This is a genomic window from Aestuariibaculum sediminum (assembly GCF_014596945.1).
GTDB lineage: Bacteria > Bacteroidota > Bacteroidia > Flavobacteriales > Flavobacteriaceae > Aestuariibaculum > Aestuariibaculum sediminum.
Genome location: NZ_JACVXB010000006.1, coordinates 59,441 through 117,111 on the forward strand (window position 1 = coordinate 59,441; position 57,671 = coordinate 117,111).

A 57,671-nucleotide genomic window follows, 5' to 3' on the forward strand; every position below is an offset into this window, starting at 1 on the left:
AAGCATTTGTGAAGCTTATCAACAACACTATCCTGAAAAGATAAAACTATTGCCACAACAGGATAAAAACATGGGGTTAATAGCTAATTACATGCGCACTATTAAAGCTTGCGATGGTAAGTATATTGCCATTTGCGATGGTGATGATTATTGGGTGGATGAGTACAAACTACAAAAACAAGTTGATGTTTTAGAACAAAACAAAGACTGTTCAATTGTATTTTCGAAAGTTTATAAGTGGTATCCCGATGGGAATGTGATAAAAGCAATACCCCTTTCTGAAAAGCAAATAACGGGATTTAATAACTTGGTTTATGGTAATTTTATTCCATCGGTCACAGCTTTGTTTAAAAATGAACAGCAAAGGGAAAGTTTACCAGAATGGATAATAAATTTTCCCTACGGTGATTGGCCTACCTATTTATGGACTATAAAAGATCAGGGAAAAATATATTTGTTGAATGAATATACCGCCGTATATAGAATGGATATAGGGGCGTCGGCTAAATTAAGAAGGAAAAATAGCGTTATTGTAAGAGTAAATATTGCCATTTTGAACGCTATGCTTAATGATGAAAAGTTTAAATCCAGGATTTCAGAAATTAAGGACAGTATAATGAAACATCAAAAGCAACTGATGTTGAGTTTAAATCGAGAAAAGGCCTATTTGGAGGCTTTAAAAATATATTTAACAGTTATTTTTAAGTTAAACAATAGATTAAAATTTACTAAGCTGTATTTATATTCAATTAAGAATAGTTTTTAAGGCTATTTGAACAGATTAAGAGATGTCAAATAAACTAGTATCCATTATAATACCAACCTATAACCGCGGAAATATCATTGGGGAAACGCTGAACAGTATTCTGGAGCAAACCTACGCAAACTGGGAATGCATTATTGTGGATGACGGGAGCACAGATAACACAGGGTTGGTTGTGCAATCTTATATCGAAAAGGATGCGCGTTTCAAGTATTTTGAAAGACCCGTAGAACGCTTAAAAGGCGGGAATGCTGCAAGAAATTTTGGGTTTGAAAAAAGTCAGGGGGAATACGTTAATTGGTTTGATAGCGACGATGTTATGTTACCCGAATTTTTAAATAAAAAGGTTGAGGTCTTTAACGAAAATAAATCGTTACATGCGGTGCTTCATAAAAACAGGTATTCAAATTATTTGATGACGCAATTTAGAGACAGTAAATTTGAGTATTCATCACCAAATGATTTGTATTTAGATTATGCTTTAGAACGTATCGAAATTCAAACCTGTGGTTTTATGTGGCGAAAAAATTATTTAGCAGATCGAGCATTGTTCGACGAAAATCTTGAACGCTATCAGGATAATGAATTTCATATACGTATGTTGGCAACAAAACCTAGGTTGAAAATTTTAGATGAGGTGCTTGCTACTATTCGAGGTGGTAATGGGGATAAAAATCAAATAAGTTCGAGAAATAACGTTAGTAAAAAGAAATTACATGATATTTTTTATTATCGTTATCAGTCTTTAAACTATTCCAAAGCACTCGACAAGTCCCATTATTTAACTTTACTGAACGGTGTTTACAAGAAGCTTCTTTGGTCATTTTATGCTTATGTTCTACAAGAAAAATCATTTGTTAGGAGAACACGCGATATATTTAAAAGTTACAATAAACTAAAGATTGTTTATTTTAATAAAAGAATTCCTCTTGTAGCTAAAGTTAAATCTCACTTATATTTGTTTTATATTGCAATGGTCGGTCGACCATTTAAATAAATTAATTTGATAACCTTAACCCTAACATATCGCAATAGAGATTTACATATTGTTAAGCGATGTTTAGATTCATTGAAGCATCAAACAGATGCCGATTTTAATGTTTGCTTAGTAGATTATGGGAGTACCGAAGCATATAGTGTTGCCATTCAAGGGCTATTAAAATCCTATACTTTTGTTACTTATTATTATGTAAATACGAATGGGCAACTTTGGAATAAAAGTAGAGCCATTAATATCGCATTAAAATCTTGTAAAACTTCTTATTTTTTAGTGGGTGATATTGATTTAATCTACCATCCGGAAATGATTAAAACATGTAAAGCTTTAATACTTAAGCATGAGGTGGTATATTTCCAATATGGTTTTTTAAATAAAGAGGAATCCCAAAAAGATCATGGCGATTTTTTTGGTTACCAGATTGAATTTTTAGGGAATAAAGAAGTTACAGGTACCACGTTATACAAAACAAAACATATTTTGGCTGTTAATGGTTACGACGAGTTTTATCATGGCTGGGGTGCCGAGGATACCGATATCCATTTAAGACTTAAAAACAATGGAGTCACGCCTTATTTCTATGATAAAGACATATTGGTAAAGCATCAATGGCATCCTAAAACATACAGGAGCAACGCCAGTAGTTATCCTTTTCATTCAGGTCTGGAACGAATAAATCATAAATACATGATGCAGCGTCATGCTTTAGGTGTAGTTAAGGCAAATCAAGATAGATTTTGGGGTGTTATGCCATATGAAACACCTGAAAATGCCCTTCATGAAGCCGTATTGCGTTTGGAGGTATCGAATTTATGTTCAGATGTTGATGCCTTAGTTACTGGCGTCATTCCAGATTTAAAGGTACCGTTGGAAGTACAAATCAGTAAGAACAAAAAAGAAGGAATAAAAGCGATGGTCAAGCGAATTTTGGGTAAAACAGTTCACAAAACCTATGCTTTAGAAGATGTTAATAACCGGCTACTGGAATCCATAATTATAAGCCAGCGATTAGCGCGTTATCACTATGAATTTGATAGGGAAAAAGAGGTTATCCAATTAACCATCAAACCATATGGCGGCAGTTAAAAAAGTTGTAATGGTTTCCATACCATCATTGCATTTTTTTCGATGGGTTGAACAACTCAAAGAAGCTGATGTTGATGTGTACTGGTTCGATGTTACCGGAATGGCAGCATCATCAGAGAGAATTCAATGGGTAAAGCAACATACAGGATGGAAATTAAAATGGGATTACCAGGGACGTACATTTTTGAAAAAGAACGCTCCTAAAGTCTATAATTATATTCAAAAGTATAACGAGCGTGATGTTGCATCTGTTTTTGAAGACTATTTGAAAGAAATTCAACCCGATGTTGTTCACAGTTTTGCGCTTTACCTTTCCTGTGCTCCAATATTAGAGGTGATGCAGCGACACAAACACGTAAAATGGATTTACTCGTCCTGGGGTAGTGATTTATTTTATTTTCAAAATCAACCAGATTATTTAAAGGATATAAAACGTGTCTTACCACGAATAGATTATATGTTTGCCGATTGTAAACGTGATTTTGAAATAGCTGAAAATTATGGTTTTAAAGGTGAATTTCTTGGCGTATTTCCTGGAGGTGGTGGTTTCGATTGGAATGCTTTAGCGCATTACATGTTGCCTTTTGAAGAGCGAAACATTATTTTAATAAAAGGCTTTCAAGGGCGATCAGGACGTGCCATTACCGTATTGAAAGCTTTAAAACAGTTAGAGGAACAATTGATTTCCTATAAAATCATTGTAATTGGTGCTGATGCCGAAGTTTTTGAAGCTGTAAATCAGGGGAGTTGGTCTCCATGTAATAACATCCAAATATTGGGAAGAATACCACATGATCGCGTGTTAACTTTGATGGGGCAGGCGTTATTGTATATAGGTAACAGTAATTCCGATGGTATCCCGAATACACTTTTGGAGGCCATGGGTATGGGTGCATTTCCTATTCAGTCTAATCCGGGAGGGGCTACTTCAGAAATAGTGATACACGATAAAAATGGTCTGATTATAAACGATTGTAATGATCCTCAGGAAATAAAGTCTGCTATTTTAAAAGCAATAGATGACCGGCATTTAATTCATAAGGCATTTAATTACAATCAGCGTTTAAAGTGCAATTTTGATTTTAATCTAATAAAGACCGAAGTTTTAAATAAATATTTTAGTTTAGTGGAATAGCAAAATATGATGAGAAAAATAGGTTTTATACCATTACGAAAGCATTCTAAGGGCATCCCCGGAAAAAATAAACGAAAAATGTTAGGCAGACCCCTGTTTACATGGGTTTTGGGAGAGGCAATCATGTCTGAATTAGATGAGGTTTTTGTGTATACCGATGACGACGGTATTATCGATTTTATTAATAAGGAATATCACTGGACTAATAAAGTTAAGGCTGTAAAACGTCGTGCTGAAAGTGCTACTGATACAGCATCTACAGAAATGGCCATTTTTGAGTTTTGTGATACGTCAAATGTCGATTTCGATGTGTTTTGCTTGTTACAAGCCACTTCACCATTTACCACAAGAACAGATATAAATAACTGTTTAGGTAAGATTAATGATGATCACGATTCAGCGCTTACCGTAGTCAATACCCATCGTTTCACATGGGATGAGAGCGGGCATCCCGATAATTACAATCCACAAAACCGCCCGCGACGACAGGATTTTAAAGGCTTACTTGTAGAAAACGGGGCAGTTTATGCTACGACTAAAGCCGCCTTGTATAAACATAAAAACCGTATTGGAGGCCAGGTAGCATTGGTTAAAATGCCAGAAAACTCATTAATGGAAATCGATACAGAAACCGATTGGATAACGGTAGAAACCCTTCTGGCTGAGCGACAGAAAAAAAATAGAAAACCTGGGAAAATAACACATCTTGTATTAGATGTAGATGGTGTGTTTACCGATGGGACCATAACATACACCAAAGAAGGCGAACACACTAAAAGCTTCGATATGCGAGATGGTATGGGCTTGGAGATTTTGAGACAGTTTGATGTTGAGGTCATGATCATGACCAGTGAGAATTCTGAGTTGGTAGCCCGGCGTATGCAAAAGTTAAAGATTGAACAGGTATATTTAGGCGTAAAGGATAAATTTAGTTTATTACAGCACCTTCTTGTAGAGCAAAATTTAGAAATTAATCAGGTGGCTTATATAGGCGACGATGTTAATGATTTGAGTAATATATGTTCTGTTGGGTGGTCGTTTTGTCCTAATAATGCAACGCATGTTGTAAAAACGCATGCCGATGTGGTTTTGTCTAAAAATTCGGCAGCAGGAGCTATCCGTGAGGCCTGCGATTTTCTTATGCAATACAATAAACGATTTTAAAGCCATATTTAAATGAGTACCTATAACCAACCCTACCTTATTGCAGAAATTGGATGTAACCATAAAGGAGACATAAGTATTGCCAAAGAACTCATTAAAGTTGCAAAAATATTTTGCAATGCACAGGCTGTTAAATTTCAAAAGCGAAATAATAAAGAACTTTTAACCACAGAGCAATATAACCAGCCACATCCCAATCCGCATAATGCTTATGGAGACACCTATGGTGAACATCGTGAATTTTTAGAGTTCTCATTGGAACAACACCGGGAATTAAAAGAATATTGTGATAGCTTAGATATTACCTACGCATCATCTGTTTGGGATGTAACCTCGGCGAAACAAATAGCGTCTTTAAACCCTGATTTTATTAAGATTCCTTCGGCATGTAATAATCATGTTGCTATGTTAGAATGGTTGTGTAAAAATTATTCAGGAGAAATTCATGTGTCTACAGGAATGACTACAAAATCAGAGATTGATGAACTCGTGACTTTTTTTAAGACTCATAATCGGCATAAAGATGTGGTGCTGTATAATTGTACTTCAGGATACCCGGTACCATTTGAAGATGTATGTCTTTTAGATATTCAGTTGTTGAAAGAAAATTATCAACATCAGGTAAAGCACATAGGGTTTTCTGGGCATCACTTAGGTATAGCAGTTGATGTGGCCGCATACACGTTGGGAGCCCATATTATTGAGCGCCATTACACGCTGGACAGAACATGGAAGGGGACTGATCATGCGGCTTCGTTAGAACCTATGGGGTTACGTAAATTGGAACGTGATTTGAATGCTGTGTATAAAGCTTTAACATATAAGCAAACAGATATTTTACCTATTGAGCAGACGCAGCGTCATAAATTGAAATATCAAAACCAATGATATGATTTTTAGCAAAAACAGAATCAGATTGTTTTGGTGGAGTGAGGTGTTTATTCAAAAGAAAACCAAAGAAAATTTTGGGGATCTCCTTGGGAAATACCTGGTAGAAAAAATTACTGGGAAACAAGTGGTTTTTACACGACCTGATTCAATATCTATTTCTAACTGGTTTACGCCAATTTATTTAACAGTAGGGAGTATTTTAACCTATGCGAATACAAATTGTATTGTTTGGGGAAGTGGTATTATTTCTAAAGCATATAACACAAAGCCAGCTCAGTTTTTGGCTGTGCGTGGGCCGCAAACAAGAAAGCACCTCAAGACACAAGGCTATGACGTTCCTGAAATTTATGGCGATCCGGCTTTGTTATTACCTCGATTTTATGCTCCTGAAGTAAAAAAAAAATATAAAACCGGTGTTGTTCCTCATTATAATGATTATAGCAAAGTAAAAGCGCTATTTAAAGGGGATACAACGATTAAAGTGATAGATTTAATGACTAACGATATAGAGGCAACTACAAATGATATTTTCGAGTGTGAACGCATCGTGTCTTCCTCTTTACATGGTATTATTGTGGCACATGCCTATGGTATTCCTGCAGTTTGGCAAAAGTTTTCCGATGATGTGTTTGGCGATGATATTAAATATCAGGATTATTTCGAATCGGTTAACTTAAAACCATATAAAAGTAATATTACAAACACGACATTAAACCAGGCTGCGATAGACAATTTATTCGAGTGTTATGATGTGTTACCCGATGCACGTCATATCGAAACCATGTGTAACCAATTAATGGCGGTTTGTCCCTTTAAAGCTTAGTATGAAGAAAAAAGTATTTGTTTTTTTTCCAGATGGTGTAGGCTTGCGAAATTTTGCATTTACCAATTTTAAAACGATTGGAGCGCAAAATGGGTTTGATGTTGTTTATTGGAATAATACCGTTTTTGATATTGAAGCAACCTTTGGTTTTGATGAAGTTAGAATAGAAAACACAGCAACACATCCATTATTACCGCAATACACCAGAGCCAGAAAGCGTGTGGAATTAAACCTCTGGACGAAAAAATTCAAGGATGATGTTTACCAAACCTATAAGTTTCCTTTTAATTATAAAGGCATAAAAAACAGCTTGAAAAGTTTGTTAACAAAACTGTTAATAGGTTGGTATGGCTCAGAAAAGGGAATTGAAAAATTAAGACAAAAGATTGAAAAATTAGAACGTACTACCAGTAAATATACTTATTGTAAAAAGCAATTGAAGGAGCATAAGCCTGATTTGGTTTTTTGTACTACGCAACGTGCTACGCAAGCTATAAGTGCGCTTCTGGCAGCTAAAGATTTGGGCATACCAGTTGTTACTTTTGTGTATTCCTGGGATAATGTACCTAAAGCGATGCAGGTGGTTGAAACTGATTATTACTGCGTTTGGAGTGATTTAATGAAGGCACAGATGTTACAGTATTATCCGTATATCAACGAATCACAAATTTTTGTCACTGGTACACCACAATTTGAGCCTCATTTCGATAAGGGGCTTAAAGAAGAACGCACCCAATTTTTTAAATCGCATAATCTTGATTTAAATAAGAAATACATTTGTTACTCTGGTGACGATGAAACCACTTCACCACTAGATCAGTATTATCTGGAAGATCTTGTAAAGGCTGTTAGAAAATTAAATGCCGACGGTTATAATTTGGGAGTGATTTACAGGAAATGTCCGGTAGATTTTACATCGCGATACGATAAAGTATTGTTTGAAAATAAGGATGTCATAACAGTTATAGACCCTATCTGGAAGCAAATTGGCAAAAACTGGAATACGGTTTTACCGGATAAAGAAGATTTTAAATTATTATATAATGTCTGTGAGCATACAGAGTTAGTTACTAATGTATGTTCTTCGACAGTTTTCGATTTTGTCCTGCACAATAAATCCTGTATCTATTACAATTACGAACAGCCTCAATTAAAAAAAGGTATTCGTGATATTGGTCAAAATTATAAGTACGTTCACTTTAGGAGTATGCCTAGTAAAGAGGCGGCTGTGTTTTGTGAAAGTAAGGTAGACTTGGAGCATCTACTGAAAGATATTTTAGATGATAAATTATCAAATGTTGAGGAAGGCTTAAAGTGGTTTGAAATTGTTGCGGGTAGCAAACCTGCAATGGCTTCAGAAAGTATTTGGGAGGTGATAAATAAATTAATTTAAACGTTTGTGACTGAAATAAGGTTGTATATTCAGAAATTATTCCAAAGAAATGATAAGTTGTTTTTAATCATCATCTTATTATCCACATTAAGCATGTTAAGAAATGTTTTTTTGCCTTTATCAGGAGACGAAATTACTTATTTGAAAATTTCTGAAAATATATTGCAAGGTAGATATTATTTAGGAGACAAGCCCTCTTCATTGGCACCTGTAATTTCATTGATTCTTACATTTTTTAAAATTTCAATATTCCCTATTTTAGGTTTTGTATTGAATAAATTATTCAATATAGCTTTGGTGTTCTTGGGGTTACGGTTAATTTATAAGGTGTTGTTAGAGTTGAATGTGAATAAATCTATTGCCATTGCAATTGTAGCGTTTACCATAGTAAATCCGACTTCTGTTGCTTGGTTTTCTCGATTATACCCAGAAGCTGTATTATTTTATTTGTTTTGGGGTTTTATTTATTATTCAATTCTAGAAGCATCAAAATCAAATTTATTAAAGCTACTGATATTTTTTGCTTTGCTTGTTTTTACCAGATACGTTTATGCTATTTTAGGAGTTATTGTATTAATTAAATATTTTGATTATTACAAATTCTATAAAGAGTCATCCAAATTGTATTTAGTACTTTATTCTTTTATTCTTTTATTTCCGTTTTTAATTTGGGCAAAATATCTTATTAATGTGGAGCGAAATGATTTGTCTGAAATAAGTTATTTTAAACGATTTAAAATTGATAACCCCATAATTTATAACATTAAATGTGGTTTGGGTTTAATTAAACATTATGAAGTAAGTCGTGTAAATGGTCTTCCCGCGTTTGTGTCGTTATTTGTGCCTAAAACAGGGTTAAGAAGTTTTTCAGTAAGTTTAATCCTTATTTTAGGGTTTATTTATGGTTATATTTCTAATTTCAAGTTTTTATTCTTAAAGAGAGTTGGGCTTCCAATACTGTTAATTATGCTAGGGTTAATAATTGCAGGGACGGGCTTTAGTCGTTATTGGCTAGTTTTATTACCTGGAATTTATTTGGGATTTTATTTAACTTTAAAATCTTTTGGATTAATAGATAATGTATTTATTAATCTAGTTAAGTTTATATCCTTAGTTTATATCGTGAATGAATTTAGATTAAATGTTTTAGTGTTAAATCAATATTTTTAAAGAGAAAAGTTGTTTATGAAAATTGTTGTTTACATGCCTGCTTTAAATGAAGAATTAACAATTGCTGGTGTTTTGAATTCATTGCCTAAGTCTATTTGTGGATTTCAGAAAATGCAAATGTTAGTGGTGAATGATGGTAGTGTAGACAGTACTGAAATAATAGCTAAGGAGTGTGGTGCTACTGTAATAAATCATACTAGAAATAAAGGAGTAGGAGGAGCCTTTCAGTCGGCTGTTGAGTTTGCTTTACAGAATAAAGCAGATGTTTTGGTTAGTATCGATGCAGATGGGCAGTTTGATGTAAATCAAATTCCAAATTTAGTAGAACCAATAATATATAAGAAAGCTGATTTTACCATCGGAAATAGGTTTGATAAAGGGAAACCAACAGATATGCCAAAAATTAAATATTGGGGTAATAAGAAGGTAAGTAATATGGTGAGTTTTGTAAGTGATACTGAGATATTAGATGCGTCTTGCGGATTTCGAGCGTATTCTCGGGAGTGTCTTTTAAGTTTAAATTTACAAGGTCAATTTACATATACTCACGAAACAATTTTAGATTTACTCAATAAGGGATTTAAAGTATCTCAAGTTTCTGTTGATGTGAAATATTTTGAAGAGCGAGTTTCCAGGGTAGCAAACAGTATTACAAAATATGCCCTGAAAACATCGTCGATAATCTTTAAGTGCCTAAAAGATTATAAGCCGTTACAATTTTTTTTGACCATTGCCCTAATCGTGTTGATATTAGGTATGCTATTAGGTAGTTTTGTGCTTTGGCATTGGGTATTTGAAGGTAAAATAACGCCTTATAAAAGTTTTGGGTTTATTGCATTGGCTTTATGTGGTATGTCTGTTTTTATTGCGACGTTAGCGTTTTTAGCTGATATGTTGAATAGAATTCGAATTAATCAAGAGAAGATATTAGTACTAATGAAAAGGCGTTATTATGACTAGTATAGATTATTCAAAATTAAAAGCAAGGCCAGAATTAGAGGATTTTTCTGGAAAATATGAAAATACTGGTATAGTTTCAAGATATTTGGTTAAGGAATATTTTAAGGCTGTAAATAGGCTTGTATTAAAAACAACTAATATTTCTACAGCTCATGAAATAGGTGCTGGAGAGGGGATGTCTACAAAATATTTAAAACAGATGGTAGAGAATTTATCTGCTTCAGAATATGTTAACGATTTGGTGGAAAAGGCAGTTATGAATAATCCAGACATTTCAATATTTCAGGAAAGTGTGTATGAGTTAACCAAACAAAATAATTCAATTGATTTGGTCTTTTTATTAGAGGTTTTAGAACATCTGGATTATCCAAGTCTTGCATTAAATGAATTATCTAGGGTTTCTAAGCGGTACCTGGTTTTAGGAGTCCCAAGAGAACCTTTATGGAGGTTTTTAAATATGTGCCGATTTAAATATTTAAAAGATTTTGGAAATACTCCCGGTCATTTAAATCATTGGTCAAAAAAACAAATTATTAATTTGATTGAGGAAAAGTTTGGTAAAGTAATAGCAGTTGAAACGCCTATTCCTTGGACAATAATATTAGCGGAGAAAAGGAAACCTAATTAGATGCATATAGCCTTTCTTACACCAGAATACCCGCACCCTAAAGTTAAGCATGCTGCCGGTATAGGAACGAGTATAAAAAACTTGGCCGTTGCATTGGTGAACGCTGGTATTACTGTAACAGTTTTTATTTATCAACAGGACTGTGATGAAATAGCTACCGAAGACGGCGTTGAATTACATCTCATAAAGCACAAGAGGTACAAATGGTTTACCTGGTATTTTTACAGACAATACGTAAACCAATACGTCAATGGCATAGTAGAACAAAACGGAATTCAGATATTGGAAGCGCCAGACTGGACTGGTATTACTGCTTTTATGAGATTTAAAATACCCTTAATAATCCGGTTGCATGGTAGCGATGCGTATTTTTGTAAATTGGAAGGCAGGAAGCAGAAGAAAAAGAATTATCTTTTTGAAAAATTAGCTTTAAAACAGGCGCAAGGGTATATTGCACCAACAACATATGCAGGTAAAGTCTCCGCCGATATTTTTAATTTATCCTTGTCTAAAATAAAAACCATCCATTACGGTTTGCAACTCAGCCATTTTATAAATGAAGATCCTCTGAATTTTAATCAAAATACCATGCTTTATATTGGAACCGTAATTCGTAAAAAGGGAGTGTTTGAACTGGCTAAAATGTTTAACGAAGTAATAGAACACCAGCCAAAAGCAAAGTTAATTGTAATAGGAAGCGACTCGGGAGACATAAAAACCGGAAAACATTCTACTTTAGAACTCATGGAAGAAATGTTTTCAGAAAAGGCAAGAGCAAACTTTAGCTACCTAGGGCGCTTGCCATACAACCAGGTAAAAAATCATATAAAACGAGCACATGTTTGTGTGTTTCCATCGTTTGCTGAAACCTTGGGTATGGTGACCATAGAAAGCATGGCAATGACTAAGCCTGTTGTGAATACGAGTATTGGTTGGGCTACCGAATTAATTGATGATGGTAAGAATGGATTTTTAGTACACCCAAGTGATATAAGCTTATTTAAAGAACGTATTTTAATGCTGTTTTCTAATGTAGAATTATGCGAAGCGATTGGAAAAGAGGCGCGTAAAAAAGTAGAGAATACCTTTGATATTGAGGTTATAGCGGAAGATAATATAAAGTATTATAAAAGTTTTATTAGCTCATGATATTACTGGTTCATAAACATAATAAGCTTTTAAATGCCACAGATTTGAATTCTGGTAAATCGCTTAATATATGCCAAAAAACGATTATAAAATCGATGTTTGAAGTCGCTAAGTTACATCCAGAAACTCAATTAATTTGGTGTGATTATAGGTTGACAGAAGTTCTTTCGGTTTCCGCTATTAAATCCCGTTTTCATCTTAAAAATTTGATGTTCTCGTATGGACCGAGCCCTTATTTTTCTGAGCACATTGGCTACATCGAAGATTCACCGTTTTTAAAAGTTAATCCAGAAGTGGTATATCCGACCTGGTTCATGAGTAGTGCGGTAGGGGGTATTTACGGTTCAAACCTTTTAAAGTTCGAATCCGTAATAAATGAAAACCATAGTTTTGATTTCAATTTAAATACAATTGCTAAATCAGGTATGAAACAAGGCCTTTTTTGTTATTCAGTGCCAGATTTAATTCAGTTACCATGGCCAGAACATTATGCACTGCCTAAAGCCTCAATTTCTGAACTGTTCCGTTTCGTCAAAATGCATTACAAAACAAGATGGAGTGCCTTATTGTTGTTCAATATGGCTATTTATGAAAATCGAATTCCTTTTCTGGCTTTTATAAAGTCCATCTTTTATAAAAAGGTGAATTTTACTGAAAAAATAGTGTTAGAAGCCTTGGTTGATAGTGATAAATTATCTCCTTTTAGTTTGGATATAATTATTCCTACTATTGGCAGGAAAACCTTTGTTTATGATGCACTTTGCGATTTACGACAACAAACTTACCTGCCGAAAAAAGTGGTAATTGTTGAACAAAATCCGGATATAGAAAGTGAGAGCGAATTGGATTTTTTATTAACTGAGGCCTGGCCTTTTGAGGTAAAACATATATTTACGCATAAAACAGGTGCATGCTATTCAAGAAATTTGGCGTTAAAGGAAGTTACAAGTGAATGGGTGTTTTTGGCTGATGATGATAATCGGTTTACGTCAGATTTACTGGATACAATTAAGGAAACAATTAATAAATTTCAGTTAAAAGGTATTACGTTTAGTTACCTGCAAAAAAATGAAATAGAATCTCAAAAGTTGCCAATACAATGGCATACGTTTGGTGCCGGAAGTAGTGTTATTTCGAGTCAATACTTAAAGAATGTTAAATTCAATGAAGCCTTAGAATTTGGATATGGCGAAGATGTCGATTTTGGGATGCAGTTAAGAAACCAGGGGGTGGATATTATTTATATGCCGCAGATTAAAGTGCTGCATTTAAAAGCACCAATAGGTGGGTTTCGAATGAAATTTGAGCACCCATGGGAAAATGACAATGTAAAACCAAAACCGTCACCTACTGTCATGTTAAACCGAATATTAAACACGACGAGGCAGCAAATTTTAGGATACAAAACCACCTTGTTTTTTAAATATTACAAACAGCAACACATTAAAAATCCTTTTAAATATTATTTGAATTTTAAAAAGGAATGGAACCGAAGTGAGTATTGGGCTAAACAGTTAAAAACTAAAGCATGAAATTTACATTAATTGTATGCACATACATGAGACCTCAGGCTTTAATTCGGTTGTTGTATTCCGTAAATGAGCAAACCATATATCCTGATGATATTTTAATTGTTGATGGTTCTGTTAATAATGAAACTCAAACGGTTTTAAAAAAGCATAATTTTAAGAATATCACTTATTTTAAAGTTAGTGATTCGTATCGTGGTTTAACCAAACAGCGAAATTTTGGAGTTTCGCAAGTGCCTCACGATGCACAAGTGGTTTGCTTTTTAGATGATGATGTGGTTTTAGATTCGAACTATTTTCAAAATATTCTCGACACTTATAGTTTGTTTCCCGAAGCTTTAGGTGTTGGAGGGTATATTACAAACGAAGTTGTTTGGCAGAAGTCAGACAAAGTAAAGAATGCATCGAAATTTTATTATGACGGATGGATGCGTAACGAACCATCAAGGTTTAAGTTAAGACGAAAATTAGGTTTATTACCTGATTGCGATCCTGGTTTTATGCCTACTTTTTCTCATGGCCGATCTATTAGTTTTTTACCGCCATCCGATAAAATTTATCCAGTAGAACAAATCATGGGTGGGGTAGCTTCGTATAAATTACAAGTATTACGTGATATTAAATTTTCAACCTATTTTGAGGGGTACGGTTTATATGAAGATACAGATTTTAGTTTGCGAGTTGCCAAAAAGGGTAAACTATACGTAAATACGAAGGCCAAATTAGAGCACCATCACGATAGTTCGGGGCGTCCAAATTATTTTAATTATGGAAAAATGGTGTTGCGGAATGGTTGGTACGTTTGGCGCATAAAATATCCTAGTCCTACTATGAAGGCTAGATTAAAATGGCATGCCACGGCGGGGCTATTAACAATGGTTCGTTTTTCCAATACGCTTTCAACCAAGCAACGTAAAGCAGCGTTTTTTGAAAGTCTAGGGCGTATGTTAGGTTGGATTTCTTTATTTTTAATTCCGCCAAAGGTATTACGATGAGATTTTTAATCATAACACATGTGAGGCATAAATTGCAAGGAGGTCACTACTTTGGTTACGGGCCTTACGTGCGGGAAATGAACCTGTGGTTAAAACATGTAGAACAAGTAGAAGTTATTGCTCCTTTAGTGTCTTCGAAAATCACAGATATTGATCTGCCCTATGAGCATGATTGCTTGCGTTTTACCAAAATTCCTAATATTTCATGTATTAATATCAAGGAACTATTGAGAGCTTTATGGTTTGTGCCATTGATTATGTTTCAAATAATTAAAGCTTGCAAAAGGGCTGATCATATTCATTTGCGATGTCCTGGAAATATCGGATTACTGGGCTGCATCATACAGGTGTTTTTTCCGAAGAAATTAAAAACAGCTAAATATGCCGGAAACTGGGATCCAAAAGCAAAACAACCGTTAAGTTATCGCTTTCAAAAGTGGATATTAAGTCAAACTGTTTTGACTAGAAATATTCAGGTTTTGGTGTATGGCATCTGGCCAAATCAATCAAAAAATATAAAATCGTTCTTTACGGCTAGTTTTTCTGAAATTGATAAATGCGAAGTGCGTCCTCGGAATTATATTGACAATTTAAACTTTGTTTTTGTTGGGGCTTTGGTGGAAGGGAAGCGCCCCGATTTTGCCATTAAACTTGTACAAGCCATACATGAACAGGGGCTTAACGTGCATTTGGATTTATATGGGGATGGCATTCTCAAAGAATCACTTCATGATTATGTCAGGAATTCGAATCTAGTAAAGTTTATTAAGTTTCACGGCTATACCTCGCCATCAGAAATGAAGCAAATATTGCAACAAGCTGATTTTTTGATTTTGGCATCAAAGTCTGAAGGATGGCCTAAAGCGATAGCGGAAGCTATGTTTTTTGGTGTAATCCCTGTGGCGACTTCCGTATCCTGTGTGCCCTACATGCTTGGGTATGGGGAAAGAGGTATTTTGATTGATGCTGACATTAACTCTGCGCTACTTACTTTAAATAATTGCTTGGTAAATTTAGAAGATTTAAAAATGATGGCTACTTTAGCAAGTGCGTGGTCTCAAAAATATACTTTAGAACGATTTGAAATCGAAATAAAACAGTTACTTTACCCTAACTCATAAATGCACCAATAATTTGCGAGTACTTCAATTGATAGATTCTTTACAACCCGGAGGAGCCGAACGCGTAGCTGTTAATATTGCTAATGCATTGTCTTTAAGGATTGAAGGGTCTTATTTGTGTGCCTCTCGCAAAGAGGGTGGTTTAAAAGAATCGTTACATGATGATGTAGGATACCTCTTTGTGGACAAACGCATGACATTGGATGTTTGGGCAGTTTTAAGGCTGTATCGATTTGTAAAGCGCGAGAATATATCTATTATACACGCCCATTCGTCTTCCTTTTTTATAGCGACACTCCTTAAACTTTTAAACCATAACCTAAAAATTGTTTGGCATGATCACTATGGGCATAGTGAGTTTCTAGAGGAACGCTCAATTAAAGTTTTAAAACCTTGTTCTCGGTTTTTTAATCTTATTTTTAGCGTGAATAAATCATTAACGCATTGGGCAAAGGAGAACTTAAAAACAAATCAGGTGGAGTATTTACCTAATTTTGTGGTAAAAGAAAGTACATCTCACAACATTATCGCTCTTAAAGGACAGGTAGGGAAGCGCATCGTTTGTTTAGCTAATTTTAGACCTCAAAAAAATCATGTCAATCTATTAAAAGCATTTAAACTCGTAGTGGATAATCATCCAGATTGGACCTTACATTTAATCGGGCAGGATCAGTATGATGCGTATTCCGATGAAATTAAAAAATTTATAAGCAGGGAAAATTTAGCAGAACAGGTCTTTATTTATGGCAGTTTATCCCAAGTCGAATCTGTTTTGAAGCAATGTGAAATTGGTGTTTTGTCCTCGAATTCCGAAGGCTTGCCTTTAAGTTTATTAGAATATGGACTTTATGAATTAGCCGTAGTGACCACAAATGTAGGGGAGTGTGCAGAGGTAGTTAAAAACGATTCCTGTGGTTTTGTTGTGCCATCAAATGATCATGAATCTTTATTCGAAGCAATAAGCAATTATATAAAAGATGAAGCTTTAAGAAGAAGCTTTGGTTTAGCTTTAAAAAAACGAGTGGATCTTTTATATTCAGAATCGACAGTGGTAAACAATATTATAAAACACTATAGTAACCTTCAGTAAAACGATGAATTCACACTATTTAAAAATATTAGGGTTACACATATTGCTGGGGGTCATCATTTACTTCTCTAAAGCGCTGGGTGACGTTTATTTTTATGGTGTTGTAGGGTATTTTATTTACAGAATTATAGCCGTCCATCATGATGATAAACCCTTTGAGGTGATTAAGGCTTGTGTTTATATTTTATCGGCCGAAGTTCTTTTTCGTATGACTAATAGTGGTTTGTTTTACGAATCGAGTAAGTATTTGGTGATACTGTTTAGTGTTTTAGGACTCTTTTATAAGGGGTTTAGTTATAAAGCAACCCCATACGTGTTGTATATATTACTGTTAATACCGGGTATTTATGTGTCACTCTATGCCTTAGATGTAAGTCCTGATATTCGAAAAGCAATTGCCTTTAATTTAAGTGGACCAGTTTGTATTGGTATAGCAGCCTTATTTTGCATGCGTGTTATTGTCACAAATAAACAGTTAGAACAGATTTTAAACTTTGCGGTGTACCCTTTAGTGAGTACCGTAGTATACATTATTGTATTTAATCCAGATGTATCGGGGGCAATACGAGGCACGGGTTCTAATTTTGTGACTTCTGGTGGGTTTGGACCTAATCAGGTTTCAACGGTATTAGGACTTGGCGCTTTTTTTATGGCTGTAAAGTATTTTAAGTACAGCAAAACACCTGTGCTGCGCTATATTGATTTGGCCTTCATCATGTTGTTTTCTTTTAGGGCGGTAGTAACCTTTAGTCGCGGTGGCGTGCTTACTGCTATTATTATGATTGTTTGCTTTTTGTTTTTTCAGTATCGATTTATGGATAAACAAAAAAGAAGTCAGATGTTTTTATCAGGTTTTCTGTTTTTAGGTGTTATTGCCGTGGCTTGGGTATATTCCTCAATTCAAACCAGAGGTCTCATCGATAAACGTTATGCTAATGAAAATGCTAGAGGTGTTCAAAAGGTAGATATAACGACAGGTCGTGTTTATTTGTTGAAAAAGGAATTGAATGAGTTTATAGAAAATCCCTTTCTGGGTGTAGGCGTAGGGCGCATTAAGGATATACGTTTTCAGGAAACAGGAATTAGGGCGGCCTCTCACAACGAAGTGAGTCGTATAATTTCTGAACATGGACTGTTGGGTGTTTTAGCATTTTCAATTTTATTATTAGTCCCATTAGTTTTTAGAATTACAGATAGAAGTAATGTTCTCTTTTATTCATTTTATATTTTTTGGTTTCTTACTATAAACCATTCGGCCATGCGTATTGCGGCCCCAGCGTTTATTTATGCCTTAAGTTTATTACATATTAAAGATGAAGAACCTGTTATACATAGGCAATAAGCTAAATAATAGAAAAGCCAACATAAGCACTATAGATGTCTTGGGAGGTGTGCTGGAGCAGTCTGGATATCGTGTATATTATGCCTCAAATAAAACGAATAAAGGTATTCGGCTTATGGATATGATAAAAGAAGTTATAAAACGCAGGCATCAGGTCGATTATGTGATAATTGATACATACAGTACGTTGAATTTCTACTATGCCTACGTTGTTAGTCAGTTATGCAGATATTTTAAGATAAAATATATCCCCGTTTTACATGGTGGAAACTTATTACAGCGGTTGAAACAAAGTCCTAAAATGAGTGCGGCTATTTTTAAAAATGCCAAAGTAAATGTGGCGCCTTCATTGTTTCTTGAATCTCAGTTTAAAGAGGAGGGATATGACAACATTGTGAACATTCCCAATGGTATAAAACTTAGCGATTACCCATTTTCTTTTAATTCAATTGAAGATATTCATTTGTTATGGGTTAGAGCATTTGCTGATATTTATAATCCACTATTAGCCATAGATGTTTTAAAGTTGTTGAAAGATGATGGTCTTCAAGCTACACTTACTATGGTTGGCCCGGATAAAGATGGAAGCTTAAGGAAAGCTGAAAATTATGCTAAAACTTTAGGTGTTGAGGTTCAGTTTACAGGAAAATTAGACCGAAATGATTGGATAAATTATGCTAAACACTGTAATGTATTTATTAACACAACAAGTTATGATAATATGCCCGTTAGTGTTATTGAAGCTATGGCATTAGGCTTACCTGTTGTATCTACAAATGTAGGTGGGATCCCATTCTTAATAAATAATAAAAAGCAGGGTATTTTGATTCCTCCAAATTCGGCTGAAGCTTTCGTTGCAGCCATAAAAATGCTAAAAACAAATTCTGAATTCACAAAAAATATCGCCTTAAATGCGCGAAAAAAGGTTGAAATGTATGATTGGGATTTAGTAAAAACCTTCTGGAATAAAATACTGGTATAATGTTGGGGTTCAATAAATAAACTTACTATCTTTAGTGCTGCCAAATCAATGCCAAACCCCAATTAATGCTTAAAGGAGGAATTCATTTTAATATATCTGAACGCAAAGTTTTATTGCGTTTATTCGACGTTATTTCAACATTAGTCGTTTTGTGTTTTGTGAGTAACACTTTCGATTTCGATTATTTTACCATTACCGAAAACAGGTGGCGCTGGGTGTTTGTTTTGGTGTTATATCTCACCGTTTTTGCAACAGTTTTCGAGCTTTACGATTTACAAAAATCCAGTAAACTAGATAAAATTGCTACAGGTATTGTTTTTACGGTATCGACTACGGTGTTGTTTTATTTTTTAACGCCCTTTTTTACTCCAGAACTCCCTAATAATCGCTTACAGATTCTATATTTCTATTTTTCTATTCTATTTGCATTGTTGGCCTGGCGGTTTATTTATCTTAGCCTTATTGTGTCGCCACGATTTAATAAGAGAATTTTATTGGTAGGCGAAATGACTGATTTAAATAATGTAATACGGGTTTTTCAACAGTCAGATCCGCACTACAAAATTATAGGTTATATAAATTGTGAAAAGCAGCATGTTCATATTGATACAATCGAAGATATTTCGGAATTTCATATTGATAACATGTCCGAAGTTATAAAAAAACAGGCCGTTTCCGAAATCGTTGTTATCAGTAATAAACCTGATACTATTACGCCAGAAGTGTATCATGACCTGATGCAATTACTAAATATTGGAGTTCCAGTTCGTGAATATTCGCAAGTTTACGAAGACATTACTCATAGGGTTCCTTTACAATATGTAGGTATGGATTTCTATAAATATTTTCCTTTTAATAGAAATAATAAGAACAGATTATATCGATTTTTACAAAGAGTTTTTGATATTTTGATATCTGTTTTTGGAATTCTATTTAGTTTAGTTTTATTACCATTTATTATTATTGGTAACCTTTTGGCTAACCGAGGTAAATTATTCTATACGCAAAAACGTGTGGGATTAAATGGTAAGGTTTTTAAAATCATAAAATTCCGAACCATGATAAAAAATGCCGAGGCTTCAGGAGCTGTTTGGGCAACAAAAAACGATACGCGTATTACAAGGTTTGGGAAATTTTTAAGGTATTCGAGAATCGATGAGATCCCTCAGTTTATTAATATTTTGAAAGGAGAAATGAGTTTGATTGGTCCACGACCAGAGCGTCCCGTTTTTGTTAAGGAATTGTCTGATGCATTGCCTTTTTATGAAACGCGCCATATTATAAAACCTGGAGTTACAGGGTGGGCACAGGTGAAAATGCGTTATGGCTCGTCGTTAGACGATAGTCTTGAAAAGCTTCAATACGATTTATACTATATAAAGCATCGTAGTTTTTTACTAGATGTTAATATCATGATTAAAACGCTTACTACTGTAATTTTCTTCAGAGGGCAGTAGTTCTATCAAATTGTTAGTTAGTTTGGCAGAAGTTAAATGGTCTTAGAATTCATGAGGTACCCGCTTAACTAAGGATGTTAAAGTTATCATGTGAATTGCTGTAAACTTTAAAAATAATTAGATTTATGAAGCATTAAAGAATTTAATCAAAAAGGCATATCTAACACATAAAGCTAATAATAGTGGGATTAAACCTATGGTGAAAACTTGCACACCTAGTATCCAATGTAGGGTTAAAAGACACAATAAAATCACTAATAATTTTAAATACTTAACAAACCAAGAAGCAGGTTTTGGTTTTGCAAGTTGGGCAATTACGAAAAAATTAAGAGCAAATGCCCAAAGTAAATTATAATTTTGATGTGTACCAGTGTGATCTGTTGCGAACCACAATAGTAAAATAAGAATACCTACACAGCCTGTGATAAAAAACAGAGCGATATCCAACCATTTGCTTCTTATATTGTTTTTGTAATTCATATAGGTGATGTAGCATATAAACAGCGCTACAATAGAAAAAACAAATAGGGGGCTAGTAAAAAAGTACGATGGCGTCTTGGTTTCGGTTGGCGTGTACAACATCTGACTTGACTTGACTAAATTTTCGCCAGAATTATTCAGAGTAGCTACTTCAAAGAACTTATAAATATTTTCAGGTAAAAACATATGATCCGTCATAGAAGCTTGCCGATCTATAACAGCACCAAGAGCAACGTTTATGCCAAAACTACCCCATGAATTGGCGTTCAGGTTATTATTGATTAATGTTCTGAAAGAAGCTGCTTTGTAATCATTTGGTGCTTTAAACTCAATATTTTCGTTAACAGCAATGTTCGTTACATCCTTTATTTTTGTTGCGCAGTTATCATAAAAGAAATCATAGAGATAACGTCGATTTTCAGGCTTAACATTGTTTTGAAGATAATTGAATAATTTTTGCTTTTCACCGAGGTTTAAATTTAAAACTTGCGATTTAATGCTTCTGTTTTGCGATATGTAATCATTTAAAAAATCATCAAAATAAGCGACACCACATAAATAATTTAGCTTACCCTGGGCGAATTTTAAATAAAAATGCGGCGCTTGCCAATCGTAAATGCCGTAATTGTATACCAAATCTATACCACTGGCATGGTCTTTAACTCTAAAGGCACTGTGTCCAAAAGCATCATTTAATGAAATTCCTGGTCCAATGGTTAGGACACTTATTTCGGCACGATTAGATAATTTGTAAACTTGTGAAAATACGAATTTGGTACTTAATGTAAGTAGTAATAAAAGTAAGAGTCGTTTCATACAATGGAAATTATCTAAAAATGCTAAAATCGAGTTTTAATGAAAATACATTGGAATATAAAGCGACACTTTGATCGCCAATATCGGTGAATGCGTAATCTATCTGGATACCGTTGTATTTAAAACCAACACCAAAACTCGGTTGAAAACTTAATTGTTCACTATTATCGATTTGTAATTCGTTTTGAAAGTTACCAACGCCACCACGTAAGTAAACCATGTCGATATAGGCAAATTCAAATCCTACAGCGGGATTAATACTAACAAACGACGACGAAAGAATATCGTTATTTTCTTCGAATCTTACATTGAGGTTCGCAGCTGCCAGCAAGCTATAGTCGTAGTGAAAGTTGAATAGTTTGGAGACGCCCAACTGTAATTTTGGGATGGTAATTTCAGTAGTTTCGGGTAATTCTTGATTTTGACCTTCAACCGCATCCTGAACTTTTTTAAACTCATCTTCATCAATCGCCCAGGCATTGAAGGTAGTTGTAATATCTCTGGCCATGAGCCCGAACTGCCAGTTGTTATCTGTTTCAAATTGAATACCAGCATCAAACCCGAAACCCCAGGAAGCTGCAAAATCTCCTATTATACGTCGGATTACTTTGGCGTTAATACCATAATTTAATCCTTGAACAGGTAAATCGCGTGCATATGAAAAGGTTAAAGCATAATCGGCTGTTGAAAATAAACTGATCCTGTCATAATTAATGTTGCCTTGTTCATCTATAAGCTGTGTGGTATTTAAAATATCATCTACCGCAAAACGAATCAATGATACGCCAAAGGCACTGTTATTGTCGATAGGTTTCGCAAATGCAGCGTAATCGTAATTTGCAATATTAGCAAAGTAACTGGAATGCATAAGCGCCATTTGATTGTCTTCAAGCTTTAGCAATCCAGCCGGATTCCAATAACCTGAGTTTACATCGGCTGTATGGGAAGTTACGGCATTACTCATGCCCAATGCAGCAGCGTCAACCCCAATATTCAAAAATTCGTTAGAGTATTTTCTAACTGCCTGACCGAACATTGTAATCGATATAAAATAAAACAATACAGTAATGTAATTCCTCAACTGCAAATTTTTTATACAAAGATGCATATTATTTATAATCTTTTAAAACTTGAATTTAGATTAGATATTGTTTTAGACGAAAATTGTTTGCTATTTTTACCCAAATAAAATTGAAATATTTAATCTTGGGTTTGAATCCCGAGAAAATAGTAACGCGAATTGCATTATAAAAATAAACACATACTCATGAAGAAAAATATTCCTAATGCATTAACCCTATTGAATTTGTTTTGTGGATGTATTGCTGTAATTTATGCTGTTAACGATCAGTTTTCTCACGCGGCTTTATTTGTGTTTTTAGGTGTGTTTTTCGACTTCTTTGATGGTTTCGCTGCAAGAAAACTAGAAGTTTCCAGCGCTTTAGGTTTACAGCTTGATTCCTTAGCCGATATGGTTACCAGCGGTGTTGTTCCTGGTCTTGTTATGTATAAAATGCTCGATTTATCTACTGAAGAACCATTGCTAAATAGGTTTTTTAGAGAATGGGATTCGGGTTTAAAGGTTTCTGAGTTCGAACTTTCAGCTTTACCTTTAATAGGATTATGCATCACTTTGGCTTCGGCCTATCGTTTAGCTAAATTTAATTTAGACGACGAACAAAAAACGTATTTTAAAGGGTTGCCCACACCAGCTAATACATTGTTAATTATTTCTTTTCCTTTAATTATTGAATATCAAGACAGTGAATTTATAGAAAACATTATTCTTAATACTGGCTTTTTAATCGGGATGACTGCCTTAAGCTGTTACTTGTTAAATAGTAATATCAAGCTTTTTGCATTGAAATTAAAAGACTTTAGTTATGAGGCGAATGTATCGCTATATCGATTTCTCATACTGTGTGTCATTCTTTTAATCGTGTTGCAGTTTGCTGCAATACCAATTATTATTTTACTTTATATTCTTTTATCATATTTTAACAAATTAACTATTAATTAAATCTTACAGTAAAACAAAACATATTTATGGCCTCAGGTTTTTTCGCGTTATTAGATGATATTGCTGCATTAATGGACGATGTGGTGGTAATGAGTAAAATTTCTACCAAGAAAACAGCTGGTATTTTAGGAGACGATTTGGCGGTAAATGCTGAAAAAGCCACGGGTTTTGTGTCGTCAAGAGAATTACCTGTGTTATGGGCAATTACCAAAGGATCTTTTTTGAATAAGTTGATTATTTTACCCGTAGCTTTTTTATTTAGCGAATTTTTACCTTGGGCAGTCATCATTATTTTAATTTTAGGAGGAGTTTATCTTGCATTTGAAGGCGTTGAGAAAATTGTTGAATATATTTTTCCACACAAGCAAGATGTGCATAAAAAGGTTGACGTATTGTCCTCAAAGGAAGATCCTACATTGTTAGAAAAGAAAAAGATTAAATCAGCCATATTTACAGATTTTATATTATCTGTTGAAATTGTGATTATTGCATTGGGGACCGTACTTGGGCAGTCATTGTTGTTTCAGGTTTTGGTAGTGTCTATTGTTGCAATTATAGCCACAGTAGGGGTTTATGGTATTGTTGCGCTAATTGTTCGTATGGACGATTTGGGACTGGCTTTAATAAATAAAAGCGATGGTAATAAGGGACTTTTAAATAGTATCGGAAATGTTTTAGTTAAGGCGTTGCCATGGGTGATTAAAAGTTTATCGGTAATAGGAACCATAGCTTTAATTCTTGTTTCAGGTGGTATTTTTACTCACAATATAGAATATTTGCATCATTTTGGTGCCGGTATCCCTGCGTTTATAAAAGATTTTATAGTAGGGATCTTAGTAGGGAGCTTAGCAGTAATTCTAGTAAAACTATTTTCAAGCATTAGGGAGCGTTAAAATTAAACTTACCACAGTATTAATGTCATCTTTAAATCATATTATTTTTATAAAATTTAACATGATGCAGATACGATTCGTTTAATTTTATAGTTTATTGATAAAGTGAAAATAAAATTTATAATGCGGAGCTTAGTTGGTTTTCATAGTTTTTTACGCAAGTAATTTCATTCATTTTTTTATATGTGGTAAGAAAAGTTTTAATTTTCAACGAATTACTGAAAATAAAACATATTAACAATAAACTATGGCAACCCAAGTAAATTAAGCGATGATGAATTATGTTGTTGTTAATAACGCTAATAAACCGTTAAATTTTACACTTAATCGATGATAGAATGGGTTTTTTTAGTATTTTTAGATAGTTATAAATCAGTAATACGAAAGCCTATATTAAAAAACTACATATTAATCAGCAAACTAAAATTCTAATAAATCATGGCAAGAGCAATGTTAGAGTATACTAAAACTATACTTACTAAAGTTAGTTTTGATGCTAATTTGTTTTGCAAAGAAGTACAAAAGGCAGTAGAGCGGTTATTACCGTACGAGTTGGAAGAACTCAAAGTATATATATTGTCCCTAGTACAGCAAAACCCCGAATTGAATCAGTGTTTAGTATATCTTAAACCATAAATAAAAGAGGCGACTAGAAATAGTCGCCTCTTTTTTTATCTGATGATTGGGGTATTTTTTGAAAGATTTGTCTTGTGTTGTGTTTAACAACGCAGGTGTATTTTATACTCTCATTTTTTTGTCTGCTCGCAACGGGCTAATAATTTGTACATCCTGAAAAGCAATAGCCCCGCGAACAACACCCATAATAACATCTTGGATTGCCTCAGTGATTTGCATTTTTAATTCACTTTTATGGTAAATCAGGCTTACCTCTCTTGCTGGTGTTGGTTCTTTAAAGTGGTGTAAATTTTCTTTCTCTTTATCATTTATGTCTAAAGTATGTAAATAGGGTAAAAGTGTCATGCCTAAGCCTTCATTAGATAATTTAATTAAGGTTTCAATGCTGCCACTTTCTAGTTGAAATTTTTCATCTGGATGCGTTTTAAAGGTTTTACATAAATTTAAAACCCCATCGCGAAAACAATGACCATCTTCCAATAGTAACATATCGTTAATATCTAAATCAGTTACATCTATTTTATTATGTCCATACAGCCTATGGTTTTTTGGAATATATGAAACAAAGGGTTCGAAATAAAGTACACGTTCCTTAATGGCGTCATCTTCCAAAGGAGTCGCAGCAATAGCTGCATCTAAATGCCCTTCTTTTATTCTGGTAATGATTTCATCGGTCGTAAGTTCTTCGATAATTAAGGTAACTTTAGGATGTTTTTTTATGAAATTTTTTAAAAACATAGGAAGCAAGGTTGGCATCACGGTTGGAATTATACCGAGCTTAAATTCGCCCCCGATAAAACCTTTTTGCTGATCTACAATATCTTGAATTCTATACGATTCGTTAACAATATTTCGGGCTTGTGTTACTATTTTTTTTCCTACATCTGTTAATTCAATTGGTTTTTTACTGCGGTCAAAAATTTGAATAGATAATTCGTCTTCCAATTTCTGAATTTGCATACTTAAAGTAGGCTGGGTTACAAAACATTTTTCAGCCGCTTTTGTAAAGTTTTGGTTTTCGGCAACAGCCAAAACATAGTATAATTGTGTTATGGTCATTTATTATCAATTTAGGCTATAAAGATATAAAAACTATCAATAAAATTTATCAAAAATAGGATTTTTATAGAGTAAATTTGTAGTAAATATATAACAGAAAGTTAAATTAAAAATCTAAATAATGACACTTAATAGTATAGGATTAGACACGACAAAATCAAAAGAAGTCGCCAAAGATTTAAACCATTTACTGGCTAATTTTCAAATTTATTATCAAAATTTAAGAGGTATCCATTGGAATATTAAAGGAAAGCGCTTTTTTGATTTGCATGTTAAGTTTGAAGAATTATATACCGATGCCAATACAAAGGTTGATGAAATTGCCGAAAGAATTTTAACCCTGGGTGAAACACCTTATCATACTTTTGAAGATTATGCTGCTCACGGTCAGGTGCCTGTAGGTAAAAATATTTCGCAAGATGAAAAAGCCGTTTCTTTAATTGTTGAATCATTAACCGAATTATTAAAAATTGAACGTGATATTTTAGAAAAATCCGATGATGTAAATGATGAAGGTACGAACTCAATGATGAGTGATTTTATTACCGAGCAAGAAAAAACCGTTTGGATGATGAAAGCCTGGTTGAGCTAAAAATAAATTATGATAAATTAAGGGCCCTCAAGCAATTGAGGGTTTTTTTATGTGTTTTTACAGAGTAAATAATTTTAACGGAGTTTATGATAGGACCTAATAATCATCAAAATTTTAACAATTTCGGTGCTATAGGCTTTCTGTTTCAGGAGTTTTAAAGTGCCTTAAATCATTTTTTTTTTTAAGAAACTATATTCGGAGCAAATTACTAATAATGACTAGAGTAAGCCTCTCGATTTAATTTCTAAATATTTATTAATAGTATCGATGGTTAAGTGTTCTGGAGTGGTTAAAATAGAGTAAATGCCGAATTTTTTTAATTCATTAACAATAAGACGTTTTTCAAAGGCGAATTTTTCGGCTATGACTTTATCGTATACCTGCTGAACGGTTTCAGCTTTAGTATTAATTAATGTATTAAGCTCTGTATTTTTAAAAAAAATAACGACTAATACATGACTTTTAGCTATGGCCTTTAAGTAAGGTAATTGTCGTTTTAAGCCATCTAAAGTTTCAAAATTAGTATACAATAATAATAAGCTTCGGTTGGTAATATGACGTTTAATATTAGCATAAAGGCGGCTAAAATCACTTTCGTAAAAATCGGTTTTTATATTATATAAGGCTTCTAAAATAAGTTGCATTTGAGAGCTACGTCGGTCGGCAACTACTACATTTTCTAAACGTTTTGAAAATGCGAGCATACCTGCTTTATCCTGTTTTTTTAAAACCACATTACTAATAATTAGGCTCGAATTTATGGCGTAGTCTAACAAACTTAAGCCATTAAATGGCATTTTCATGATGCGTCCTTTATCGATTATGGAATAAACAGGCTGTGATTTTTCATCTTGAAACTGATTTACCATAAGCTGATTTCGTTTGGCTGTGGCTTTCCAGTTAATTGTGCGCAAATCGTCGCCCAAAACGTAATCTTTTATTTGCTCAAATTCCATGGTGTGCCCTAAACGACGGACTTTTTTAAGACCAACGTCTGTGGCATTTTGGTTAATGTTTAAAAGCTCAAACTTTTTAAGTTGTTTAAAACTGGGATATGTTGGAACCACGTCATTTGAATTAAACATGAAGCGCTTTGCAACCAAATTCAAAATTGATGCGGCGTAAATATTTAAGCTTCCAAAATGGTATTCACCACGTTCAGTAGGACGTAAATTGTAACTAATGCTTTTCGACCTGCGCGAAGTTACTTTTTGTTTTAATTTGAAATCTCGGTTTTGAAACTGTTCAGGAATTTCATCTATTATTTCCAGATAAATTGTAAAACCGTAATTGTTTTTAACTTTAAGGTTAACCGTATTATGATTGCCATTTGAGAATTTATCTGGCAAAATACGTTCGGCATCAATTTTATGCTTCCCTAAAAAGATGAATAAAACATCAATTAAAAATAATAATGAAAGTACAAGAATGAGTAACTGAGCTACATTAAAAAGTACAGGGATAAAATAGCTAAACCCAAAAAGGACTACAATACCAATACCGGTAAAGAAAAATCGGGGTTGTATGTAAAAGGATTTAAAGCGTTTCAATCTATTTAATGTTCTTTATAATGGTAAAAGGCAAAATTAAAGGAACCATGAGGTGAAATTAGTCTCTAATTTTAAATATAAATTTTGTCATTTAAGTTTATCTTGGGATTTCAACAGTTTCTATAATTTGTTTTATAATTTGCTTACTGGTTACCCCTTCCATTTCGCGCTCTGGCGTTACAATGACACGGTGATGTAATACTGGGATGGCGGCACGTTTTATGTCTTCCGGGGTTACAAAATCTCGACCAGACATGGCAGCAAATGCTTTACTGGATTTTAATATGGCTATCGATGCTCTAGGTGAGGCGCCTAAGTATAAAAACTGATTGTTTCTGGTGGCCACAATAAGTTCGGCTATATATTTTAACAGGTGCTGCTCAACAATTACCTGAGTTACTAACCCTTGATATTTAACAATTTGTTCGGCAGTTAAAAACGACGTAATGGTGTCGGTTTTTAATTGTTCTTTAAGTTCATGTTCGCGCACTAGTATTTCTATTTCTTCTTCTATATTCGGGTAATCAACATCTATTTTGAATAAAAAGCGATCGAGCTGTGCTTCTGGTAAACGGTAAGTTCCTTCTTGTTCAACTGGGTTTTGGGTAGCTAATACCATAAATGGGGCAGAGAGTTTGTATTTCTGTCCATCGATGGTAATTTGCTGTTCTTCCATTACCTCAAATAAAGCGGCCTGTGTTTTGGCAGGAGCACGATTTATTTCGTCAATAAGAATCATGTTAGAAAATATGGGGCCTTTTTTAAATTCGAATTCTGAAGACTTTAAATTAAAAACCGATGTGCCTAAAATGTCACTTGGCATTAAGTCTGGCGTAAACTGAAGACGGCTAAAACCAACACTCAGCGATTTTGCTAATAACTTTGCTGTTACTGTTTTTGCTACACCTGGAACGCCTTCAATTAATGTATGACCTTTTGATAAAAGTGCAGCAATAAGCATATCGACCATATCCTTTTGACCAACGATAACTTTACCTACTTCTGTTTTAATGTTTTGCACGCTTTGTTGCAATTCCGATAAATCTAAACGGTTTTGAAATTCTAAACCATTTGTGTTTTGGTTTTCAGTAGTATCAGGAGTCTTTTCTAATTCTTGCTTGGGTAAAAAATCGCTGTGATCTTGTGGTCTTAAATTGTCTTCCATAATTATTTTGCGTAAAAGGCTTCTATAAACCTGTTTAGTTTTATGAGATTTTCTTCAAAAAATTCATTCTTGGTTCTAAGCCAATTAATATAGTTAATAAGGGGCTTTATATCATCTTTTTTCTTACCTGTTTTTAATGCCAATTTTGTAATGAAAGCCTCATCAAGGTTGTCGGTATTAATGTTATAATCGCTTCTTAATTTTTCTAAGAAATAGGTTGTTTTTTTGTCTATAAGGTTTTTATGGTCTTGGGTTTCAAAGTATAAATTAGAAACGGTTTTTACAAAATCTACTGTGGTGTTCTGCAAGGGTTTAATAATTCTTATAACGCGCTGGCGTCTTTTTGCATTAAAAATTATAAAAAGCAGTGTGAAAATTAAAGCAGTGTACCAGGCCCATCGGAAAGCTGTTTGTTCTAAAAACCAACTGAGATTTGATTTTTTTTCAACTTCGCCGTTATAGTTTTTTTGAATTTTAGTGTATGAATCGAAGTATATATCGTCATCGGGTAAGAATGATAAAAGATCTTCAACATACTTGTAGCGGTCTTCCTTTAATAAATGATAATTGGTGAAAACTTTTGGCTCGGTATGAAGAAAAATAGTTCCGTTACCAAAAGGAACCTCAATAAAATTAATGTGTTTATAATCTATTTTTGAATAACCTAATGTTTTGTAATTTAAGCTGTCGGAATTTGTAAAGTAGTTGTCACCAGAATTACGGTCTATTTCAATTTGTTTCAGATGCTTATCTTTAAAAGACAAATACGAGGTGCTGTCTTTTTCATTTATGATATAATCGACATTTAATTTAAGCGTGTCATGTAGCTTTTGAGGAAAATAATAATCTGAAATAAATAATGTATTCCCTTTGTTTACAAAATTTAATAGTTCTTCTACGGAATTGTTTTCTAAATAATCTGAGTGGCCAATTATCACATAGGTACCTTTAGCCACATGGTTTCCAAAGCCATGCTCAGAATTGGCACGTAAGTAACTTAATGGTTGGTGGTAAACAGTCCTGATTTTTTTACCTTTAAATAGTTTAGGTAATTCTTTATAAAATATACTTACACCGTAGGGTTTGTTGCTTTTTTCATTAAAGGATTCTTCCCAGTCTACAACTTTTACTTTGGTTGACCCAGAAAAAACAGCGGCTCCAATAATTAATGCCACCAGAATAATAATTATAGGCCATACTTTTTTCATTATTTAACCAAATTTAAAAGGGTTGTAAAATTGCTTTTGGCTTTTTGGTATTGCTCTAAGTTTACTGAAAATTTACCATACCAGATGTAGTTATATAAATAGGAAGTATAAGCAAAATGATCACTAAGGGGTTTGCTGCTTATTTCGTTTAAATACTCTGAATTGGTTTTATCGTCTTCAAATTTTATATGATTTTTTATACTTAGGTTTTTAAGTACAAGTAAATAGAAATAACGTATGGCCAGCCTGTAATCTTCAAGGTCTTCGGCTTGTTTTATTAATGCATTTATATCTGTATTTTCAATGTTATCTGAATTGATGTCCTGATGATGATTAATTACTCTGTTTTGCTTTTTAGAAAACCAACCAGTGCTACCATCTTTAAATAAAACGTAAACCAGTACGATAATGGCAATCGCTATGGCGAGATAAAAAATATAACGAATAGGCTCGATGTTTAAGTTCAAAAATTCATTATTATTAACTTCTTTTATCTTGGTTTCTTTATCTGTATACTCAACATAATCTCCAGAACCCTCTGGGGTGTTTGTTTCAATATCAATGCCTTCGTAATTGTAAATTTCGCTTTGGTAACGCTGTTTGAATTCCTTGTCGAACTTACGAGGTCCTTGCATTTCTATTGTGTCATGGACTTGAATGTCTGTTCGATTACAACCAAGTAATACAAAAAAGCAATAAAGGGTATGGATAGAAATTATTTTCAAGGGGTTTCAGGTGCTGGGTTTTGAGTGATTTTTTTCTGTACTATAAAAGGGTAAATTAAATAATAATACGTTATTATACTTAAAGTTATTATTATAATACTTACCGATAACCAGTGTGGCATGATATTAGAATACCGGGTAATAAAACCTTCAAGAAATCCAGCCGAGAGAGTAAAAGGAAAGGTACTTATTAAGATTTTTACTCCTGTTTTGGCACCTTGCTTAAATGAGGTCATTCTAGAAAAAGTTGCCGGAAATAAAATACTGGCACCAAGTATTAAACCAGCAGCGGCTTCAATAACAATGGCAAAGATTTCCATTGCACCATGAATCCAGATACCACGAACGCTTTCCCAAAACACGCCTTTTTCATAAAAGAAATACTGAAATGAACCTAACATGATACAGTTTTTAAATAGAATATATAGGGTACCAATACCTCCAAATACGCCCAAAATAAAAGCTATAATACCAACTTTTAAATTGTTAATGGTAATACCTATAAAACTTCCCCAGTTACTGCCACTTTTATAAACGGCCACTGGGTCTCCGGCTTCAATGTTTTCAATAGACATATCAACATAATTGTCTCCTAAAATAGAACGAACAAACTCCCCGTCGTTAGCAGCCGAAATCGCACCAATAAATACAAACGAAAAGAAAATAATAAATGCGACGTAAATAAATTTTCGGTATTGGTAGCAAATAAGTGGTACTTCAGTTTTCCAGAAACTTATTAGTCTGTTGGTGTCTTCGCGTTTTGTTTTATATATTTTTTGAAAAGCTTTCGCTGCAAGCTGGTTTAGATAAACAATTACCTTACTTTTGGGGTAATAAGTTTGTGCATAAGCTAAATCGTTAATGACTTGTATATATTGTGAAGCCAGCTCATCGGCATCTTTAAAATCATTATTAAAGATGGCTTTTTCAAAAGCTAACCATTTTTCTTTATTTTGCTTGATGAATGAAACTTCTCTCATATAAAAAGATAAAATAAAATATAAAATGTCAGAGTTACAAATTAACACGACTCAAAATGTGAAAATTAATTTTAGAGCGGCTGGTGCGGGAGAACGTCTCGTGGCTTTTTTAATTGACTGGGCCATTAAAGTAGGTTACATTATTTGTTTAGATCTTGTTTTTGATGCTTTTGAAAATATGGATCAGTGGTCTCAAATAGCAGTTAATACTGTGTTAAGTTTCCCGGTTATGTTTTATACATTGGTATTGGAATCTACTCTACAAGGGCAAACCGTTGGAAAAATGGCATTAAAAATAAAAGTCGTAAAAATAGATGGGTATCAGGCGTCGCTTTCAGATTATGTGGTGCGTTGGTTTTTTAGAATTGTTGATGTTTTTATTTTTGGATTAGGTTTTTTTGTAATGATTTTGAATAAAAAAACGCAACGTTTGGGTGATATGGCCGCAGGAACAGCAGTGATTAATCTGAAGGAAAATGTAAATATTAATCACACGATATTAGAAGAGCTTAAAGAAGATTATGTGCCAACTTATCCTAATGTGATAAGATTATCAGATAACGATGCTCGAATTATCAAAGAAACTTTTACACAGGCCAAAGCGGCGAGAGACTATCAAACCTTAATTCGATTACGAAAAAAACTGATTGAAGTAGTGGGTATAAAAGACGTAAAACAAAAAACCGATATGGAGTTTATTGATGTGATTTTAAAAGACTATAATTTTTATACCCAGAATATGTAATGCTATACATTATTGACATTTTAGGAACTATTGCTTTTGCCATTTCGGGAGCCTTAGTGGCGTTCGATAAGCGTATGGATGTGTTCGGCATTTTTATAATAGCTTTTGTAACTTCGGTAGGAGGAGGAACACTTCGAGATTTACTCATTGGATATACACCTGTAGGATGGATGAACGATCTTACTTATACTTATGTGATTATTGCTTCAACTGTATTCGCCATTGGTTTTAGAAGTAAGCTCGATTATTTAAGAACATCACTTTTGTTATTCGACGCTATTGGTATTGGATTGTATACCCTTATCGGACTTCAAAAAGGTGTAGAGTTAGATTTGCATCCCTTTATTTGTATTGCCTTAGGAACTATGACTGCCTGTTTTGGGGGAGTAATTCGCGATATTTTGTGCAATGAAATTCCTGTGGTTTTTCGGCGCGAAACCATATACGCTACATGCTGTATTTTAGGAGGGGTAGTTTATTTTGCACTGGGCGCTTTGCCTCTCGGTGAAAATGTTGTATTTATTACTTCGGGAGTAGTTATTATAGCTTCTCGTTTACTTGCTGTTCGTTTTAAAATTGCATTGCCTAATATTTATAAAGATTAAATTTTTATTGTTTTCAGATATTATAACCTTAATACAATCTTCTAATTCACAATTTGTTTTGATTTCATGTTGTTTGCTAATGAGATGAAAAAGGTGAGCATGGTTTAAACATAAGGTACATCTACTTTAACGTCACCCTTGCCTGAGGAAAAGGAGATATTTAGAAAAATTGTTCTTTCTTTGTTTGAATTAGAATTCATGGTGTCGAATTCATCGATTTCGATATAGGTTTTCAAGCTCGCATATAATGTGTCTATTTTTTGCTCTTCAATTTCAATTTTCAAGGAGATTGAAATATCTGAGAATTGTTTTATATCAACAATATCCCCTGAAATACTTATAATATGATTTATTTTGTCTAACGCAATAAATTTACTTGCCTTGCAATATCCTTTCCAGAAAATAAATTTCTTCGCCATCTTTTTTAATTGAAAATTAAATATTGCAAACTACAGGTGTAGATATTTGCTTTTTAAGCATAAAGATAAATCAAAGTTTTGATGAAAACTACTCAATAATCTCAACGTTTCGAATATAAACATTTTTTACAGGCCAGTCGCCCTCTTCTGTTTCAACGGCCGCAATTTTGTCAACCACATCCATGCCCTTGATTACGCGTCCAAAAATGGAATAATCACCATCTAAAAAGTGAGAGCCGCCATGTTGCTGAACAATAAAAAATTCATAAGGCGAGGCCAGTTTGTGGGGGTTGTCAATTTCACTACTAGGCATCGATATAACACCGCGGTCGTGCTTGAATCCACGTTTGGTATCGGCAGGTAATAAATAGCGCCCTATATGGGCACGCTTTCGGCCTGTTTCCATGTCGTCGCCACTACCAGCCTGAACCATAAAGTTGTTTATTACACGATAAAATTGTGTGCCATTAAAATATTTTTGCTTGGTTAAAAAAATAAAATTGGCACGGTGGTATTTGGTTTCCTCAAAAAGTAAAATGTCTATATCTCCAAAGTCTGTAGTAATACGAACCTTATTTTCAGGATTTTCTTTTTCAAATTTTAAAAAGAAATCCATAGCGTTTTTATCATTCAGTTTTGGGTATTTTCTTTTTTTAGGAATAACGGTTTTTACTTTTTCTTTTACGGTTTCGGTCTTTGGTTCTTCGATCTTATTTTTCTGTTTAGATTGTTTATCTTCACAATTTAGAAATAAACAAGAAATACATAAAAATAAAATAAAGCGCATAGCGAATGAATTTTGATGAGTTTTTATTAGTCGCTTCAAAAATAAAAAATATACCACTACCAGCCGAATCCTCGCAGTTTAAAATGGTGCCTTCATTTCGTCATGAAGAATTACGGAGACAAAAAGACGCTGTAAAACAAGCAAAACAGGCAGGGGTAATGGCTTTATTTTATCCTAAAGCTAATAATAAAACACATATTATCTTAATACTTAGAAAAACCTATAAAGGAGTGCATTCAGCGCAGGTGGGGTTTCCGGGAGGGAAGCTGGAGCCTGAAGACGATTCTATCGAGGCTGCTGCCGTACGTGAAACTTTTGAAGAAGTTGGAGTACCCATGCATGATATTAAGGTAGTGCGTGAATTAAGTAAAGTATATATTCCGCCAAGTAATTTTTATGTGTTTCCATTTTTTGGATACTGCAAGTGGCCTCCTAAATTTATAAAGCAAGATAGCGAAGTCGAGCGCCTTATTGAGGTGCCTCTTTCGGAATTTTTGGATGATAATAATGTAATCACTAATGTCGTAAAAGCCTCTTATAGCGCAGAGGTTGAAGTTCCAGCTTTCAAGTTAAACGAATATGTAGTTTGGGGAGCTACTGCTATGATGCTCAGTGAAATAAAAGACTTGTTAAAAACGGCGATGCTAGTTTAATAGTTTTATTACTTTTGTAGCAGCTAACTAATTTATTTGAGGCACGATTTTATGGGGTTGTTTAAGAAAAATCCGTTCGGACATATACTTATTATAAAAAAATGGTTAATACGCGTGTTAGGTGCTATGACGCATCGACGCTTTCGCGGATTTAATGAACTACAGATAGAAGGCTCTGAAGTCATTAAAAACTTACCAGATACCAACGTGTTGTTTATTTCTAATCATCAAACATATTTTGCCGATGTGGTAGCTATGTTTCATGTGTTTAATGCCAGTTTAAGCGGGCGTGAGGACTCAATAAAAAATGTTGGTTACCTATGGAACCCAAAGCTTAACATTTATTATGTAGCAGCTAAAGAAACCATGAAAGCAGGTTTATTGCCCAAAATACTGGCTTATGTGGGATCGATTAGTATTGAACGAACCTGGCGTGCCGATGGTAAAGATGTTAATCGCCAAGTAAGAATGAGCGATATTTCAAATATTGGAAAGGCACTAGATGATGGTTGGGTAATTACTTTTCCGCAAGGTACAACAACGCCGTTTAAACCTATTCGCAAAGGTACAGCACATATTATAAAACGATATAAGCCCATTGTGGTTCCTATTGTTATAGATGGTTTTAGGCGTTCGTTTGATAAAAAGGGGCTTCGCGTTAAGAAGAAAAATATTCTTCAATCTATGGAAATTAAAGCGCCTTTAGAAATTGATTACGATAACGAAACAACGGATGATATCGTAAAAAAAATTGAATTTGCTATTGAACAGCATCCATCGTTCCTAAAAGTTATTCCTCAAAAAGAATTAGAAGCTCAGGAAGAATTAAATAAACTTAGGGAGTGGTAAAATGCAATTACCAGATATTCAAAAAGACTTATACGCAAACTTAAAAACCTATTTTGGTTACGATAGTTACAGGGCGCAGCAAAAGGATATTGTAGAGACGCTTCTCGGCAAAAAAGATTGTCTGGTTATCATGCCAACAGGAGGAGGGAAATCTATTTGCTTTCAACTACCCGCATTAACTTTTAAGGGGTTAACTTTAGTGATATCACCTTTAATAGCTTTAATGAAAGATCAGGTAGATGGTTTAAACGCTAACGGGATTGCTGCTTCATTTTTTAATAGTAGTCAGGGGCATGCCGAACAACAGCAAATTATTGACCAGATTGTAACCAAAAAACTAAAACTTCTGTATGTGGCACCCGAAAGCTTGTCGGGTTTACAAAATATTTTAAAAGAAACATATATTAGTTGTGTGGCTATAGATGAGGCACACTGTATTTCCTCTTGGGGGCATGATTTTAGGCCTAGTTATCAGCAGTTAGGTTTTTTAAAGTCCACATTACCCAATACACCATTTATTGCTTTAACGGCAACAGCCGATAAGGCGACCCGAGATGATATATTAAAACAACTTCAAATAGAAAATGCCGAGCAATTTATTTCATCTTTCGATCGTAAAAATATTGCTCTTGAAGTACGCTCAGGGAGTAACCGCATATCACAAATTGTCTCGTTTATAAAAAAACGTCCCAATCAATCGGGAATTATTTATTGCTTAAGTCGAAAAGCTACAGAGCAACTGGCAGATAAACTTAAAAAAAATGGTATCTCTGCCAAAGCGTATCATGCTGGTTTAAATTTTGAGGAACGTAATAAAGTTCAGGAGGATTTCATTTTTGATAAAACGCCTATTGTGTGTGCGACCGTGGCGTTTGGTATGGGTATCGATAAATCCAATGTACGCTGGGTTATTCACTATAATATGCCTAAAAACATTGAAGGCTATTATCAGGAAATTGGACGCGCCGGTCGCGATGGATTAAAATCCCAGGCCTTACTTTTTCATAGTTATGCCGATGTAATTCAGCTTAGAAATTTTGCAAACGGAACATCTAATGAAGAGGTTCAGGTTGCTAAAATTGAACGCATGAAGCAATTTGCCGAAGCAACCACCTGCCGAAGAAAAATACTGTTGAGTTATTTTGGAGAGTTACTTGCTGAAAATTGCGGCAATTGTGATGTTTGTAAAAATCCTCCACAATTTTTTGATGGGACAATAATCGCCCAAAAAGCCTTGTCAGCCATTTATAGATTAAACGAAAGGGAAGCTGCGGGTATGGTAATAGATGTGCTTCGTGGATCGCAAAATGCAAACATTCTTGACAAGGGATATACCCAGATAAAAACCTTTGGAATTGGTAAGGATATCTCATGGAAAGATTGGCAACACTTCATTGTTCAACTAATAAATCAGGGATATTGCGAAATTGCTTTTCATAAAAATAATGCCTTGCAGCTAACCGAATTTTCGAAAAAGGTTTTATTCCAAGGTGCCAAAGTATTATTAACTAAACCTGTTGATGTTGTCGAGGTTAAAACTTCCGAAAAGGAAAAAAGAGTAAAATCAACAAAGAGTTCAGGGTTATTTGAACGTTTACGTCAATTACGTTACCGTATTGCTTTAGAAGAAAATATTCCGGCATATCTTGTGTTTAGTGATGCTACACTTAAAGAGATTGAGCGCGAACGCCCTATGAGTGAAGATGATTTTATAAAAATTAATGGAGTAGGACAGCGAAAATTAGAGGTTTATGGCGATGAGTTTATAGCTGAGATTCTGGATTTTGTTGGTACAAAACGAAAAAAAGCAAAAAAAACCGATACGCATTTAGTGACTTACGAATTGTATAAACAGGGGTTGTCTATTAATGAGATTTCTGAAAAACGTCAACTAAAATCACAGACCATCTATTCGCATATAGCTAAGCTTTATAAAGATGGTAAAGCAATTAATATTTACGATTTTGTAACGAAAAGTGAAGTAGCTGCAGTTAAAAAGGCTAGAAAGGAATTAGAAGCCCCAGCTGCTTTAAAACCGTATTTCGATTATTTTAATGAACAAATGGACTATTTTAAAATCCGTCTGGCCTTAAGTGTAGTTGAAAAGGAGTAGTGTTTAGTATAAAGTTAAGATAACCTAATTTTACCGTCTGAAACTAAGGTTTTTAATCAAATTGCGCAATATGATTATAGTTGAAGACGAAATATTCGAAAAACAGGATTTTTCAAAAAAAAGGCTTCCAAAAGGAGACTATGAATATTGTACATTCATAAACTGCAATTTTGCTGAAGGACTGCTCTCTGAAGTTAAATTTTTAGAATGTGATTTTGAAGACTGTAATTTGAGTGCTGCAAATGTAATGCATAGTAGTTTTCAGGATGTTAATTTTAAAAATTGTAAAATGTTAGGCGTCCACTTTAATAATTGTAATTTATTTGGTTTTGCTGTAAAGTTGAATAATTGCAATTTAGAGAATGCTTCATTTTATCAAGTAAATTTACAAAACAGCGAGATAATTGCTACTAAATGTCTACATGCCGATTTTACTGAAGCAAACTTAAGCGGTATGAATTTAGATGGCTGTGAGTTCCTACGTGCCACCTTTCAGTATTCAATTTTAAATAAAACCGATTTCCGAAAGGCTCGCGGCTACAATATCAATCTAGAACAAAATAAGATTAAAGGCGCTTTGTTTGCGTTAGAAGGTGTTTCAGGTCTACTTACGACGTATCAAATAATAATAGAGTAATAAGTACATGATTTTTTGATAGTTTATAGTAGGGTTGAGGTGTTTAATACAATTAATTTAAAAGGATATATTGCTATTTATTCTTTAAAGTGTTAAATTGCCACTTATTATGTTAGCTAAATAGATATGAACTTTTTTAAGATTTTACTTTTTTTACTAGGAACAACTTTAATCTCAAATAAAAGCCTGGCGCAAAACGAGCAATTCGATAACCCAATAGCCGAAAAAAGAGCTGATCCATGGGTGTTAAAATCCGACGATGGTATATACTACTTAATAGCAACAGTCCCTGAATATGATAAAATAGTAATCAGACAAGCCAAAACGATAAATGGCCTAAAAGAAGCTAAAGAGAAAGTGGTTTGGACCAAACACAAATCTGGTGTTATGGGGCATCATATTTGGGCACCTGAACTGCACAAAATTGAAGGTGTTTGGTATATTTATTTTGCTGCTGGTGAAGCCGAAAATATATGGAATATTAGAATGTGGGCGCTTTCAAATACTCATGAAGATCCAATGAAGGGAACTTGGAAAGAAGAAGGTAAGGTAAAAGCGAAACAAGAATCATTTTCTTTAGATGCAACAACATTCGAGCATAATGGAAAACGTTACATGATTTGGGCACAAAATGTTTTGGGAGGCAACCATGGGACAGGTTTAGTTATGTCGGAAATGGCAAGCCCAACCACATTAAAAGGCCCTGAAGTTATATTAACAACTCCAGAATTTAGTTGGGAACGCATAAAATATAATGTTAATGAAGGACCTGCGGTTATTAAACATAATGGAAGAATTTTCGTAACCTATTCGGCGAGTGCTACTAATCATAACTATTGTGTGGGCTTACTCTGGATTGATGCGGATAAAGATTTATTAGACGTTTCGAACTGGAACAAATCACCAGGTCCAGTATTTTATACTAACGAAGATTTGAAACGGTATGGTCCGGGGCATAATTCATTTACCACTTCCGAGGATGGTAAAGATTTAATTATGATTTATCATGCTCGTGATTATAAGGAAATTATCGGTCATGAGTTATCCGATCCTAACCGCGCAACCAGAGCCAGGGTGGTGAAATGGACGCCTGGCGGGTTTCCAGATTTTATGCAAAATGTAGGGGATTAATTTCGGTTAATAACTCCTAATAAGTCTTCTTCAATAAAAAAATCAAAAGTATTATTTTGCAGACGCTTATTTAGAGTTGAAAAATGAAAGTCTGTATAGCCGAAAAACCAAGTGTGGCGAGAGAAATTGCCAACGTTTTAGGAGCGAAAACCAAGCACGATGGGTATTTCGAAGGTAACGGTTATGCCGTAACCTACACGTTCGGGCATTTATGTACTTTAAAAGAACCCAACGATTACAAACCGTACTGGAAAAGCTGGGATTTAAATAACTTACCCATGCTGCCTGAAAAGTTTGAAACGAAGGTGGTTGCTAATTCGGGTATTCAAAAGCAATTTAAAATTGTAAAAAGCCTTTTTGAAAAAGCCGATGTGGTGATTAACTGCGGTGATGCTGGTCAGGAGGGAGAACTCATTCAGCGTTGGGTGCTGAACGAAGCTAATTATAAAGGCGAAGTGAAGCGATTATGGATTTCGTCCTTAACAACAGAAGCCATAAAAGAAGGTTTTGAAAATTTAAAACCTTCAGAGAAATACGATAATCTTTATTATGCAGGATTTTCACGAGCCATAGGCGACTGGTTGCTTGGTATGAATGCTACGCGTTTATATACTTTAAAGCATGGTGGTTACAAACAAGTGCTGTCTATAGGTAGGGTGCAAACGCCTACTTTAGCTATGGTTGTTAATCGTTTTAAGGAGATTGAAAATTTTAAGCCTCAACCTTATTGGGAGTTACAAACTATGTATCGCGATACTTTGTTTAGCTGCGAAGAAGGTCGTTTCTTAAAAAAGGAAGATGGCGAGGTTTTAGCGAATAGAGTTAAGGAAAGTGATTTCGAAATTGTTTCTATTGAAAAGAAAGACGGAAAGGAATACGCGCCCAAATTATTCGATTTAACGGGACTTCAGGTGTATTGCAACAATAAGTTTGGTTTTTCGGCCGAAGAAACCTTAAAGATTGTCCAGAGTTTGTACGAACAAAAAGTCGTTACTTACCCTAGGGTAGATACCACTTTTTTACCCAATGATGTTTATCCAAAAGTAGAAGGTATATTAAAAAATTTAACCCAATACGCCGCTTTAACACAACCTCTTTTAGGAAAGAAAATAAAGAAGTCAAGCAAGGTGTTTAACGATAAAAAAGTCACCGATCATCATGCCATTATTCCAACAGGAATTCAGTCACAGCTACCATACGCACAAAAACAGGTTTACGATATTATTGTAAAACGCTTTATTGCTGTATTCTACGACGATTGTCTTGTTGCTAATACTTCGGTTATTGGTGAAGCCGATAAAGTTTCCTTTAAAACAACCGGAAAAGAAATTATTAAGAAAGGGTGGCGAGTAGTTTTTGAAAATCCAGATAAGAAGGAAAAAGAATCCGATATTTTACCAAGTTTTGAAAAGGGAGAAAAAGGCCCTCATGAACCATCCTTTTTAGAGAAGGAAACCAAACCACCGAATCAATATACCGAAGCGTCTTTACTACGAGCCATGGAGACGGCGGGCAAACACGTAGACAACGAAGATTTACGTGAATTAATGAAAGAAAATGGTATTGGCCGACCATCAACGCGAGCTAATATTATCGAGACCTTGTTTAAACGTAAGTACATTAAACGAAATAAAAAACAGGTTTTACCAACGGTAACAGGTATCCAGTTAATTGATACAATACAAAATGATTTATTAAAATCGGCTGAGCTTACTGGAAGTTGGGAGAAGCAGCTAAAGGATATAGAAAAAGGAGAGTTTAGCGCCGGTGCATTTATAAAAAACATGAAACGCATGGTAGATGCCTTGGTTTACGAGGTACGAAGCGAAACGCGTCGAGCTAACATTTCGCATGCTGTAACAGTTAAAAAGCGTGAAGCAAAAGCCCAAAAAAAGAAGAACGCTGGAATTTCGGCAGAGGTATGCCCAAAATGTAAAAAAGGACATATTTTAAAGGGTAAATCGGCATATGGATGCAGTGCTTATAAATCGGGATGTAATTTTGTGATGCCATTTATATTTAGTGGGAAGAAAATTTCTGAAAAACAATTTATACGTTTAATTCAAAAAGGCTGTACGGTAAATTTAAAAGGTTTTAAAACCGATGCGGGAACGGTTGAAGGTTTAGTACGATTAGATGAGAATTTTAAATTGAAACTTGAACCGAAGGTTAAAAAGGATACACCCTCTAAAACCGATAAAAGTACTTCTGAGAAAACTTCGAATGGAGATGCTCTTCTTTGTCCAAAATGTAATTCAGGTACTATTGTAAAAGGTAAAACAGCTTATGGTTGCAGCGCCTACAATTCGGGTTGCGATTTTATGATGACTTTTGAGGCTGTTAAAGCCAAAATAAATGGACAAACACCATCGAAAGAATTGGTTTATCGCATTTTAAAAGAAAGTCTTTAAAATGGAACATAAACATTTTATGATTTACAAGCCTTACGGGTTTTTAAGTCAGTTTTATAGTAACGACAGCAAACAACAAAAGAAAAAATTTCTTGGTAGTTTATATGATTTTCCCGAAGGTATTATGGCCGTTGGTCGTTTGGATGAAAAATCGGAAGGGTTGTTGTTGCTTACCACCGATGGTAAAACCAGTGATTTTGTAAATAGTAAAAAGGTAGATAAGGAATATTATGCGTTGGTTGATGGAGCGATAACTGAAGACGCCATAAAACAAATGTCAGAAGGGGTAGAAATTGGTTTTAACGGTAAAAAATATCAAACCAAACCATGCAAAGTCTTCAAATTAGAACAGGTTCCCGACTTACCAGTACGCTCGAAAAAAATAAGAGATGCGCGTCATGGTCCAACTACCTGGATTTCGGTAACTTTAAACGAAGGCAAGTTTAGGCAGGTTCGTAAAATGACTTCAGCGGTGGGGTTTCCTACCTTACGTTTAGTGCGAGTTAGAGTAGGCGATAAGCACCTTGGAACTATGCAGGTTGGGCAAGTGAAGCCGTTAGACACATTAGGGTTTTAACCAAAAGATAGAAATTCGAAAGACCAAGACATGCGTTAGGGATTGAAACGGCATCCTTTTTGAAATGCTAGCTGAGCATACCGAAAACATATAGTGGAACGTCCGACCCGAAATAAGGTGAAGGGGGAACGCCATCCAGACTATACCTCTAGTTTTTTCAGTTCTTTGTAATTGTTATTCAAGCGTTTTAATAAAAGCCCGTAAATTAATTTATAAAATAACCAAAGTATTACGATAAACCCAATGGTGAATAAGACCACAATCATTGATGTAACTATAAGTTGTTTGGTACTAAAATGAGCAAATTTGTCGGTAAGTTCCGGGTCGTGAGTAAAGGCATAATAGAAACCTCCCAAAAGCGATGTACCAGCAACAATTAGGTTATATGCTACGTAATATTTAATGACTTTCCGGGTGTTTATAATGCTTTTTATTAAACCTCGAACAGAATCCATAATCGATATTGATCGATACGATCGATATAGTAAATAGATGAAGACGGCAATGACTACATAGCTTAAATACGTGAGGAAATTAAAAAATGAGTCGTTCAAAAAATTGTCCATTTTTTGATTGAATTCCTCTGAAAAAGACACAGGTACAATCGTGTTAATAATGATCCAAAAGGCCAGTTCGGCAACACTTATATAAAACAGAGTTTTTACAATTGATGACGATTTTTTAAGCAGCATAGGGTATATTTCCTTTGCCGATAATGTATTGTGACTCGACTGACGTTTCCAGTCTTTTTTTAGTAAATCTAATTCATCCATGGTTTACGGATTTAATATGGTTTTAAGTTTGGTTTTAATTCGGTTCATCTTCACACGTGCATTTACCTCGCTAATTCCTAAAGTTTCACTTATTTCTCGATAGTCTTTGTCTTCTAAATACAAAAACACAAGTGCTTTTTCTATATCGTTAAGCTGATGCACAGCTTTGTATAAAATTTTTAATTGTTGTTCTTCGGTATCATCATAAGCCTCAGATTTTATTTTATATTCTACGCCATTAAAGTCTTGCGTATTAATGGTTCGTTTCGATTTTCGGTAAAGTGTAATAGCTGTGTTTAGGCTTACGCGATACATCCAGGTACTAAACTTGGAATCGCCACGAAATTTAGGGTAGGCTTTCCAGAGTTGAATGGTAATTTCCTGAAACAAATCGTTATGGGCATCGTAATTATTGGTGTACAATCGGCATACTTTATGTACAATATTTTGATGCTTTTCTAGCAATTCAACAAAACTATGTTCTAGTTCTTTTTTCAATTTGATGGTTTAGTTAATTGTAAGTAGCCAAATGTTTTAAAACGTTACAATGTTAAAAAAAATATTTTTTTAAGGATTAATTAAATTAAACTTAAATAGTATGTTTAATGGTATTAATTGATGAATTTTATTTAGTAAAACGAAAGAATATTAGTAATATAGCACACCTAACAATCAATGAGTTAAAACATAAATGGCATGTTTCTTGTTTTAATCTCAAAAATTAAAACCCTAACATCATGAAAAATATCTACTTTTTAGTTGTTGTAATTGTTATGCTTAGTTTGTTGTCCTGCGGAAGTTCGGGATACGTTCATTTAAATTATCCGCAAGAACCCATTGTAATGCTTCCTGAAAATGTATCGAATGTAGTTTTAGTAAACCGTTCTCTAACCAAGGAAGAGGATAAAAATGCACAAACCATGGAGGCCATAACAACCGGTGAAATTATGGGATCGGACCGAATAGCTTCCGATGAAGCGATGAAAGGTGTTTTTGATGGTATTCATAATAAAAGCCATATACAAATAATAATGCCGGATACATTACGTCTATATGGTACTGGAACTAGAGCTACACCAGATTTGTTAAGCTGGAATAAGGTATCTGAAATATGTGAATCATCAAATGCCGATGTGTTACTGGTTTTAGAAAATTTCGATTCTAATTCCGACTTAATTCGTTCGGCGGTTGTCGATCAAGTAAATTCGGTAATCACAACGGGAAAACCAAGTAACAGGATACCTACCGGTGCTCGTGTTAATGTAAAAAGCTACTGGCGTTTATATGATCCCTATAGTAAATCTATTATCGATCAATTCCAGCAAACCCATTATATGAATTTCGATTTAGTGAATGGCATTCCTCCAATAAATGCTTTGGGAGAAACTGCTTATGCGGCTGGATTAGATTATATCAACCGATTTTTACCGAGTTATTACCGTGTAAAACGCGATATGTATAAAAAAGGTAAAGGTCGAGAAAAAAACATGTTTGCTGCTGGATGGCGCTCGGCAGAGGTAGCAAAATGGAATGAGGCTATTTCCATTTGGAAAGATCTTATTAATGCTAACCCCAGAAGTAAATCGGCTGGAAGAGCTGCTCATAATATTGCAGTTTCTTACGAGGTTTTAGGAGATACCGATATGGCGTTGCAATGGGCCCAACGTGCCTACCGAGACTATGGTGATAAAGTAAGTCGAAATTATGCAAAAATTCTACTTAGGAGACAGCGTGTAGAGCTCTAACGTTAAGCGATTTTCGTTTCGTATACATGACAAATGTCATAGTATTTGGGCTATTAAATAAGTAACTTTTACTATAAAATTTAATAGCCATGTTACCTAAGAAAAATTCCGATGTAGAAATTGGCAGAAACAGCAGTATATATTTTGCTATCGGTCTTAATATTATGCTTTTTTTGTCTTGGCAAGCCTTAGAATATAAAACTTATGATAAGGAAGAGGTTGATATTGGGTATGTAAATATGCAAGCGCAAACCCAAGAAGACATTCCTGTTGTAAAAATAAGTGCTCCAGCACCTCCACCTCCGCCACCCCCTGCAATAGTACAGGAACAGGTTAGTATTGTAGAAGATGATATTGATATTGAGGAAACTATTTTTGAAAGTACAGAAACCAATCAAAGTGATGCTATTGTTGAATATAGTGCCGAGGTTGGGGTTTCTGATGTTAATGTTACTGAAATAGAAGAGGTGGCTGAGGTTCCATTTTCAATAATTGAAAGTGTTCCTGTATTTCCGGGATGTGAGGGGAAATCCAAACAAGAAACTATAAAATGTTTCAATAGAAAAGTTTTAGAGCATGTAAAAGCCAATTTTGTTTATCCTGAGCAAGCTATAGATTTGGGAATTCAAGGGCGGGTAAATGTGGTTTTTATAATTGATGACAAAGGTTATGTGACCGATATTAAATCAAGAGGACCTGATAATTTGTTGCAAACAGAAGCCGAACGCATTATAAGTTTACTGCCTAAAATGAAACCAGGAATGCAACGTGGCAGACCTGTAAAGGTGAATTATGCGGTGCCAATAGTGTTTAAATTTCATTCGTCTATTTAACCCTAATTTTTTGTAAAACCCGAATAACTTTTTTAGTAAAGTGTATCACGGGTTTAAGGTCAAGATATATTGATTCTCGATATATCTTGATTTTTTTATGCGCAAACACTTCAGACTTAAAAAATGACAATTCGGTACAAAGGATTTAAAAACTCCGTTTATTCATTGCAAATTTGTTTAAAAGTTAGAATGAAATGTTTTTATAATAATCAAAAATATTAACGAAAATAGCTTTAAACATTTCTTTTATTAACTTTAAAGATGAAGTATATCAATATATTATATATCGTAAGATTAAATCAAAATGCCTAAAACAATTAAAAATATCATTATCACCTTTTTTATTGGTTGTGCCATTTTTTTCGTTGGAAATTACATTGAAGATGGCTTACAGTTTTCTAATAGGAACGAAGTGATTCTCGATTTTGCTTTTTATCAGTTGTATGCTTTTGTTATAGGGTATTCGAATATGTTTTTTTTCGGGTACCTAGAAAAAAGGAACTGGAAAAAAACAGATTCTATAAAACGGATATTAGTTGGTATAGTAGGTTCTGTTGTTGTTACGGTGTTAGATTTATTTGTGTTACGGGCATCAATTTCTGTGGTGGTTTATGGGAATTCATTTAATCAGTTTTTAACGCACGAAAGGTTCTCGTACTACGGTTTTGGGCTAATTATAACGTTAATTATTGTTGTTATTTTTCATTTGATATATTTCTATAATCGTTATCAGCAGAATAGAATCAAAGAACAAAAAGTAATTGCTGGTACTGCCAGTGCTAAATTTGATGCGCTTAAAAATCAGCTGGATCCCCATTTTCTTTTTAATAGTTTAAATGTATTAACAAGCTTAATTGATGAAAATCCTGAAAATGCTCAAAAATTTACAACAGCATTATCAAAAATATATCGCTATGTACTTGAACAAAAAAATAAGGAATTGGTATCGGTAGATGAAGAGCTTAATTTTGCTCGAACTTATATGTCGCTGCTAAAAATGCGTTTTGAAGATAGTATTGTGTTTAAAATACCCCAACAGGCTTCAAACCCCGATTTTAAAGTAGTCCCGTTGTCGTTGCAGTTGCTCTTGGAAAATGCCGTAAAACATAATATGGTTACCGTAAATAAACCACTACATATTAACATTTTTGAAGATGAAAATTATTTAGTTGTCGAAAACAATTTGCAACCTAAGCAAATAGTGAAAAAGAGTAGTGGTGTGGGATTAAGTAATATTATGCAGCGCTACAAATTGCTTACTAATAGAAAATTAAACATCAATCAGGAGGCGAACCGTTTTGCAGTTGCAATTCCAATGCTTTCAAAACAAATATCAGTTATGAGGACATCAAATCAAACAATCGACGACAATTATGTACGCGCCCGGAAACATGTGGAAGAACTTAAAGGATTTTATTATAATCTATTTTCTTACTGCTTGGTTATTCCGTTTTTAATTTTTGTTAACTACAGAACATCTTGGCAATTCCAATGGTTTTGGTTTCCAATGTTAGGTTGGGCACTAGGGTTAAGCATTCAAGGGTTTAGGGTGTTTGTTAACGATAAGTTTTTTGGCCGAAATTGGGAAAAGCGTAAAATGGAACAATTCATGACAGAGGAAGAGCGCGCTAACTGGAATTAAATCATGAATAGAATGAGATCTTTAAGAAAAAATACAGAATCGCCATTTAATAAGGAAGATGCTTATTTAAGGGCGGAAAATAGAATTAAGAAATTAAAAGGATTTTATTGGCATTTATTTTGGTATGTAATAATTAATCTGTTTTTAATTATTTTAAAATTAGTATATGATCTGAATGATGAATTCTGGTCGTTTAATACCTTTTCAACTGCTATATTTTGGGGTGTAGGATTGTGTTTTCATGCGTTTGGAGTTTTTGGAAAACACCTTATTTTTTCCAGAGATTGGGAGAATCGGAAAATACAGGAGTTTCTAGATAAGGATAAAAATCAATGGGAATAGTGTACTAGCCATGTTCAAAAAAAATTGAAAGTGATGCATGTTATAATTATAGAAGATGAAAAACCATCGGCACGCCGTTTAAATAGGATGCTGGAAAAGCAAAATATTGTGGTGCAAACTATGTTACATTCGGTAGAAACTGCTTTGCAATGGTTTGAAAATAATAATCATCCAGATTTAATTTTCCTTGATATTCAGTTAAGCGATGGTTTGTCTTTCGAAATTTTTGAAACCATCAATATAAAAAGTGCCGTTATTTTTACTACAGCTTACGACGAGTATGCACTTCAGGCCTTTAAATTGAATAGTATCGATTATTTATTAAAACCAATAGATGAAGATGAGTTGACATTGGCGGTTAAAAAGTACCGGGAGCGAATACCAGATAAAAAATCTGTTGTGTTAGATTTTAATGATATTAAGGAATTATTGGTAAATCCAATAGATCGGGAATACAAAAAACGATTTTCGGTAAAAGTCGGACAACATTTAAAACTTATTGCGGTAAGTGATATTGAGTGTTTTTATAGTATGAATAAAGGAACATACTTACATACCAATAACGGAAGAAATTATCTTTTAGATACCACGCTCGAACAGTTGGAACATGAACTTGAGCCAGAACTTTTTTTTAGAATTAACCGGAAATTCTTTGTGAATATAAATGCAATAAACGATATGGTTAGCTATACGAATTCACGATTGGAAATTAAATTAAACTCCTTTGCTGATCAACAAGTTATTGTAGCCCGTGAACGGGTTAAAGATTTTAAAGCTTGGCTGGAAGCTTAAAAATTAATCTTCATCAATACGGTTTTCATCAAAGGCCGATGGTAATAACTTTGGAATAAATTTTACCACTAAGGGTAGTAAAATAGCTCCGCCGGGAAGCAAAAAGATTGCTAAACTTGGTATCGATTTGAAAATATCCAACAATTGTTCTTGAACTTTTTTCTGTTCCTCGGAAGTTAAATCCCGAATAGTAGACTGACTTAAAAGCACCATTAGCTCTTTACTATCTTTAAGTTCCTGGTATAATCGCTTACTATTTCTGGTAATAAGCTTTTTTACCATTTTACTCGAGTTGTTGTAAAAACTCTGAACCATATTTTTCGACCCTAATATGGCAATTTTGTCTTTATGTAGGGTGTAAAATGTGTTTACAGTTTCCAAGGACTTTTTAATAAGCGTGGTCTCAATATTCAAATCTTGACCTAACTGTATTAAAAAGCGTTTCTCGTTACTATCTATAGTTTTGTCAGTCCATGCTGCCATACATGCTAAATCTAAAATATATTGCTTTTCTAAAGGCGTTTTTATATTTGAAATAGCCTTGTCGTATGTTATGTTTTCGTGATCCTGATAGCGTAACGACGATTCTATAAGCCGAATTAAACTCTCATCATATTGGTTTTTTATGTCTTTTGAGTTTAATACATCTAGAGATATACATTCAATAGAAGCTTCTAGATTTTTAATGTAATCTATAGAAATAGATTTATTCTTTAAATACGCATCATAAGTTAATACATCAATATATAATAACGCATTAATTATAAAGTAATTAAAGTTTTTAGTTAAAATATTAGCATCTATCTGTATACGCTTGTGAATAAGCTTTTCAAGTTGTTCGTTTGATTTTTTACCCCCAAGTAATTCATCGAAAAACGATGTTTTCTTTTCGCTAATTTCGGTGTAAAAATTAATAACGCTTTCTACAAAAGGAATGTGCGTCTCAGCTTTATAATGGGTGTGAAGCAGGGCAAGACAAAGGTTTACTTTACAGAGTTCTTCTTCTATTAAGTCACCCTTTTCAACAAGTTTTAAAACCACTTTCAAATTACTGCCATAAATAAAACCGCAATCTCTTAAAGCTATGTAAAAAGACGTTTTACTAATGCCTTCCAGATTTTTATCTGGTTTAACTTCTTTAAGTAATTTTTTTATCCAACCGTTTGCAGAGGGATTCATATCACATGGTTTTATGGGTGTAAATGTAATGTTTTCAATGAAAATTAAGCAATATTTTTCTTTAACAAAATTTTAACAAAACCGATAGTTTCTTTTTTTCGTAGGTATGGGCAAGAAACAAAATTAAATACCAATTTATCAGATTATGAGAAAATTAAGAACAGTTTTAGGATTAGGAGTTTTAGCAGTGGCTAGTTACTTCGTTGTTGCAGCCGACCATATTGATGCTCCAGAGGTGCAAGGTGGTTCAAGCGATATTACAGATTTTTACGCCTTTCAAGGTGAAGATACCAATAACATGGTGTTCGTAGCTAATGTGCAGGGACTTTTAAGTCCTGCTAATACGGCTTCAGCAAGTTTTGATGAAAGCGTTATGATTGAATTTAACATTGATAGCGACAACGATTTTGTTGAAGATTACGTCATTCAGGCCATTCCAAAAAATGGAAAAATGTATGTTATCGGACCAAAAATGCCTACTCAAACAGGTTTAAATAGTATGGTAGTAGCTAGCGATATTGAAAACGCAGCAGTTACCAATATTACACCTTACGGAGCGAATGCTTTAATAGGAAGCAAAAATGGAGTTAGTGTTTTCGCTGGTCCAAGAGATGATCCTTTCTTTATGGATTTTGCACGTTATGTTCAAATTGTTACTCCAGGCGATGATGACGGTGATGGCATGGAAGAAGGTGCATTTTTACCAGATGGTATGGCTTCAGATACCTTCGCAGGAACCAATGTGATGTCTGTTGTAGTTGAAGTGCCTAAATCAACCATAGGAGGAAGCGGAACTATTAACACCTGGGTAGAATCGAAAAGAAAACAATAAAAACTAATTAACGAAAAACACACGATTATGAAAAATATTAAAATACTAGCAGCACTTCTAATAATACCATTTTTAGCATATAACTGTAGTGATGACGACGATATGAAATATGAAATGAAATGGCCTGATTTATCGGGTACTTATGTGCAGGAAGACCAAATGGGAAGACCGGCTGTAAATACTGTTTTTGTATCGGCTGCAAGCAAGGATATGTTTAACGTAACTATACCATCCATGCAAAATGCATCATTCCAAAGTATGTTTCAAACGAATTTGGAAGCTTTAAGCCCTGCCTATGCCAACGCAGGTGATAAAAATGCTTTAGGTTTAGATGCGGCAGCTTTTACAGGTGTACTGGCAACCGACGTATTAAATGTATCGTTAGATGGAACCACAACCTTTTATGACGGAACTAATGTATTAACAGGACGAAATTTATCTGATGACGTTATTACCGTTGAGTTACTGTTAATTTTTGGTGGTGAAGACTTTTCAGAAAATCCTGGGTTGTCTGATGATAATGTAGATGCCAACGATAAAGCCTTTTTAGCCTCATTTCCTTACCTCGCTTCACCTTGGTAATTTTTAAATTGAAAATCAGGAACCAAATAAATTCATTTGGTTTCTGATGTTTCTAAACTAACAACAAACAAAAACATAAAACCATGAAATTTCTATATATAATCTCGATTTGTATGCTTGCTTTATTTGCGAGTTGTACAAATTCAAAAGAAAAAATAACAGACCCTGATGCATATTCGCTTTACTTGGAGGCGGAATCTAATGAAGCGGAACAACAAACGTTGCAAGATTTAGAATTTTGGCAGGAAAAATTCATTCAAACCCCCAATCAATTTCCCTATCTGGCAAAAATTGCGGGAGCTTACAATCAGCTTTTCGGAATTACGGGAGAAGTTGCCTATTTAAAACAAGCCGAGGACACCTTCGAAACATTAAACGATAAGACGCACTACTCCAATTCAGCCTATTTAAAAGGCCTTGCAGGAACTTATATTTCGCAGCATAAATTTAAAGAGGCCTTAGCGGTATTGAAAAAAGCGGAAGCAAATGCAGATAAGCTGGAAGGTACTCAGAAAATGCTTTTTGACGTGCATCTGGAATTAGGGAACTATGAGCTCGCAAAAAGTTATTTAGATAAATTTAGTAACGATGCCGATTTCGATTATTTAATTCGTGTCGCAAAATGGTCGGATCATAGAGGGGATTTAACCGCGGCAATAAAATATTTAGAACAAGCTAAAATCAGGGCAGAGCAGTCTAACTCTAAAAGCCTGAAACAATGGATTTATACCAATTTAGCTGATTTTTATGGACATAATGGTCAAATTAAAGCCTCGTATAATCATTTCCTGAAAGCATTAGCGCTAAACCCAAATAATGCCTATGCTAAACGCGGCATTGCTTGGATTGTGTATTCGCACGAGAAAAACCCGGACGAAGCATTACGCATATTAAATGCTGTTACCCAAACCTACCACGCTCCAGATTATTATTTGCTTAAAGCTGAAATCGCCGAATTTAAAGGCGATATGAATCTTCATAGGCAAGCATTAAAAGCATATCAAACGGCAGTTAATAATCCTATGTACGGAGATATGTATAATACTTATAATGTGTCACTTTATGCCAATAATGTGGAGAAATTAGATGAAGCATTAAAACTGGCTGAAATAGAGGTGGCCAATCGTCCAACTCCAGAATCCTATAGTTTATTGGCATGGACATATTATAAAAAAGGTTTTAAAAGACGGGCATTAAAAATTGTAAAGGATCGCGTTGCCAATAAAACGTATGAGCCGCAAAGCTTACTTCATTTAGCACACATTTATAAAGCTAATAATAAGTTAAAAGAAGTAAAACATTTGAAAAACGAATTACTTGAAAGTATTTTTGAATTAGGCCCCTTAACGGCAAAAGAAATCAAAAACATTTAACCAAAAAGTCAACCATGAACCCATTAAAAATTATGACATTTATTTTCGTCATAACATACACTGATTTTTCATTTTCACAACAGTACAAAGGTGTTGTTGTGAATCAAAATAAGCAACCTTTGGAAGCGGCGTATATTTATAACTTAAACTCTAAAAGTCATGCGCATTCACTGGAAAACGGTGTGTTTGTTTTAAACCAGAGCTCGGTAGGCGATTCTATAAAAATCGGACTTTTAGGTTTTAAAAATCGGTTTTTGGTTTTAAGCGCTTCAAATTTCAATACAGAACAAACGATTGTATTAGAAGAGAAATCATTTCAATTAAGTGAACTTATAATTAGCGAAACATTAAATCCGGTAAGTACTATATCGCGTCTAGATTTAGAAACTACTCCGGTAAATTCCTCGCAGGAAATTTTAAGAAAAGTCCCTGGTTTAATTATAGGACAACATGCAGGTGGAGGAAAAGCTGAGCAAATATTTTTACGAGGTTTTGATATCGATCACGGTACCGATGTGGCACTGTCGGTTGATGGTATGCCGGTAAATATGGTGTCGCATGCACACGGACAAGGGTATAGCGATTTACACTTTATTATTCCGGAAACTATTAATAAAATTGATTTTGGAAAAGGATCATATTATGCGAATAGAGGAGATTTTGCAACTGCAGGATATGTAGATTTTTCAACTAAAGATTATTTAAAAGAGAATGAAATCGGGGTGTCTCTTGGGCAGTTTAATACTTTGCGAACACTGGGTTTATTTAACCTTTTGGAGCACGATGCCGATAAGAGTGCTTATCTCGCCGCGGAGTATTTGGCTACCGATGGGCCGTACGAATCCCCTCAAAATTTTAATCGATTAAACTTGTTTGGAAAATACAGTAGTTATTCTCCTAATAACGATAAGGTTTCAATAACCTTATCGCATTTTACCAGTCGTTGGGATGCATCAGGACAAATTCCGCAGCGCGAAGTAGACAATGGCAATATTAGCCGATTTGGCGCTATAGACGATACCGAAGGAGGTAATACACAACGCAGTAATTTAAACGTTGCTTTTAATAAGCACGTATCCGATAACACCATGCTAAAAACGAATGCTTTTTACTCGCATTATGGCTTTGAATTATACTCTAATTTCACCTTCTTTTTAGAAGATCCTGTTAATGGAGATCAAATAAAACAACAAGAAGATCGGCACATATTTGGACTTAATACGACCTTGACAAATGAGGTGTTTTTAGGTGATGTAGAATTGAAAATGACTTCGGGTATGAGCTTAAGACATGATATTGTTAACGATATTGAATTGTCGCATACTTTAAATCGAAAAACCACTTTAGAATCTATACAGTTAGGAGATTTAAATCAAACAAATTTTGGCGCGTTTAGTAGTGCACAACTAGATTTTGGTAAGCTAACGATCGCGCCAGAATTACGTATCGATTATTTTAAATTTATGTATAACGATAAGCTGGAAGAAAATTACAAAACGCAAGCCGAAACAAAAACGTTGTTAAGTCCCAAACTTAACTTTTACTATACAGCACTTTCAAATTTGCAAGTTTATGTGAAATCCGGGCTTGGTTTTCATTCCAACGATACTCGTGTGGTTGTTAGTCGGATGGGGAAAGATATTTTACCACGTTCTTATGGCGCCGATTTAGGAAGTGTGTGGAAACCGACTCCCAAGTTAATCGTTAATTCGGCATTGTGGTATTTGTTTCTGGAGCAAGAATTTGTATATGTGGGGGATGCCGGTATCGTTGAACCTAGTGGAAAAACCGAGCGTTATGGTGCCGATTTTGGTTTGCGCTATCAATTAACAGATTACCTGTTTTTTGATACCGATGCCACTATTACTAACGCAAGAAGTTTAGAGAGTCCAAAGGGTGAAAATTATATTCCTTTGGCACCAGATTTTACTTGGACAGGAGGTTTGTCGGTTAACAAATGGAAAGGATTTTCAGGTGGATTAAGATTTAGATATGTAGACGATCGGCCAGCGAATGAAGATAATAGTATTGTCGCGAAAGGTTATTTTGTTTCTGATTTTAATGTTAATTATAATTATAAGAAAGTAACCTTAAGTGTAGCTATAGAAAACCTATTGGATGCAGAGTGGAACGAAACACAGTTTGCCACAGAATCACGATTATTTAATGAAACTGCACCGGTAGAGGAAATTCATTTTACGCCGGGTACTCCATTTTTTATGAAAGCGACGGTTAGCTACCGATTTTAAAAATATAAGGGTAGGGTAAACTATGTTGAACTTGTCTTAATCATACATAGCATAAGATTTATAAAGAAATTAGTTTGGTTAGTTAATTCAACCTTACAAAACCTGGGAAATGTTGAAAAATGAAAAAGAAAAATTGATTTTCAATAGGATTTATAATGATTAAATCTAATTGGTTTTTAGGTTTTTGTTAGGTAAGGCGGTTCAATTCAATTTTTGAACCGCCTTTTTATTTGATTAAATCCTTTAATTTATTGCTTTCGGAAAGTATTTTTTACGTAACCAAAATGAAACCCTAACGAGTAAAATTAATGCAGGAACCTCCACTAGAGGGCCAATTACACCAGCAAAGGCTTGTCCGGAATTTAATCCGAAAACAGCAATGGCAACAGCAATGGCTAATTCGAAATTATTTCCAGCAGCTGTAAATGCCACCGAAGCTGTTTTATCGTATGTGCCGCCCATTGCTTTGGTAAAGAAAAATCCAATAATAAACATAAGAGCAAAATAAATAAGCAGCGGTATAGCAATGATTAAAACATCCATTGGAATTTCGACAATTAATTCACCTTTCAGAGAAAACATTACAATAATAGTAAACAATAAGGCGATTAGGGTTAATGGCGAAATAGCAGGAATAAAATTATTTGTATACCAGTCTTCACCTTTTAATTTTACAAGGATGAAACGACTTAAAATACCTAATGCGAACGGAATACCTAAATAAATAGCCACACTTTCAGCAATGGTACCAATCGAAATATCTACAATTGCACCTTCAAAACCAAAATATGGCGGTAAAACGGTAATGAAAATCCAAGCATAGAAACTATAAGCAAACACCTGAAAAATACTGTTTAAAGCAACTAGTCCAGCGCCATATTCACTACTTCCTTCAGCCAGATCATTCCATACTAAAACCATAGCGATACATCTGGCCAGACCAATTAAAATAAGTCCTACCATATATTCTGGATAATCTTTTAAAAAGGTAATTGCCAGTATGAACATTAATATTGGACCAATCACCCAGTTTAGTATTAATGAAACCGAAAGTATTTTGGTGTTTTTAAACACAGCAGGTAACAGTGCATAATTTACTTTTGCCAAAGGCGGGTACATCATTAAAATTAATCCAATAGCAATTGGGATATTTGTGGTGCCACTACTCATGGTTTGGATAAGGTTGGGGAATTTTGGGAAAAAATACCCTATGCCTACACCTATTGCCATGGCAACAAAAATCCATAAGGTTAGGTTTCTATCTAAAAAGCTTAATTTTTTTGTGGCCATAATTATAATTTAATTTTTGAAAAGACATAACATAATTCGGTGGCAATTTGAAGACTTCTTTCAAGGTATTTTTCATCCTGATAAGGTGTGTTATCAAATGCTTTAGGATCTTCAAATGTTATCGGAATACGTTTTTCGGCGCCCGGAATAAATGGGCAGCCTTTATCTGCTGAAGAGCAAGTCATGATAGCTGCAAATTCCGAATTCGGATTAAATGCGTCGTCATATGTTTTGGAAAAACCAATTACTGGGTGTTCATTATTACTGTATTTGATACTGTAAATAGGATTGTTGTTTTCAGCTATCTTAGTGA

General features: G+C 34.2%; 54 protein-coding genes and 2 pseudogenes (2 of these 56 running past the window's edge). 41 read left to right on the forward strand and 15 right to left on the reverse strand.

All coding sequences use genetic code 11. From position 1 onward, the window contains the following. The 19 genes from ICJ83_RS13210 to ICJ83_RS13300 all read left to right on the forward strand — a co-directional run. Positions 1 to 766, forward strand: the 3' portion of a protein-coding gene (locus ICJ83_RS13210) for a glycosyltransferase (RefSeq protein ID WP_188230879.1). The gene continues 146 nt to the left of window position 1, outside the view; the window shows 766 of its 912 coding nt (coding positions 147–912); its start codon lies off the left edge, out of view; it ends in the stop codon at positions 764 to 766. Positions 767 to 788: 22 nt separating this feature from the next. Then, entirely contained in the window at positions 789 to 1,760 is a 972-nt protein-coding gene (locus tag ICJ83_RS13215) for a glycosyltransferase family 2 protein (protein WP_188230880.1), read from the forward strand. Between the two features lie 6 nt (positions 1,761 to 1,766). Continuing rightward, a complete protein-coding gene (locus tag ICJ83_RS13220) occupies positions 1,767 to 2,846 on the forward strand; it encodes a glycosyltransferase family 2 protein (RefSeq protein WP_223154777.1) in 1,080 nt (359 codons plus the stop codon). Then, entirely contained in the window at positions 2,833 to 3,981 is a 1,149-nt protein-coding gene (locus ICJ83_RS13225; protein ID WP_223154778.1) for a glycosyltransferase, read from the forward strand. The genes ICJ83_RS13220 and ICJ83_RS13225 overlap by 14 nt, the downstream gene beginning before the upstream one ends. 6 nt (positions 3,982 to 3,987) lie before the next feature. Further along, entirely contained in the window at positions 3,988 to 5,145 is a 1,158-nt protein-coding gene (locus tag ICJ83_RS13230; RefSeq protein ID WP_317173293.1) for a cytidylyltransferase domain-containing protein, read from the forward strand. A 12-nt stretch (positions 5,146 to 5,157) separates the two neighbouring features. Beyond that, on the forward strand, positions 5,158 to 6,033 hold the full coding sequence (locus ICJ83_RS13235) for an N-acetylneuraminate synthase family protein (protein WP_188230882.1): 876 nt from the start codon (positions 5,158 to 5,160) through the stop codon (positions 6,031 to 6,033). A gap of 1 nt (position 6,034) precedes the next feature. Beyond that, complete coding sequence (locus tag ICJ83_RS13240; RefSeq protein WP_188230883.1) at positions 6,035 to 6,859, forward strand: polysaccharide pyruvyl transferase family protein; 825 nt, start codon at positions 6,035 to 6,037, stop codon at positions 6,857 to 6,859. A gap of 1 nt (position 6,860) precedes the next feature. Next, on the forward strand, positions 6,861 to 8,252 hold the full coding sequence (locus tag ICJ83_RS13245) for a UDP-glycosyltransferase (protein ID WP_188230884.1): 1,392 nt from the start codon (positions 6,861 to 6,863) through the stop codon (positions 8,250 to 8,252). 93 nt (positions 8,253 to 8,345) lie between these two features. Then, positions 8,346 to 9,422: a hypothetical protein gene (locus tag ICJ83_RS13250; protein ID WP_188230885.1), complete on the forward strand. Its 1,077-nt coding sequence runs from the start codon at positions 8,346 to 8,348 to the stop codon at positions 9,420 to 9,422. 15 nt (positions 9,423 to 9,437) lie between these two features. Beyond that, entirely contained in the window at positions 9,438 to 10,382 is a 945-nt protein-coding gene (locus ICJ83_RS13255; RefSeq protein WP_188230886.1) for a glycosyltransferase family 2 protein, read from the forward strand. After that, positions 10,375 to 11,010, forward strand: coding sequence for a class I SAM-dependent methyltransferase (locus tag ICJ83_RS13260; protein ID WP_188230887.1), 636 nt, complete (start codon positions 10,375 to 10,377; stop codon positions 11,008 to 11,010). The genes ICJ83_RS13255 and ICJ83_RS13260 overlap by 8 nt, the downstream gene beginning before the upstream one ends. Then, a complete protein-coding gene (locus tag ICJ83_RS13265) occupies positions 11,011 to 12,159 on the forward strand; it encodes a glycosyltransferase family 4 protein (RefSeq protein WP_188230888.1) in 1,149 nt (382 codons plus the stop codon). Beyond that, a complete protein-coding gene (locus ICJ83_RS13270) occupies positions 12,156 to 13,691 on the forward strand; it encodes a glycosyltransferase family 2 protein (RefSeq protein WP_188230889.1) in 1,536 nt (511 codons plus the stop codon). The genes ICJ83_RS13265 and ICJ83_RS13270 overlap by 4 nt, the downstream gene beginning before the upstream one ends. Then, complete coding sequence (locus tag ICJ83_RS13275) at positions 13,688 to 14,683, forward strand: glycosyltransferase family 2 protein (protein ID WP_188230890.1); 996 nt, start codon at positions 13,688 to 13,690, stop codon at positions 14,681 to 14,683. Before ICJ83_RS13270 ends, ICJ83_RS13275 begins: the two co-directional genes overlap by 4 nt. A 20-nt stretch (positions 14,684 to 14,703) precedes the next feature. Then, complete coding sequence (locus tag ICJ83_RS13280) at positions 14,704 to 15,804, forward strand: glycosyltransferase family 4 protein (RefSeq protein WP_317173294.1); 1,101 nt, start codon at positions 14,704 to 14,706, stop codon at positions 15,802 to 15,804. 13 nt (positions 15,805 to 15,817) lie between these two features. Continuing rightward, entirely contained in the window at positions 15,818 to 16,894 is a 1,077-nt protein-coding gene (locus tag ICJ83_RS13285) for a glycosyltransferase family 4 protein (protein WP_188230892.1), read from the forward strand. A gap of 4 nt (positions 16,895 to 16,898) precedes the next feature. After that, a complete protein-coding gene (locus tag ICJ83_RS13290; RefSeq protein WP_188230893.1) occupies positions 16,899 to 18,236 on the forward strand; it encodes an O-antigen ligase family protein in 1,338 nt (445 codons plus the stop codon). Further along, positions 18,208 to 19,218, forward strand: coding sequence for a glycosyltransferase family 4 protein (locus tag ICJ83_RS13295; RefSeq protein WP_188230894.1), 1,011 nt, complete (start codon positions 18,208 to 18,210; stop codon positions 19,216 to 19,218). Before ICJ83_RS13290 ends, ICJ83_RS13295 begins: the two co-directional genes overlap by 29 nt. A gap of 65 nt (positions 19,219 to 19,283) precedes the next feature. After that, positions 19,284 to 20,675 (forward strand): exopolysaccharide biosynthesis polyprenyl glycosylphosphotransferase, encoded by a 1,392-nt coding sequence (locus ICJ83_RS13300; RefSeq protein WP_188230895.1) that lies wholly within the window; start codon positions 19,284 to 19,286, stop codon positions 20,673 to 20,675. Between the two features lie 123 nt (positions 20,676 to 20,798). Here ICJ83_RS13300 and ICJ83_RS13305 read toward each other — a convergent pair whose 3' ends face one another. After that, positions 20,799 to 21,971 carry a lipoprotein N-acyltransferase Lnb domain-containing protein gene (locus tag ICJ83_RS13305; protein WP_188230896.1) on the reverse strand — a complete coding sequence of 391 codons (1,173 nt, stop codon included), beginning with the start codon at positions 21,969 to 21,971 and terminating at the stop codon, positions 20,799 to 20,801. A 10-nt stretch (positions 21,972 to 21,981) separates the two neighbouring features. Beyond that, the gene (locus tag ICJ83_RS13310) at positions 21,982 to 23,052 is read right to left on the reverse strand and encodes a putative type IX sorting system protein PorV2 (RefSeq protein ID WP_449369427.1); all 1,071 of its coding nucleotides are present in this window, start codon (positions 23,050 to 23,052) and stop codon (positions 21,982 to 21,984) included. Positions 23,053 to 23,238: 186 nt separating this feature from the next. On the opposite strand from ICJ83_RS13310, the gene ICJ83_RS13315 reads away from it, so the two are divergent. From ICJ83_RS13315 to ICJ83_RS13325, 3 genes are all read left to right on the forward strand, one after another. Beyond that, on the forward strand, positions 23,239 to 23,991 hold the full coding sequence (locus tag ICJ83_RS13315) for a CDP-alcohol phosphatidyltransferase family protein (protein WP_188230898.1): 753 nt from the start codon (positions 23,239 to 23,241) through the stop codon (positions 23,989 to 23,991). A 26-nt stretch (positions 23,992 to 24,017) separates the two neighbouring features. Beyond that, positions 24,018 to 24,884: a DUF808 domain-containing protein gene (locus ICJ83_RS13320; protein ID WP_188230899.1), complete on the forward strand. Its 867-nt coding sequence runs from the start codon at positions 24,018 to 24,020 to the stop codon at positions 24,882 to 24,884. A 438-nt stretch (positions 24,885 to 25,322) separates the two neighbouring features. After that, complete coding sequence (locus tag ICJ83_RS13325) at positions 25,323 to 25,520, forward strand: hypothetical protein (RefSeq protein ID WP_188230900.1); 198 nt, start codon at positions 25,323 to 25,325, stop codon at positions 25,518 to 25,520. Positions 25,521 to 25,622: 102 nt separating this feature from the next. Here the strand turns inward: ICJ83_RS13325 and ICJ83_RS13330 are convergent, their stop codons facing one another. Then, entirely contained in the window at positions 25,623 to 26,579 is a 957-nt protein-coding gene (locus ICJ83_RS13330) for a hydrogen peroxide-inducible genes activator (RefSeq protein ID WP_188230901.1), read from the reverse strand. 121 nt (positions 26,580 to 26,700) lie between these two features. On the opposite strand from ICJ83_RS13330, the gene ICJ83_RS13335 reads away from it, so the two are divergent. Beyond that, positions 26,701 to 27,171 (forward strand): Dps family protein, encoded by a 471-nt coding sequence (locus tag ICJ83_RS13335; protein WP_188230902.1) that lies wholly within the window; start codon positions 26,701 to 26,703, stop codon positions 27,169 to 27,171. A 218-nt stretch (positions 27,172 to 27,389) separates the two neighbouring features. Here ICJ83_RS13335 and ICJ83_RS13340 read toward each other — a convergent pair whose 3' ends face one another. The 5 genes from ICJ83_RS13340 to ICJ83_RS13360 all read right to left on the reverse strand — a co-directional run bounded on the left by ICJ83_RS13340 (position 27,390) and on the right by ICJ83_RS13360 (position 32,799). After that, on the reverse strand, positions 27,390 to 28,721 hold the full coding sequence (locus ICJ83_RS13340; RefSeq protein WP_188230903.1) for a DUF58 domain-containing protein: 1,332 nt from the start codon (positions 28,719 to 28,721) through the stop codon (positions 27,390 to 27,392). A 97-nt stretch (positions 28,722 to 28,818) separates the two neighbouring features. Continuing rightward, the gene (locus tag ICJ83_RS13345; protein ID WP_188230904.1) at positions 28,819 to 29,886 is read right to left on the reverse strand and encodes an AAA family ATPase; all 1,068 of its coding nucleotides are present in this window, start codon (positions 29,884 to 29,886) and stop codon (positions 28,819 to 28,821) included. 2 nt (positions 29,887 to 29,888) lie between these two features. Then, positions 29,889 to 31,094: a DUF4350 domain-containing protein gene (locus ICJ83_RS13350; protein ID WP_188230905.1), complete on the reverse strand. Its 1,206-nt coding sequence runs from the start codon at positions 31,092 to 31,094 to the stop codon at positions 29,889 to 29,891. Further along, positions 31,094 to 31,729: a hypothetical protein gene (locus tag ICJ83_RS13355; protein ID WP_188230906.1), complete on the reverse strand. Its 636-nt coding sequence runs from the start codon at positions 31,727 to 31,729 to the stop codon at positions 31,094 to 31,096. The genes ICJ83_RS13350 and ICJ83_RS13355 overlap by 1 nt, the downstream gene beginning before the upstream one ends. Positions 31,730 to 31,815: 86 nt before the next feature. Further along, entirely contained in the window at positions 31,816 to 32,799 is a 984-nt protein-coding gene (locus ICJ83_RS13360; RefSeq protein ID WP_188230907.1) for a stage II sporulation protein M, read from the reverse strand. 25 nt (positions 32,800 to 32,824) lie between these two features. Between ICJ83_RS13360 and ICJ83_RS13365 the strand changes: the two genes are divergently transcribed. Then, positions 32,825 to 33,544: an RDD family protein gene (locus ICJ83_RS13365; RefSeq protein ID WP_188230908.1), complete on the forward strand. Its 720-nt coding sequence runs from the start codon at positions 32,825 to 32,827 to the stop codon at positions 33,542 to 33,544. After that, positions 33,544 to 34,149, forward strand: a complete 606-nt coding sequence (locus tag ICJ83_RS13370; protein ID WP_188230909.1) for a trimeric intracellular cation channel family protein — start codon at positions 33,544 to 33,546, stop codon at positions 34,147 to 34,149. The genes ICJ83_RS13365 and ICJ83_RS13370 overlap by 1 nt, the downstream gene beginning before the upstream one ends. 104 nt (positions 34,150 to 34,253) lie before the next feature. Here the strand turns inward: ICJ83_RS13370 and ICJ83_RS13375 are convergent, their stop codons facing one another. Together ICJ83_RS13375 and ICJ83_RS13380 are read right to left on the reverse strand one after the other, a co-directional pair. Further along, positions 34,254 to 34,568 (reverse strand): hypothetical protein, encoded by a 315-nt coding sequence (locus ICJ83_RS13375; RefSeq protein ID WP_188230910.1) that lies wholly within the window; start codon positions 34,566 to 34,568, stop codon positions 34,254 to 34,256. Positions 34,569 to 34,656: 88 nt separating this feature from the next. After that, positions 34,657 to 35,355 (reverse strand): peptidylprolyl isomerase, encoded by a 699-nt coding sequence (locus ICJ83_RS13380; RefSeq protein WP_188230911.1) that lies wholly within the window; start codon positions 35,353 to 35,355, stop codon positions 34,657 to 34,659. 5 nt (positions 35,356 to 35,360) lie between these two features. Between ICJ83_RS13380 and ICJ83_RS13385 the strand changes: the two genes are divergently transcribed. From ICJ83_RS13385 to ICJ83_RS13415, 7 genes are all read left to right on the forward strand, one after another. Next, complete coding sequence (locus ICJ83_RS13385; RefSeq protein ID WP_188230912.1) at positions 35,361 to 36,008, forward strand: NUDIX hydrolase; 648 nt, start codon at positions 35,361 to 35,363, stop codon at positions 36,006 to 36,008. Between the two features lie 51 nt (positions 36,009 to 36,059). Beyond that, complete coding sequence (locus ICJ83_RS13390; protein WP_188231002.1) at positions 36,060 to 36,857, forward strand: lysophospholipid acyltransferase family protein; 798 nt, start codon at positions 36,060 to 36,062, stop codon at positions 36,855 to 36,857. A gap of 1 nt (position 36,858) precedes the next feature. After that, the gene (recQ, locus tag ICJ83_RS13395; RefSeq protein WP_188230913.1) at positions 36,859 to 38,970 is read left to right on the forward strand and encodes a DNA helicase RecQ; all 2,112 of its coding nucleotides are present in this window, start codon (positions 36,859 to 36,861) and stop codon (positions 38,968 to 38,970) included. Between the two features lie 70 nt (positions 38,971 to 39,040). Beyond that, positions 39,041 to 39,607 (forward strand): pentapeptide repeat-containing protein, encoded by a 567-nt coding sequence (locus ICJ83_RS13400; RefSeq protein WP_188230914.1) that lies wholly within the window; start codon positions 39,041 to 39,043, stop codon positions 39,605 to 39,607. Between the two features lie 126 nt (positions 39,608 to 39,733). After that, on the forward strand, positions 39,734 to 40,738 hold the full coding sequence (locus tag ICJ83_RS13405; protein ID WP_188230915.1) for a glycoside hydrolase family 43 protein: 1,005 nt from the start codon (positions 39,734 to 39,736) through the stop codon (positions 40,736 to 40,738). An 83-nt stretch (positions 40,739 to 40,821) separates the two neighbouring features. Then, on the forward strand, positions 40,822 to 43,149 hold the full coding sequence (locus ICJ83_RS13410; protein WP_188230916.1) for a type IA DNA topoisomerase: 2,328 nt from the start codon (positions 40,822 to 40,824) through the stop codon (positions 43,147 to 43,149). A gap of 1 nt (position 43,150) precedes the next feature. Continuing rightward, positions 43,151 to 43,726: a pseudouridine synthase gene (locus ICJ83_RS13415; RefSeq protein ID WP_188230917.1), complete on the forward strand. Its 576-nt coding sequence runs from the start codon at positions 43,151 to 43,153 to the stop codon at positions 43,724 to 43,726. Between the two features lie 140 nt (positions 43,727 to 43,866). Here ICJ83_RS13415 and ICJ83_RS13420 read toward each other — a convergent pair whose 3' ends face one another. Both ICJ83_RS13420 and ICJ83_RS13425 read right to left on the reverse strand, forming a co-directional pair. Continuing rightward, complete coding sequence (locus ICJ83_RS13420; protein WP_188230918.1) at positions 43,867 to 44,499, reverse strand: hypothetical protein; 633 nt, start codon at positions 44,497 to 44,499, stop codon at positions 43,867 to 43,869. A gap of 3 nt (positions 44,500 to 44,502) precedes the next feature. After that, positions 44,503 to 44,997: an RNA polymerase sigma factor gene (locus tag ICJ83_RS13425; protein WP_188230919.1), complete on the reverse strand. Its 495-nt coding sequence runs from the start codon at positions 44,995 to 44,997 to the stop codon at positions 44,503 to 44,505. Positions 44,998 to 45,236: 239 nt separating this feature from the next. On the opposite strand from ICJ83_RS13425, the gene ICJ83_RS13430 reads away from it, so the two are divergent. From ICJ83_RS13430 to ICJ83_RS13450, 5 genes are all read left to right on the forward strand, one after another. Further along, positions 45,237 to 46,244 carry a DUF6340 family protein gene (locus tag ICJ83_RS13430; protein ID WP_188230920.1) on the forward strand — a complete coding sequence of 336 codons (1,008 nt, stop codon included), beginning with the start codon at positions 45,237 to 45,239 and terminating at the stop codon, positions 46,242 to 46,244. Between the two features lie 89 nt (positions 46,245 to 46,333). Next, entirely contained in the window at positions 46,334 to 47,077 is a 744-nt protein-coding gene (locus ICJ83_RS13435; protein WP_188230921.1) for an energy transducer TonB, read from the forward strand. A gap of 304 nt (positions 47,078 to 47,381) precedes the next feature. Then, entirely contained in the window at positions 47,382 to 48,719 is a 1,338-nt protein-coding gene (locus tag ICJ83_RS13440; protein ID WP_188230922.1) for a 2TM domain-containing protein, read from the forward strand. A 12-nt stretch (positions 48,720 to 48,731) separates the two neighbouring features. Continuing rightward, a complete protein-coding gene (locus ICJ83_RS13445) occupies positions 48,732 to 49,061 on the forward strand; it encodes a 2TM domain-containing protein (RefSeq protein ID WP_188230923.1) in 330 nt (109 codons plus the stop codon). A gap of 33 nt (positions 49,062 to 49,094) precedes the next feature. Continuing rightward, positions 49,095 to 49,853, forward strand: a complete 759-nt coding sequence (locus ICJ83_RS13450) for a LytR/AlgR family response regulator transcription factor (RefSeq protein ID WP_188231003.1) — start codon at positions 49,095 to 49,097, stop codon at positions 49,851 to 49,853. A gap of 3 nt (positions 49,854 to 49,856) precedes the next feature. Here the strand turns inward: ICJ83_RS13450 and ICJ83_RS13455 are convergent, their stop codons facing one another. Beyond that, positions 49,857 to 51,032: an LETM1-related biofilm-associated protein gene (locus tag ICJ83_RS13455; RefSeq protein ID WP_188230924.1), complete on the reverse strand. Its 1,176-nt coding sequence runs from the start codon at positions 51,030 to 51,032 to the stop codon at positions 49,857 to 49,859. Positions 51,033 to 51,177: 145 nt separating this feature from the next. On the opposite strand from ICJ83_RS13455, the pseudogene ICJ83_RS17135 reads away from it, so the two are divergent. From ICJ83_RS17135 to ICJ83_RS13475, 4 genes and pseudogenes are all read left to right on the forward strand, one after another. Next, positions 51,178 to 51,402, forward strand: a pseudogene (locus ICJ83_RS17135) (DUF4331 family protein); the annotation flags it as partial. A gap of 129 nt (positions 51,403 to 51,531) precedes the next feature. Next, positions 51,532 to 52,446: pseudogene (locus ICJ83_RS16980) on the forward strand (DUF4331 family protein). Positions 52,447 to 52,529: 83 nt separating this feature from the next. Then, the gene (locus tag ICJ83_RS13470) at positions 52,530 to 53,819 is read left to right on the forward strand and encodes a tetratricopeptide repeat protein (protein ID WP_188230927.1); all 1,290 of its coding nucleotides are present in this window, start codon (positions 52,530 to 52,532) and stop codon (positions 53,817 to 53,819) included. Positions 53,820 to 53,833: 14 nt separating this feature from the next. Continuing rightward, on the forward strand, positions 53,834 to 56,068 hold the full coding sequence (locus ICJ83_RS13475; protein ID WP_223154779.1) for a TonB-dependent receptor: 2,235 nt from the start codon (positions 53,834 to 53,836) through the stop codon (positions 56,066 to 56,068). 243 nt (positions 56,069 to 56,311) lie between these two features. Here ICJ83_RS13475 and arsB read toward each other — a convergent pair whose 3' ends face one another. Then, entirely contained in the window at positions 56,312 to 57,358 is a 1,047-nt protein-coding gene (gene arsB / locus ICJ83_RS13480; protein WP_188230928.1) for an ACR3 family arsenite efflux transporter, read from the reverse strand. A 2-nt stretch (positions 57,359 to 57,360) separates the two neighbouring features. Continuing rightward, positions 57,361 to 57,671: the 3' portion of an arsenate-mycothiol transferase ArsC gene (locus ICJ83_RS13485; RefSeq protein ID WP_188230929.1), read on the reverse strand. The gene runs 307 nt beyond the window's last position; 311 of the gene's 618 nt are visible here — the last part of the coding sequence; the start codon falls outside the window, past its right edge; its stop codon occupies positions 57,361 to 57,363.

Excerpts from the sequence above, each read along its gene's own strand:
- ICJ83_RS13410 (WP_188230916.1), top strand. The coding sequence starts at position 40,822 with ATGAAAGTCTGTATAGCCGAAAAACCAAGTGTGGCGAGAGAAATTGCC.
- ICJ83_RS13335 (WP_188230902.1), top strand. The coding sequence starts at position 26,701 with ATGACACTTAATAGTATAGGATTAGACACGACAAAATCAAAAGAAGTC.
- ICJ83_RS13230 (WP_317173293.1), top strand. The coding sequence starts at position 3,988 with ATGATGAGAAAAATAGGTTTTATACCATTACGAAAGCATTCTAAGGGC.
- ICJ83_RS13215 (WP_188230880.1), top strand. The coding sequence starts at position 789 with ATGTCAAATAAACTAGTATCCATTATAATACCAACCTATAACCGCGGA.
- ICJ83_RS13435 (WP_188230921.1), top strand. The coding sequence starts at position 46,334 with ATGTTACCTAAGAAAAATTCCGATGTAGAAATTGGCAGAAACAGCAGT.
- ICJ83_RS13320 (WP_188230899.1), top strand. The coding sequence starts at position 24,018 with ATGGCCTCAGGTTTTTTCGCGTTATTAGATGATATTGCTGCATTAATG.
- ICJ83_RS13360 (WP_188230907.1), bottom strand. The coding sequence starts at position 32,799 with ATGAGAGAAGTTTCATTCATCAAGCAAAATAAAGAAAAATGGTTAGCT.
- ICJ83_RS13345 (WP_188230904.1), bottom strand. The coding sequence starts at position 29,886 with ATGGAAGACAATTTAAGACCACAAGATCACAGCGATTTTTTACCCAAG.
- ICJ83_RS13350 (WP_188230905.1), bottom strand. The coding sequence starts at position 31,094 with ATGAAAAAAGTATGGCCTATAATTATTATTCTGGTGGCATTAATTATT.
- ICJ83_RS13400 (WP_188230914.1), top strand. The coding sequence starts at position 39,041 with ATGATTATAGTTGAAGACGAAATATTCGAAAAACAGGATTTTTCAAAA.
- ICJ83_RS13225 (WP_223154778.1), top strand. The coding sequence starts at position 2,833 with ATGGCGGCAGTTAAAAAAGTTGTAATGGTTTCCATACCATCATTGCAT.
- ICJ83_RS13305 (WP_188230896.1), bottom strand. The coding sequence starts at position 21,971 with ATGAAACGACTCTTACTTTTATTACTACTTACATTAAGTACCAAATTC.
- ICJ83_RS13380 (WP_188230911.1), bottom strand. The coding sequence starts at position 35,355 with ATGCGCTTTATTTTATTTTTATGTATTTCTTGTTTATTTCTAAATTGT.
- ICJ83_RS13365 (WP_188230908.1), top strand. The coding sequence starts at position 32,825 with ATGTCAGAGTTACAAATTAACACGACTCAAAATGTGAAAATTAATTTT.
- ICJ83_RS13240 (WP_188230883.1), top strand. The coding sequence starts at position 6,035 with ATGATTTTTAGCAAAAACAGAATCAGATTGTTTTGGTGGAGTGAGGTG.
- ICJ83_RS13300 (WP_188230895.1), top strand. The coding sequence starts at position 19,284 with ATGCTTAAAGGAGGAATTCATTTTAATATATCTGAACGCAAAGTTTTA.
- ICJ83_RS13470 (WP_188230927.1), top strand. The coding sequence starts at position 52,530 with ATGAAATTTCTATATATAATCTCGATTTGTATGCTTGCTTTATTTGCG.
- ICJ83_RS13235 (WP_188230882.1), top strand. The coding sequence starts at position 5,158 with ATGAGTACCTATAACCAACCCTACCTTATTGCAGAAATTGGATGTAAC.
- ICJ83_RS13270 (WP_188230889.1), top strand. The coding sequence starts at position 12,156 with ATGATATTACTGGTTCATAAACATAATAAGCTTTTAAATGCCACAGAT.
- ICJ83_RS13295 (WP_188230894.1), top strand. The coding sequence starts at position 18,208 with ATGAAGAACCTGTTATACATAGGCAATAAGCTAAATAATAGAAAAGCC.
- ICJ83_RS13245 (WP_188230884.1), top strand. The coding sequence starts at position 6,861 with ATGAAGAAAAAAGTATTTGTTTTTTTTCCAGATGGTGTAGGCTTGCGA.
- arsB (WP_188230928.1), bottom strand. The coding sequence starts at position 57,358 with ATGGCCACAAAAAAATTAAGCTTTTTAGATAGAAACCTAACCTTATGG.
- ICJ83_RS13325 (WP_188230900.1), top strand. The coding sequence starts at position 25,323 with ATGGCAAGAGCAATGTTAGAGTATACTAAAACTATACTTACTAAAGTT.
- ICJ83_RS13430 (WP_188230920.1), top strand. The coding sequence starts at position 45,237 with ATGAAAAATATCTACTTTTTAGTTGTTGTAATTGTTATGCTTAGTTTG.
- ICJ83_RS13420 (WP_188230918.1), bottom strand. The coding sequence starts at position 44,499 with ATGGATGAATTAGATTTACTAAAAAAAGACTGGAAACGTCAGTCGAGT.
- ICJ83_RS13390 (WP_188231002.1), top strand. The coding sequence starts at position 36,060 with ATGGGGTTGTTTAAGAAAAATCCGTTCGGACATATACTTATTATAAAA.
- ICJ83_RS13450 (WP_188231003.1), top strand. The coding sequence starts at position 49,095 with ATGCATGTTATAATTATAGAAGATGAAAAACCATCGGCACGCCGTTTA.
- recQ (WP_188230913.1), top strand. The coding sequence starts at position 36,859 with ATGCAATTACCAGATATTCAAAAAGACTTATACGCAAACTTAAAAACC.
- ICJ83_RS13440 (WP_188230922.1), top strand. The coding sequence starts at position 47,382 with ATGCCTAAAACAATTAAAAATATCATTATCACCTTTTTTATTGGTTGT.
- ICJ83_RS13290 (WP_188230893.1), top strand. The coding sequence starts at position 16,899 with ATGAATTCACACTATTTAAAAATATTAGGGTTACACATATTGCTGGGG.
- ICJ83_RS13370 (WP_188230909.1), top strand. The coding sequence starts at position 33,544 with ATGCTATACATTATTGACATTTTAGGAACTATTGCTTTTGCCATTTCG.
- ICJ83_RS13355 (WP_188230906.1), bottom strand. The coding sequence starts at position 31,729 with ATGCAAGGACCTCGTAAGTTCGACAAGGAATTCAAACAGCGTTACCAA.
- ICJ83_RS13255 (WP_188230886.1), top strand. The coding sequence starts at position 9,438 with ATGAAAATTGTTGTTTACATGCCTGCTTTAAATGAAGAATTAACAATT.
- ICJ83_RS13455 (WP_188230924.1), bottom strand. The coding sequence starts at position 51,032 with ATGAATCCCTCTGCAAACGGTTGGATAAAAAAATTACTTAAAGAAGTT.
- ICJ83_RS13415 (WP_188230917.1), top strand. The coding sequence starts at position 43,151 with ATGGAACATAAACATTTTATGATTTACAAGCCTTACGGGTTTTTAAGT.
- ICJ83_RS13405 (WP_188230915.1), top strand. The coding sequence starts at position 39,734 with ATGAACTTTTTTAAGATTTTACTTTTTTTACTAGGAACAACTTTAATC.
- ICJ83_RS13475 (WP_223154779.1), top strand. The coding sequence starts at position 53,834 with ATGAACCCATTAAAAATTATGACATTTATTTTCGTCATAACATACACT.
- ICJ83_RS13260 (WP_188230887.1), top strand. The coding sequence starts at position 10,375 with ATGACTAGTATAGATTATTCAAAATTAAAAGCAAGGCCAGAATTAGAG.
- ICJ83_RS13330 (WP_188230901.1), bottom strand. The coding sequence starts at position 26,579 with ATGACCATAACACAATTATACTATGTTTTGGCTGTTGCCGAAAACCAA.
- ICJ83_RS13445 (WP_188230923.1), top strand. The coding sequence starts at position 48,732 with ATGAGATCTTTAAGAAAAAATACAGAATCGCCATTTAATAAGGAAGAT.
- ICJ83_RS13250 (WP_188230885.1), top strand. The coding sequence starts at position 8,346 with ATGTTAAGAAATGTTTTTTTGCCTTTATCAGGAGACGAAATTACTTAT.
- ICJ83_RS13315 (WP_188230898.1), top strand. The coding sequence starts at position 23,239 with ATGAAGAAAAATATTCCTAATGCATTAACCCTATTGAATTTGTTTTGT.
- ICJ83_RS13385 (WP_188230912.1), top strand. The coding sequence starts at position 35,361 with ATGAATTTTGATGAGTTTTTATTAGTCGCTTCAAAAATAAAAAATATA.
- ICJ83_RS13375 (WP_188230910.1), bottom strand. The coding sequence starts at position 34,568 with ATGGCGAAGAAATTTATTTTCTGGAAAGGATATTGCAAGGCAAGTAAA.
- ICJ83_RS13265 (WP_188230888.1), top strand. The coding sequence starts at position 11,011 with ATGCATATAGCCTTTCTTACACCAGAATACCCGCACCCTAAAGTTAAG.
- ICJ83_RS13275 (WP_188230890.1), top strand. The coding sequence starts at position 13,688 with ATGAAATTTACATTAATTGTATGCACATACATGAGACCTCAGGCTTTA.